Below are 57671 nucleotides of genomic sequence, written 5' to 3' on the forward strand. Positions count from 1 at the left end.
GGAGGAAAGCTCCCATAGCAAGAGCCTTTTGCTCAGTGAGGGTAAGATTCAAACGGGCGGCCATCAAGGTCGCGTAGAAACTGACTCGGCTCGAATGATTTAGTAAGTGACGGTCCGTGGCTTCTAAGATATCCGAGAGTAGCGGGATGAGAGACATTTCTTCCTCTTGAGAAACAGAATTCGGTCCCGCAGGTTGGTAGAGAGTAAGATATTCTGATGTGATGCCGTCCCATGCGCGGAGAGATTCTTCGCCTACTCCCCAGAGTTGCGGTGAAGATCGCAGATTCCGGCGAAGAAAGTCGAGCCGGCGTTTCTTGTCCATCGTCTGCTGTGTCAGGGTGATGAGCTCGGTCACGTTAAACGGTTTCAACAAATAACCAGCAGCCCCCTGTCGAATGCCTTCCATTGCAGATTTCAAGCTGCCGTATCCCGTGACAATGACGACCTCCACATCCGGATGGTCATGCTTGATATCGGTGAGAAGATCTAGCCCGTGGCGATCAGGAAGCCGCTGATCAAGTGTAATCAGGTCGATGGATTCGTTGCTGAGGACATCCAGTGCGGACTTGGCATTTTCTGCAGCACGAATGGCGAAAAATGGGTGGAGAATCATCTTCAGTGCATCGCGAGGACCAGCCTCGTCATCGATGATGAGTACTGTAGGTTGGGTGACTGTGGCCATCGTGGTCATATATAGGGCGATTTCGCTGTAAGCACAATTTGAATATGGAGCAATTCTCGTTCCTTTTCATTAACTTACGATGATTATCAATATATAGTATATTAAATATATAGTTGTACTACATATTGACGATCATCATGTTTGTGAATGTACGGTATCAACAACTGCATGAGGACAACATGTGCATAAATGTGACATACGTACATGAAAGTGTGTCATTCATGCATCGGTTGGCCATGCTCTGAAGGTGCGGAACTATCAGGCCGTCCGATACCGAGCGTATCCATTCGATATTTCAGCATTCTGCGGCTGATCCCAAGAAGGTTGGCCGCATGAGTTTGTACGTAGCTCGTTCGCTTCAGGGCATCGAGTATAATCTCACGTTCAAATTCCATCACGGCCTTCTCAAGAGACATGCGCCCTGCGAGGGTATCATCGCGGAGCGAGGTTGATCGGGAATCGCTTTTAATGGATGTCGGTAGGTGTTCCGGAGTGATTTCGGCCGCATGTTGAGACCAGATGAACGCTTGTTCGACGAAGTTTTCCAATTCTCGAACATTGCCTGGCCAGGAGTATCGACTCAAGAGTTCCATTGCCTCCTTACCAAACTCGATCCGAGAACGTTTCTCCTCTTCCACCCTCTTTTCCAAGAAGTGTTTGGCGAGGAGGGAAATGTCTTCGCTTCGCTCACGAAGGGGAGGAAGGTAGAGCGAGATGACATTAATGCGATAATAGAGATCCTCTCGGAACTGCCCTTTGCGAACCAATTCATCCAGATTCTTGTTGGTCGCCGCCACAATGCGCACGTCCACCTTGATCGGCTGAGTCCCACCGATTCTTGTGAATTCTCGCTCTTGAATGACACGGAGAAGTTTGGCCTGTGTGATGGCGCTCAAATCGCCGATCTCATCAAGGAACAATGTTCCGGTATGGGCCAACTCGAACTGGCCGGTGCGTCGAGCAGTCGCGTCCGTAAATGAGCCCTTTTCATGGCCGAACAATTCGCTTTCGATCAGAGTCTCCGGAAGCGCCGCACAGTTGAGTGCGACAAACGGACGATCACGCCGCGAACTGTTGTAGTGCAAGGCTTTGGCAACCAATTCTTTTCCGGTCCCGCTTTCTCCCGTAATAAGTACCGTCGTGCGGCTATCGGCGACCTGCTCAATTTTCGAGTAGATATCCTGCATGCCTTCACTTTTCCCAATCAGATTATGGAAGGCATATCGCTGGACGACCTGGGCCCGGAGCTGTTTGACTTCTTGCTCAAGGTCGGAGGAATTCAAGGTTCGATCGATGACGAGTCGAAGCTCGTCGACGTCAAAGGGTTTTGAAAGATAGTCGGCAGCTCCTAACTTCATGGCGTCGACGGCCGTCTTCACCGATTTGGTACCCGTCAGCATGATGACCGGGATCACTTTCCGTTCCATACGCAGCGTTTGAAGGACGGCGAGTCCGTCGGTCCCTGGAAGTACGACATCGAGCAGGACCAAATCCGGCTCTTCCTTCCGAAAGACCTCGAGGCCTTCGTGCCCATCCCCAGCTTGGAGGATCTCGTAGAGCGGGTCCAGCACCATTTTGAGTGAGGTTCGGACTCGGGCTTCATCGTCAATCAGCAAGACTCGTTTCTTCGCGATCGCGGTCTCCACCATGGACTCCTGATGTTCTATGAGCGATGACATGGAAGCTGGATATGGAACGTCGTGCCACACCCTTCCGTACTGTCGACCCGAATGTCTCCTCGATGTTCCTGAATGATCTGGTGTACGATCGTCAGGCCGAGACCAGTTCCCTCGTTGAAGGTGCTCGAGTGTTTGGTGGTAAAGAATGGGTCGAAGATGTGATCGAGGTGCTCCGCCGAAATTCCTTCCCCGGTATCTTCAATTTCGATATGTGCCCACTCTTGCCCGTTCGGTTTCTGGAGCCGATGGGTTCGTATATGGACCGTACCGGGATTCTCTCCGATGGCATCCATGGCGTTCAAAAGGAGGTTGAGCATGACCTGTTTAATCTGCTGCCGATCTACCATGCCACGAGGAAGCTCGGACGCCAACTCTTTTTCAATCTTGATCCTGCGCCGGTCTGCCTGTATTTGTATGAAGTAGATGCATGACGAGACGATCTCATTCAGGTCCTCATCGGTCAATTTCGGCTCCATATAGCGCGCATAGTCGAGAATCTCTTGAATCAACCGCTCGATTCGATTGACGTCATCGAGTACGATGTGACTGAATTCTCCGATAAACTGGCTATCATCTTTGCGTTCAGGAGCCAGTTGAATGAAGGTTTTGATCGATGTGAGCGGATTTCTGATCTCGTGTGCAAACCCGCCGGCGATAATTTCCAACGAGCGTAATCGATCGGTGCGACGCATGAGCGTCTGTGATTGTCGGAGATCCTCATAGAGGAGGAAAGAATCAAGTGCGTTGGCGGCACTCTGAGACATGGCCATTAAGAGTTCTGTTCTCAAGGGGGTGAGCGCGGAGGCTTCCGTTCTCGGGTGGAAGGCCGCAAAGGCGATCAGACGTCCTTGACTCAACAACGGAATGGCCTGCTTCAGAGGAACCGTGCCGAGCGGGTTATCCGTGGTCGCCTCGAGGGAGACAGTCGGGTGAATTACACCGGGATTGGAAGCATCTAGGCTCTGGTGACATCGTACGAGGTCCTGGACAAGTGGATGGGAGAGGGGAATGGGAGGAGGGGACGCAATCGAATCGAGCATTCCATAGGAACACACATGGCAATATCGTTCATGGTCGTGGTCAAGTACATACAGGGCTCCATGCGTGCTTTGGGAGACTTCCAAGAGACCCGTAAGGATACGTTTCGCGATCACGGGGAGCTCGGTAGGGTGCCCCATATCTTGTAGAAAGTGCGTCAGTTTTTGAAGTGACCACGGATCACATTGTGGCGTAGCTGAGTGAGGAGATTTAGCGATCGTCATAGGTGTAAGAGGCACGTTCTCCTGCGATCATCGGCTCGCAGGTTGAAAGGGTAACGCTACGTATGATCACCAGTGTGATGAGTATACATGCCAAACACCGTTTCACCCAACGGATTTAGGAATTCACACAGAGATGTGGCAGTGAGGGAGATTGCAGCCAGAAATGGCTGGTGCATCAGCCACGATAAGTTTCAGTGTCTCGGGAAAGTGCTTGACTGGACGATGGTACCGAGGAGGTGGAGCGCACCACCGGCTCAGTTCGAACCGGTGGGCGCGGGAAAACGATTTCTAATGGGAAGCCGATGCACTCTTTGAGGAACAAGTGTCCGGGGTCATATAGAGCAAGTAGTTGCCCATTCCGTGTTGGAATTCGGTTTTCTGCAGAGGATGGTGATGGACCATCACCATCTCGTAATCATCATCCTTGAAGATAGGAAACCCCTGGCCATCATTGTAGACCTGATGAGGGAGGAATTCGCGGAGGGTTCCGTCTCGTTCAACATCCGGGACCGTCCTGAGCAGCGTCTGCTTCTTGGTCTTATTCTCCAAGGCGATCATGAGTAATTCGTCGTGTCCATGCGGATAGGCGAACTTGACGCACCCGTCGATGGAAAACTTCAATGGCGCCGTGTGGACTTGAACGCCGTGTCTGATTTCAATGCCTTCGTCGGTCTGATCCGCAGGACGATCGCCGAACTTGGTGAAACAGACGATGTTGACGCCGACCTGATAGATGTTCATCGCATGGATTTGTTTCGACTTCGGTGCGAAATACATCGTAAAGGTGGCGATCACGTTCTTCGTGGGCGGAGCGCCATGATAGAAGGCGACGACGGTCATCAATTTGTCATCCTTGGCAAGCTTCACACCGTATCCGTCGGGGAAATGTGTTTCGGCCATCTCAAGTCCTGCGCCGCCATAGAACAGCGGTTCGCCGGGGCATGACACGCTGGGTTGGCTGTTGTTGATCATCAGAATGTGGTGCAGATAGTTTCGGGGCAATTCCTTGCCGTCGACCGTGGAAAGCGCCGACTTAAAGCCGATCAAATACTTATCCTCAGGCAGCTGAAAGTTGAATCGAGGCATGGAGTCGCCCATGTCCCCTTCGCTATGACCGGCTGGAAGATCGATCGGACCAAAAGTCAGCGTGGCAGAGTTCTCGCCGTACGTAATCTTCGAACCGACCTGCTTTTTCAACGTGGGAACAGCATGATGGTTGTGGCCTCCATCAGCATAGGCTGACGTAACCATGAACACGGTGGTGATTAGAGAAACAAGAAATCCGCGCATAAAACCTCCCACAGGAAGTGAAACGATGATTTGGGAACGGGCTTCGAATTGATCTGTCTGGTAGGGACGGGTTGGAATCGACTCATTGGCCATGCGCCGGCTTCGGCGTCAGTTTCTTCCATTGATAGGTGCCCCCATGTTCTCGAGGGGGAATGTTCTTATGATTACCGACACGCGTGTACCACCAGATGCCTTTCGCCTCAGTGCCATCCTCCGAAAGAAGGACTTCAAAGCCACCTTCGCGATCATTGCCTGGTTGCTGCCACGTCCCTTGCCAGAGCCGATCGGCGAAGGAGGTGGTCACGAACCGTCCATTGTGTTGCGTATAAGGACCGTTCCCGCTTTTGTCCAAGGTAGCTTTATATCGTTTTTCGTCTTCGACCTCGAGGATTTCCCATTCTCCACTCATGTCCGGCATCGCCGTCGAGGTGGAATCGCTGACGAGACGATGTGATCCTGCGCTTGCCGAAGGAGACGCAAGTGGACCGCCCAGCTGAGCCGATCGAAAGGATTCGTGCCAAGACAGCAACTGCCACCGGCCGGCACGGCGTTCGAGTACGCCGGTTTCCCTCAAAGGCAAGACCGTTCGTTTAACCTCTGATCCCTCGCCGACATAGCGGGTATAGTCGAGTTCCATCGTGAACCAGGCCATGTCCCCCTTGGTCCAGACCTTCAGTTCGGTGATCGGAATCTCGATTTTTTTGGTGTTGAGAAACTCTTCACGCATTTCACGCTCAAACTCCGGCCAGCCGACGTACTTTCGGCCGCCGACGGAATAACTCACGATATCGGCATCATGTGCCATGAGGAGAGACAGTGTCGGCAGATCTTTTTCCGCGTTCGCCCGTACCATCTGGCGAATGGCTGCTTCCGGGTCCGAAGGTTCTGATGCGATGGCTAGGGATGATGTTGTGGTATTCGAGAGCAAGAGTAAAGCTGCGCAGACAAACCATGCCCGAAGGCGCATACGGGACTCCATTTAGGTGTGACAAGGGGAAGACAGCGGGGCAACGTACACGGCCTGATGAAACATGTCAACTGCCATGTCGCTCTAGGACGGTCGATGAGCCACGACCACGACCGTGACATTATCCTCACCCCCGCGATCGAGTGCTTCGTTCACAAGACGATGACACAGGTCAGTAGGGTTGACAGCGGGGGCGGAAAGGATCCGTTGAATGTCGTCATCCTCCAACATCTTTGTCAGGCCATCGGAGCAGAGCAGCACCAGATCGTCTTCCTGTATCGGGAAGGCGGCAATGGTCGGTGTGGCCGAGGCGGGGATCCCCAGTGCACGAGTCAGGACGTGCCGGTCAGGATGAGTTTTGGCGCTGAGAGGGGTGAGGATCCCACGTTCCAGGTATTTTTCGATCAAACTATGATCTCGTGTGAGAGACGTCAGCGAGCCGGCTCGAAGCCGATAGGCGCGGCTGTCTCCGACATGGGCGAGATACGCCACGGGACTGGGACTGGAAACAATGGCGAGCAGTACGATCGTGGTTCCCATCCCTTTCAGTCGCGGTTCAGATCTGGTTCGATCAAGGATGCCTTCGTGAGCTCGTTCGATCAGTGTGGCTAACAGCTCGGTTGGCGGACTCTGACCACCACACAAGGATGTGCTCAATGATGCCGCTTGAGATTCAATGATTTGGATGGCTGTTTGAGCGGCGATGTCCCCTCCGATGTGGCCGCCCATTCCATCCGCGACGGCCCAGACTCCATACTGATCGACGACTGTGAACGCATCCTGATTCACCGTACGGACCAGGCCCACCTCACTGCGACCGATGCCGATCCAGCCGTTCATCGGGAGTAGGCCGGTTGAAGGGGAGACGAGAGGGATGACGGACCGAAGCGCGAGCTCATCTCTCCATATAACCGGTCGGCGAGCGCGACCAGGTTTTCAGTGTCCGCCCGGTTGTAGGTCAGGAGCGTTTCGCGCGCCCTGGCGTCACCCTGGCGCCAGGCAAGCCAGAGCTGGATGGCATCGAAGCCATTCAGACTGCTGATGCTCGCCTCTCGATCGATCCCCAGTTCCCGTTCGATGTGTTTCAGCCCTCCGCGCAGGGTAAGCCGTCTTGCGCAGAAGCAGAGATCAAAATGCAACGGAGGAAAGCGGAGCGTTGGGAATGTCGCCTGGAGATAGGGCACATCGAAGACCGACCCGAAAAAGGTCACGAGGAGATCGGCTTGATTGAGTTCCATTTGTATGCGTTCGGAGGTCAAGTGTTCGTCCTGCACGAGTGTGACGGTTGTTCCGTTCCGATGTAGTCCGACAACCGTGACATCGCCCGGTCCTGGTGTGGAGCCGGTCGTTTCGATGTCGAGATAGACCGTGCGGGAACGACATGTGTCATAGAGCCGCCACTGTTCACGCCGAGGGAGTTGCGTCGCCACCGAGTGAAACTGTCCGCTCTCGAGGAGATGTCGTGCTGCACGGAGTTGACTATCATACCAATGCTTGCGGCCGGTTGAGAGACCAGGGACCGATGGGTGGTTCAGGTACAGATCCCAGTCCAACAGGCCTTCCCCCCACCATCGCCGTTCGGTGGCAGGTCCCACCCCGGGAAGAAAGATAAAGCTCGATGTGAGCATGGTCGCGGATTGTAGCCTTGATTTCACATAGGAGACAAGCTAGAGTTTGCCGAGCCATCCCGAAGCTCTTGCAGCGTGTGTGGTCTGAGATCGATTCTGACATGACGGAACCAGGGAAGCGAATTCGTATTACCGTGGGAACAGTGCAGCTAGAGGCTGAACTCCGAACGACCAAAACGGCGGATCAAGTCTACGCAGCGCTTCCGGTGAAAGCAGCGCTCAACACGTGGGGCGAGGAATTCTATTTCCCGCTTCCCGGTATTCGCGATCATCGAGAAACGGCGACCACTCAGGTCAAGGTCGGCGATATCGCATTGTGGGGAGCGGGGCAGGTGGTGGCCATTTTTTTCGGCAGAACGCCGATGAGTGTTGGGGCGGATCCCGTTCCTGCAGATCGGGTGAATATCATCGGGAGGGTGGTCGGCGATGCGACCAGACTTCGTCAGGTGATGGAGACCTCGACGATCCTTCTTGAACCGGCATAGGGGGCGATGCGACTCTCAATAGAACGGGTACGGCACATGGCGGAGAGTCTGGCTGGGCATCTCCAGGCGGACGGGCACCTTACGCTGACGGGTGACCGGAAGACGTTCGTGGAAGCGCTCGATCAGGCGATCACGCATGAGCTATCGCTGGAGGATCGCGTCAATGCCGACGTGCGGCAACTGTTGAAGGCCTACGAACAACAAATTGAGCAGGGACAGGTCGATTATCAGAAGATGTTCCAGATGGTAAAGCAGAAGTTGGTCCGCGAGCGGGGAATTATTTTGTGAAGATCAATGGTCACCGGTCAGTAGACTCGCGACGAATTGGTTTCAGAGCATTTCTCCGGCTGTTGACCGGTGACGAGTAACGATTAAAGTGGACCGGCAATGCTGAGCGAAGATAAAGTCAGCCATCTCTCGCATGTGATTCTCGCGACTGTGAAGAAGCATGCCGGAACGAGGCTCAACAGCCCGGATGAACGCGTCTTGAAAGAAATCAAGCGAGTGCTCGGTGTCGAGTTGGCGCAGGAACAGGAGATTGACCGAACAGTCAGAGCCAAGTTGGCGTCGTATTCGCGAGGCATTGTCGAAGGAAGTGCTGAGTGGGACGTGCTCTATCGAAAAACCTTTGAGGAAGAAACGCGCAAGCAGGCGAAGTCTTAGGGACAGAGGTAACATAGCATGGAACAGGCAATTCGACGGTTCGTGATGCTGGGGGTTGTGCTGATGGTGGTCGCGACGACGGCCTGTTCGCACAAGCGCACACCTCTCGTTCCGCTGGTTCTGGAAGGCGAAGTGAAGCCTCAGGCGACAGTGTTGACGGAACAGGGGACTCAGGCCTATCAGACTCAACAATACGAAGATGCAACGCGCTATTTTGAGCAGGCCATAGCCGAGGCACCGGAGTCAGGTCAAGCTCATTACAACTATGCGCTCGCATTAAACGCCCTTGGGAATATGGAAGTCGCGCGCAGACATTTTTTGCAAGCGGCCGATTTGGCCCCCGGCGACAAGACTATTTGGGACTCACCGGCGTTGTCGCCGTACGGGAACCCTGAGAACAAGAACAAGGCCAAGCTTAAACCCTATTCGCCTAAGCGATCGTCGTTCGGGACCGGTACGCCCGGCGGTTATTAATCCCTCACCAAGGATGGACGTATGAATAAAGCACTCGCAGTCGGGGACCAGGCACCGGAACTCGCGATTCCAGACCAACAGGGAAAGCCCGTGACCTTGGAGCGCTTCAAGGGAAAGCAGGTCGTGTTGTACTTCTATCCCAAAGACGATACACCGGGATGCACGAGAGAGTCGTGTGATTTTCGTGATGTCGAGTCACAAATCGTACGGGCAGGGGGCACGATCGTCGGGGTGAGTTTGGACGGCAAAGAGTCTCACCAGAAGTTCATCAAGAAATTCGGATTGCCCTTTCCGTTGCTCAGCGATGAAGATGCCAAGATCTCCAAAGCCTACGGCGTCTATAAAGAAAAAATCAACTACGGCAAGAAGTATTGGGGCATCGAACGCAGCACCTTCGTCATCGATCCTGAGGGAAAGGTGAAGGCCATTTTCAGGAAGGTCAAGGTCGATGGGCATGCCGACGAAGTACTCACGGCGCTGAAGGCCTAACAAAGGGTCCGATTGGCTGTGTGGTCACCAGCCGGCATCCGCACCCTCAGAATTGTTCTCGCATTCGTTCTTCTGTTTGCGTGCGCTCCTGATCACACGCTGCTCGTTGCAGCCGACAAGACGGCTGCAACAGTCGTGGTGAAGGATGCGTTCACCTCACCGAATCAATCAATCACCATTGAAGCCAAGCTGACCGGGAAAGGGCTCGTCGCGAGCCGCGCGCTGGGCGGTGAACCACTCGATCTCCTGGTTGATGGGAAGGTCGTCGCATCCGCCATGACCGGCGGCGATGGACGTGCATTCTTGACCTATACGCCGACGTCGAAGGGGATCAAGCCGGTTCATGTGCGAGTCGGCCGGAGTCCACGGGTCGATCACGCCGAGGGACAGGCTCATCTGGTGGTCTGGGAGAAACGACAACCTATTCTTATGATCGAACTCTCCTCGCTCATGGAGATCTCGCCGCCCAGTCGAGTGCCCGCCATCGGCTTCGGATCGGAATCCGCACAAAAGCCGATGTCCGAGGCGGCCGATGAACTCGAGAAACTGACCAGGTTTTATTATGGAGTCATCTATGTCGCACCCGTGCCGTCAGGGGGAGATAGCTTTCGGGTGAGTATGGAGGTCGGGGAGTGGCTCAAGCTGCACAAGTTTCCACCAGGCTACGTGATACCCCTCTCCGCTGACATGAAAGGGTTAGGGGAGAAAATTGATGAGTTTCAGGAGGCCGGCTGGAAGACGGTGAAAATTGGAGTCGGTCGATCAAGAGCCTTCGCGGAGGCATTCCTTCAACGGCGTCTCGATGCGATCATGGTGCCGGAACCAACGAAGGGCGACGTGCCGAGGAAAGCCCAAGTCGCGAAGGATTGGAAGGAGGTGCGGAGGAAGTTGTAAGCCGAGCGAAGTCTCCAGCGATATCTCGTCAGTCCTCAGCGCTTCATCGTAACTCAGTCTCACCATTCGGAATCATTGCATTTCTTGCGAAAAGACGGTATGCCTCTCGGCTAATTCTTCCTTTCGTCCAAGAGAGGGAAGCAACCAGCCTGTGAATCTTTCGGAAGGAACACCATGATCACCGGTGACATCAAGAATCAGATCGATCGCATCTGGGACTCGTTTTGGTCCGGGGGAATTTCGAATCCGCTGGAGGTGATCGAGCAGATCACGTATCTGCTCTTTATCCGCCGTCTCGACGACTTGCATACACTCGAAGAGAACAAGGCCAACCGGCTCAAGCAGCCGATGGAGCGGCGGGTTTTCCCAGCAGGCAAGGACTCCAAGGGGCGGTCCTACGAGGACTATCGTTGGTCGCGGTTCAAGCACTTCGCGCCGGCCGAGATGTTCATTCTGGTCGGCGAGCACCTCTTTCCATTTCTGCGCGCTGATCTCGCGCGTCAGCTCGGCAACGGCGACTCCACCTACGCGCACCACATGAAGGATGCGCGGTTCACCATCCCGACGCCGGCGCTGTTGGCGAAGGTGGTGGACTTGCTCGACCATGTGCCGATGGAGGATCGGGACACGAAGGGCGACGTCTACGAATACATGCTCGCCAAGATCGCCACGGCCGGGCAGAACGGCCAGTTCCGCACGCCACGTCACATCATCCGCTTGATGGTCGAGCTGACTGCGCCCCAACCAACTGACGTGATCTGCGACCCTGCCTGCGGCACGGCGGGTTTTCTGGTGGCGGCGGGCGAATACCTGCGCGAGCGGAATTCAAATCTGTTGCACGATAAACAGTCCAACGAGCACTTCCACCATGGGATGTTCCACGGCTTCGACTTCGACAACATTATGCTGCGGATCGGCAGCATGAACATGCTGCTGCACGGGGTAGAGAGCCCGGATATCCGCTACCGCGACTCACTCGCGCAGGACCATGCGGGCGAGGAGGAGAAATACACGCTGGTGCTGGCCAATCCGCCGTTCGCCGGCAGCCTGGACTACGAGGGTACTGCTAAGGACCTGCTCCAGATCGTCAAGACGAAGAAGACTGAGCTGCTCTTCCTCGCGCTCTTCCTGAGGTTGCTGAAGCCAGGCGGACGCGCGGCGGTGATCGTACCAGACGGGGTGCTCTTCGGCTCCAGCAAGGCGCACAAGGAATTGCGGCGCATCCTGGTGGAAGACCAGAAGCTCGATGCGGTGATCAAATTACCGGGTGGGGTGTTCAAACCCTACGCCGGTGTCTCCACCGCGATCCTCGTCTTCACGAAGACGAACTCCGGCGGCACGGACTTCGTTTGGTTCTACGATGTCGAGGCCGACGGCTGGAGCCTCGACGATAAACGCACGCCGCTTCTATCCGAAGACAAACTTGGGCCCACGCCACGCTCGCCGCTTGCCGACGACGAACATCCGAAGAACAACCTGCCTGACGTGCTGACGCGATGGGTACAGCGCGACGGCAGCGAGCGCGAACGCCCGCGCACCGCGCAGAGCTTTTGTGTGCCGAAGGCCGACATCGCTGCACAGGGTTACGACCTCTCACTCAACCGCTACAAGGAAGTGGTGCACGAAGCAGTCGAGCACCGCCCGCCGAAAGAAATTCTCGCCGAGCTGGCGAAGCTGGAGGAGGAGATCCAGCGGGGGATGAAAGAGCTAGAGGGGATGCTGGGATGAAAGTCTCAGCCAGCAAGCTTGGAAGCTTAGCTCGCGTGCGAACTGGAAAATTAGATGCGAATGCGAGTTCGCCTAATGGCAGTTATCCATTCTTTACATGTGCAAGAGAACCACTGCGCATCAGCAATTTTACCTTCGATTGCGAATGTGTTCTTGTTGCAGGTAATGGAGATCTCTGACCTTACCCCGATTTCACAGACACCTGTATAAGGAGGAGTTTGATGAAATTGGAGGGCAGCATGAGCACCAAGACGAGACGGCAGTATACGGAAGAGTTTAAGACAGAAGCAGTGCGGTTGGTCCGAGACTCGGCACGACCGGTTGCGCAAGTAGCCAGAGACCTGGGCATTGCCGACCATCTGCTCTACCGCTGGCGGGTGGAGCAGCAGCAGGCGGAGGAGCGTGGAAAGACGCGGCAGGACCTCCGAGCTGAAGAGGCCGAACTGGTCCGACTGCGGCGCGAGAATGCTGTCCTAAAGCAGGAGCGAGATTTTTTAAAACGTGCGGCGGCGTTCTTCGCGAAGGAGTCCCGATGAGATATCGGGTGATCCAGGAACACGACCGTCGCTATCCCATCCGCCTCATGTGCCGAGCCCTAGCCGTATCTTCTGCAGGATATTATGCCTGGCGGGCACGTCGAGACCCGGGCAGTAGCCAATCGAGGCCTGTTGACTGCAATTCGGGCGCTTCACCACGACAGTCGCCAGACCTACGGGAGTCCACGAATCTGGCGAGCACTCCGTGCACAGGGCCACCGGGTTGGAGAGCATCGCATCGCTCGGCTGATGCCACGCTGGCATCCGAGCCAAGACGGTGACGAAGTGGCGTGCTACCACGCAGTCCCAGCATGCGTTCCCCGTGGCCGCGAACACCCTGGCTCAGGTCTTCACCGTTGAGGCGCCCAATCGAGTGTGGGCGGGAGATCTGACCTACATCTGGACGGGAGAAGGCTGGCTCTATCTGGCCGTCCTGCTCGATCTGTATTCACGTCGGGTCGTGGGCTGGGCCATGGGCCAGCGATTAACCGGTGAGCTGGCTGAGCAAGCCCTGACGATGGCCGTAATGAACCGCACTCCCAGGGCGGGGCTCGTGCACCATTCGGACCGCGGCAGTCAGTATGCCGCGACGAACTACCAGCGCCGACTGGCTGAGTACGGCCTCATTCCCAGTATGAGCCGCAAAGCGTAATTGTTGGGACAACGCGTGCGTCGAGAGTTTCTTCGGGACGCTCAAGCGTGAGCTGGTCTATCATCGGCACTATATAACCCGAGACGAAGCCATGCAGGAGATCTTTGAGTACATTGAGGTCTTCTATAATCGGCAACGACGGCACTCAACCCTCGGGTATAAGTCTCCAGCTGAGTATGAAGCGAGGGCCGCAGTCGCGTAACCACGTGTCCACGAAATCAGGGGAAGATCAACTCAACGTTAAGTACTACAATGGCAAGTTCGATGCCTATCAACGGACTTACGTAATTGAATCACTAGATAAGACAGCCTTAGATGTTCGATATCTTTACCGTTTTCTGGACTCGTACTTGGAGTACCTACGACGTCTGAGTATTGGCGGAGTAATCAAGTATATTAAGCTTGAAAATCTAACCGAGGCGCGCATCCCTCTTCCGCCTCTCCCTGAGCAACGGAAAGTAGTGGAGATTTTGGACAAGGCGGACGAGCTGCGGGCCAAGCGCCGCGCCGCCCTCGCCCAGCTCGACACCCTCACGCAATCCATCTTCCTCGACATGTTCGGCGATCCAACTACGAATCCGAAGGGATGGCCGCAAGAAGATTTGAAGACCTTTTTCTTCTTCCGTACAGGAAAGCTTGATTCCAATGCGGCGGAACCAGGCGGGAAGTATCCGTTTTTTACCTGCGCACAAGAGAATTTCCAAATTGACACTTTCGCATTCGACTGCGAGGCGCTGCTGCTTGCTGGTAACAATGCAAATGCCGACTACTCAGTGAAGTACTACAAAGGTAAGTTCAACGCATATCAACGGACCTATGTGATTACTCTGCAGGACGAACGCAACTCCTATGCGTACGCACGATTTGTTCTCGAACATAAGTTGGCAGAATTAAAACGCATATCAAAAGGTACAAATACAAAGTATATAACGTTGGAACTTCTCAACCGCATGCGGGTGCCAGTACCGCCTACAGAACTACAAGAGCGATGCGAGAAGGTGGTCACACAAGTGAATCAACATAAAACAGCTAATCTGACCACAGCGTCAAAATTCGACACTCTTTTTGCGTCTCTCCAACACCGCGCCTTCCAAGGAGATCTGTGGCTAGGTTCTGATGAGGCATCGGAGGTGGTCCATGAGTTCGGTCGGTGACCAGATTCAGAGCGCAGATGCGGCGATCTGCCAGAACATCGAATCGCTCGGTGACCAGCGTTCATTGCTCTCGCAGAATGTTCTTGCACAACTGCGGAATCTCGTTGAGGGCGTGGCGGTCCGTCTTCACACGGGCTCACCTGATGCTGAATTCAAGTACCCCGCGGTAAAACCTGCGCTCGACTTCGTTAAGAGCAAGGGGAAGTTCAACTTCCTCGGCAAGTTCCACAAGCTGATAGAAAAGAGCGCTTCTCACTACACTTTGGACGGTGATGCTTCCGAACGGTTGATGCTCAAGTACTATGAGTATCTCTACCGCATCCGCAGCTTGCTTCAAGATAACTGTGGGCTCGCATTGCTGGCAAACCTCGAAAAGTTCCCCGTAGACCTCGATCCGTCGCTGCAGGAGTACCACGAGAAGATCGCCGCAAGAATTGAGGCGAGCCGTGCATCACGGCCAGACAGTGGTGCGCGAGATAGGTACCACATCCATAAGACGCGCCCGTTCTTCGTCAGCGGGAAAATCTACTATGAGGTAACCTTCTACCGCGCCGTCAACAAGGTGAGCAAGTTCGATCGCATCATCGCCTTCACCAATATCGACATGGCTGATAAGTATGCGGCCATGTTGACGCTCTTGCAGGACTCGATTGAAGTGCTTCGCCAGACGATGCCGATTACGATCATTTGCGATTGGGAGGTTTCGATCCGCCCTTGCGAGTTCGACAACTTCGCACGCCTTCTGGGCATGACGACAGAAGTTCGGACCAATTCGGAGGAGTATCGCTATCTGATGCGGGGCCTGACCGTGCGCTCTGGCAGCCTGCTCGATTTGTGCGATATGCCAGACGCTCAATACTCGGCGCTGCGGGCGGCGGGGACGGCCAGTATGGACAAGCCGCAGATCTTCCCCGTGCTGGATGACGCGCGTCGCATCGTGAGATCAGCCGCTCCCGGTCACATCGTCCTCCGTTATCTCATGCTGCGAATGCACAATCAGATACTCAAAGCTCAGTATCACCCGGATGGCTGTGGTCCTCTCTCCAATCTCAAGCTCCCCTACGGCTGCATCCCGTTCGACAACATGCCGTTCTGCACCTCGTTGCCGGGGCACAACCCACGGTACTGGGACCTACTGGAGAGCCTTGATGTGACCGGGCGGAGCCACGAACTCCTCGCTCGATGCGTGAAAAACAACGTAGAGCGCAACGGAATTCTCTACACGGCCGCGGTTGATCTAAAAGAGTTCGGAGTGGTCAATGAGGTGATCTCTACCTACAACGATAAGCTGTACTTCAAGCATACGCATCGTCGACTCGTGCTCGACAAGGAACACGTCTTCATCAGTGGGTATGAAGAAGATACTGTCTCTATTCATAAACAAACTGAAAGAGAACGCTTCATCTGGGATTGCCGGCTACACCCAAGCCGTCGTGCGCTGGCTCAATGAAACATCTCGTGGCATCGATGACCCAATGAAAGAGGATGCGCTCAAGCAGCTATTCAGCCAGTCTCGCGTCGCCCTGATCTATGGGGCAGCCGGCACTGGGAAGTCAACGATGGTGGATCACATCGCGCACTACTTCAACGACAAGAAGAAGCTCTTTCTCGCGCACACCAACCCAGCGATCGACAATCTCAAGCGCAAGGTAACCGCGCAGAACTCGGATTTCCGGACGATCAGCAGCCAGATCTACAGGGGTGACGCCGATACGGTGTACGATGTCGTCATCATTGATGAGTGCAGCACCGTGAGCAATGCAGACCTGATCAAGGTGCTGGACAAGACCTTCTTTAAGTTGCTCGTCCTCGTTGGTGACGTCTATCAGATCGAGTCGATCCAGTTCGGCAACTGGTTTGGAATCATCCGTTCATTCATCCCGAGTACGTCTGTATTCGAGCTGACGACGCCTTTTAGAACCAAGAACAAGTCACTCTTGGGTTTCTGGAACAAGGTGCGAGCCATCGAAGATGACATCGCCGAGGTCATGGCTCGCAACGGGTACTCGACTGTACTAGACAAGACGCTGTTCGAGACCGGAGGGAAGGACGAGATCATCCTCTGCCTGAACTACGATGGCCTCTACGGCATCAACAACATCAACCGATTCCTCCAGAGCAGCAATCCCCAGGCAGCGACGACGCGGGCGCGTCTCGATGTACAAGGTCGGTGACCCTGTTCTCTTCTACGATACCGAGCGGTTCCGACCCCGTCATCTACAACAACCTCAAAGGCCGGATCAGGAGGCATCGAGCACGTCCCCGGTCGAATCCAGTTCGACGTCGAGTTGGATCGACCGCTCAGCCAATTCGACATTAATGGCACTGATCTCGAATGGATGGGTGACTCAACTGTGCGCTTCTCAGTCTACCAGTACGACACCAGTGATGAAGACGATGACTCATTGAACACGACCGTGCCATTCCAGGTGGCCTACGCAGTGTCGATCCACAAGGCGCAGGGCCTCGAGTACGACTCCGTCAAGATCGTAATTACCGATGCCAATGAAGACGACATTACACACAGTATCTTCTACACAGCCGTAACGCGGGCACGTAAGCACCTGCGCATTTTCTGGACCCCAGGGACGCAGCAGCGCGTTCTAGAGCGCCTCCGCCTCAAGGCCGACATGAAAGACGTCGCTCTTCTGGCTAGCCGTCGTGGACTTACACCGGTCAAAGGATGAGCTGAGCATGTCACTGAGACCGCGTTTCACGATCACAAATCCGATCACCGCCGCGCTCACGGCGATCGAACGGACAAGGGGATTTTTGGAGGCGGCCACGCTATCGGAAGATTGGATCGAGCGCATGAGCCAGCGTGCGCTGCTGCTGGAAGCGCACCACACCACGCACATCGAGGGTACCCATCTCACGCTCGATGAGGCCGCGCGTCTGTGGGCCGGTGGAAAGGTTGAAGGCGCCAGCCGTGATGATGTCCGTGAGCTGCTGAACTACCGCGAGGCATTCAATCTGGTCGCGGAGTATCTGGGCAGCGGCGAGCCGATCACCGAGGCGCTCATTCGTGAGATCCACCAGCGGCTGGTCGAAGGCGTGCGTGGCGGTGCTGCTCAGCCCGGACAATATCGCCTGATTCAAAATTACGTCGGCAACAGCCACACACGCGAAGTCATCTATACCCCGCCGCCACCTCAAGATGTCTTGCCGCTGATGCGCGAGTTGGTCGAGTGGCTACGCACCGACACAAGCATCCATCCGGTGCTGGTGGCCGGCATTGCGCAGTTTCAGCTTGTGCATATCCATCCCTTCGTCGACGGCAATGGTCGCACGTCGCGCCTGCTCTCTACATTCTGCCTGTATCGTTCGGGCTACGACTTCAAGCGGTTGTTTACGCTCAGCGAGTTCTATGATCGCGACCGTGCCGCCTTCTATCGCGCTATCCAGAGCGCGCGCGAGCAGGGGATGGACCTGACCGGCTGGCTTGAGTACTTCGTGGATGGGCTTGCGACCCAGATGAACGAGGTCCGACAGCGTGGGGAACGGGTGATTCGGCGCGACGTGCTCGTGCGCCAGCATGGGCTGAACGAACGGCAGGCAGTGATGGTCGAGGCACTTCTGGAGGGCGGCCCGCTCGGCATGGAGGAGGTCGAGGCCATTGTCCCTGGCGTCACTCGGCGCACTCTTCAGCGTGACCTCCACGGTCTCGTGGAAGCGGGGATTGCGGTCGCTGAAGGAGCCGCGCGGGCGACCCGTTATTCGTTGTCTGGCAAGGGGTTACGATGAATCGCGACAGAATCGCGACACATATTGCGACAGAATCGCGCCAACAATTGTGCCGTGAATCGCAAGTCCGAACGCTGTGACAAGCTATGACACCGGGCTGTGACATGAAGCAGTCAGAGCAGCACTTCTTGTTATGAGCCAATTCATCTTCCTTCAGCACGAATGGGCGACCGTCTTCGAGGCGGCGTCAAAAGCCGAAGCGGCAGTGCAGGCTGATCCTCGCACGGCCTGCTTCTATGCCCGCCGCACGCTGGAGCTGGCGGTGGGTTGGGCTTATAAGCATGACCGCCGCTGGGCTGCCCCACCAGGACAACCTCTCCGCGCTGATCCACGACCCCAGCTTCAAGCAGGCCGCCGGCGAGGCGGTCTTCAGCAAGGCGCGGGTGATCAACAAGCTCGGCAACCGCGCCGTGCACAGCCACCGGCCGATCCCGGACGAGGACGCCCTGGCCGCGGTGCGCGAGCTGTTCCACATCGCGTACTGGTTCGCCCGCACCTATGCACGGATGGGCCGACCAGCGCCGGGCCTCGTGTTCGACCCAGGGGCGCTGCCCGGCCGGCGCCAGCCCAAGGCAGACGCCCGAGCAGCTGCAGCCTCGAAACAGGACTGCGCGAGAAGGACGAGAACCTCGCGGCACTGCTCGCCGACAAGACCGCGCTCGACGAGGAGCTGAAGCGCCTTCGGGCCGAGGTCGCCGAAGGCAAAGAAGGCCGCAGCGGCGCAGCCGGACACGCACGACTACTCCGAGGCCGAGACCCGCGACTACTTCATCGACCTGCTGCTCAAGGAGGCCGGCTGGCCGCTCGACCAGCCGCGGGACCGGGAGTTCGAGGTCAGCGGCATGCCCAACAACCAGGGCAAGGGCTTCGTCGACTACGTCCTCTGGGGCGACGACGGCAAGCCACTGGGGCTCGTCGAAGCCAAGCGCACCCGGCGCGACGCGCGCGTCGGCCAGCAGCAGGCCAGGCTGTACGCGGACTGCCTGGAACGCCAGTTCGGCCAGCGCCCGCTGATCTTCTACTCCAACGGCTACGAGCACTGGATTTGGGACGACACCCGCTACCCGCCGCGGAAGATCCAGGGCTTCTACAAGAAGGCCGAGCTCGAGCGCCTGATCCAGCGGCGCGGCACCAGACGCCGGCTTGCCGAGGCGACCATCAATCCAGGCGATCGTCGAGCGCCACTACCAGGTGCGGGCGATCCGCCGCATCGGCGAGGCCTTCGAGCGCGACCACGACCGCAAGGCGCTGCTGGTGATGGCCACCGGCGCCGGCAAGACGCGCACGGTGATCGCGCTCGCCGACCTGCTGATGCGCTGCAACTGGGCGAAACGCGTTCTGTTCCTCGCGGATCGCGTGGCGCTCGTGAACCAGGCGGTGAACGCCTTCAAGAGGCACCTGCCCGACGCCTCGCCGGTGAACCTGGTCACCGAGAAGGACGCCGAGGGGCGGGTCTTCGTCTCCACCTATCCGACGATGATGGGGCTGATCGACGAGACGCGAGACGGGCAGCGCCGCTTCGGCGTCGGGCACTTCGACCTGGTGATCATCGACGAGGCGCACCGCTCGGTGTTCCAGAAGTACCGCGCCATCTTCGACTACTTCGACTCGCTGCTGGTCGGGCTCACGGCCACGCCCAAGGACGAGGTGGACCGCAACACCTACAGCCTGTTCGACCTGGAAAACGGCGTGCCGACCGACGCCTACGGTCTCGAGGAGGCGGTGCGCGACGGCTTCCTCGTGCCGCCCAGGGCCGTGTCGGTGCCGCTCAAGTTCCAGCGCGAGGGAATCAAGTACGACGAGCTGTCGGAAGACGACAAGGACCAGTGGGACGCGCTGGAGTGGGACGAGGATGGCACCGCCCCCAATCGCGTGGAGGCCGAGGCGGTCAACAAGTGGCTATTCAACAAGGACACGGTGGACAAGGTGCTGGCCCATGTCATGACGCGCGGCCTGACGGTGGCGGGTGGCGACCGGTTGGGCAAGACGATCATCTTCGCCAAGAACCAGCAGCACGCCGAGTTCATCGCGGAGCGCTTCAACGCCAACTACCCGCACTACAAGGGCGAGTTCGCGCGCGTGATCACGTTCAAGACCGAGTATGCGCAGAGCCTGATCGACGACTTCTCGAGCAAGGACAAGGCGCCGCACATCGCCATCTCGGTGGACATGCTCGACACCGGCATCGACATCCCCGAAGTGGTGAACCTCGTCTTCTTCAAGCTGGTGCGGTCGAAGACGAAGTTCTGGCAGATGGTCGGCCGTGGCACGCGGCTGTGCCCGGACCTGTTCGGGCCGGGTCAGCACAAGACGTTCTTCTATCTCTTCGACTACTGCCAGAACCTCGAGTACTTCAGCCAGGACATTCCTGCAACTGAAGGCAGGGTCGGTGCTTCCCTGGGAAAGCGGCTCTTCACCGCACGGTTGGAACTTTTGGCCACATTGGATACGACCTCACAGGACAAGCTCGTGACGGCGATGAAGGAAGCCTTGGCAACGTATGGTGGACCGTCGACGAAGGATGACCTGAGGCAGTCCATCGCGGAGCTGCTGCAACGGGAAGTGGCCGCCATGAATCTCGACAATTTTGTGGTGCGACCCCATCGGCGCCTGGTGGAAAAATACGCCAGGCCCGAGGCCTGGGTGGTGCTGGCAAACGAGGCGCTGGCCGAACTATCTCATGAGATCGCAGGGCTTCCCTCTGAGCTCGACCCCGAGAACGAAGAAGCGAAACGCTTCGATCTGCTTGCACTCAACCTCCAACTGTCCTTGCTTCGGCTCGAGCCAAGTTTTGCGCGACTGCGCGATCGCGTGAAGGAGATCGCTGGATTGCTGGAAGAGAAGAGCGCCATCCCGATGGTGCGTGAGCAAATGGCACTGATTCAGGATATTCAAAGCGATGAGTGGTGGCAGGATGTGACAGTTCCTATGCTGGAAGCGATGCGCCGTCGACTGCGCGGGTTGGTGCAGTTTATCGACAAGCGCCAACGCAAGCCCGTCTACACGGATTTCGAGGACCTGATAGGCGGCGAGACCAGTTTCACATTGCCTGGTTTATCAGTCGGGACTGATCACACGAAGTTTGTCGCGAAAGCGCGGGCGTTCCTGCGTCAGCATCTTGACCACGTCGCAGTCGCCAAGCTGCGCATGAATAAGCCGCTGACTGCCTCGGACCTCACGGAGCTGGAGCAGTTGCTGGACACGAGTGGGGTAGGTGGCCCGGATGAGATCCGCCGCTCAGCAGATGAAGCCAAAGGCTTGGGTCTCTTCGTCCGGTCTCTGGTCGGGATGGATCGGAGTGCTGCGAAAGATGCCCTGGCGCGGTTCATCAATGGAGAGACTTTCACTGCGAACCAACTGGAATTCGTGAGTTTGATCGTCGATCACCTTACTGAGCATGGTGTCATAGAGCCGGCTCGACTCTATGAATCGCCGTTCACGGATATCGCGCCGTATGGTCCTGATGAGTTGTTCCCGTCCGGGGATATCGACGCACTGCTTCGCGTCCTCGACGGCGTGCGAGTGAGCGCTTCGGAGGCGGCGTGAAACGACTCCCCTGAATGCCCCTAAGGTGGAGGGAGATCGCAGCAGATTACCGCAGTTCCACCAGGAACGGATTCCAAACACGAGATGACGACGATCATCTTACCGCGTGGCCACGATCTGGGCCTCACGGGCAGCCAAACTCTTTCGGCGATTATTAGAAATGGTGCGGTCGATAATGGCGCCGCAATTGAGGCATTTCCAGGCATAGAACACAAGAAAGAAATCCGAGAACCGCTCCAGCATCATCATGCCTTTACACTTCGGACAGTCCATTGCTCCCTCCCAGGGTGACTACGTACGGTGCTGATGAACAAGTCAAGCAAGAAGTGCGCCAAATTGGCATATGCGAATATTGCGATGATTTGATGGATACGTAGTTAAATGGAGACGCGATTGTTCAGGAAATTGACGCTCTCCACGAGATTGGCTCGTCAATGTCTTGTCAGCTTGAAAGAACGGGAAGGTAGGTCGGCAGTCACTTATCCGAGTAATGTTGTGAGCAGGCAATCGAGGATGGGCGTAGAGAGCTGCAAGGAAAGGTTGTGAACGTGCCTCGGTGATGAGGGTGTTTATGCAGCCTTCTTGTCGAGGTAGTCGGTCGGATCGATGCCGGTATGTGTGGGATCTAGAATGGCCGTGATCTTGCGATGGGGTGTCTCAAGCTGCGCGACGAGATCCATTTCGCGTGGATTGGAGAGGAGGCTATTCCCTGCGCTTTTGACGAGAAGCACCACCGGCGTGAGCGGCACATGATGGTGAATCTGTTTGACGATGGCGACTTCTCCCGTATTCAACTCCACGACCGAGCCGACCGGATAGACCCCCACCACGTGGATGAACCGCTGAACCAGCGTGGCGTCCAAATGTCCCTCCAGCGCCAAGCGATAGAGAAACTGTAGAGCTTCATGCGCGACACGTCCCTTGTGGTAGCAGCGGTCACTCGTGATCGCATCGTAGATGTCGACGACTGCGGCCATCAGGCCGAACTGGCTGAGTTCGCTTCTGACTCGTCTGTGCGGATAGCCGGTGCCATCGACTCGTTCGTGATGCTCAAGTGCAGGGCGCAGGTAGGAATCGCCCAGCCCTGTCGTCGTGGTGAGCACCTCCACTCCTCGCAGAACATGCTGCTTCATGATCTCCATCTCATGCGGTTCAAATCGGCCTGGCTTGTTCAGAATCTCAGAAGGGATTTTGGTCTTTCCAATATCATGCAGCAGCGTGCCGACTCCGATCTGATGCAGTGCGTTGCGCTCAAATCCAAGATCACGCCCTAGGGACAGGGCTAGGATCGATGTATTGACGGAGTGGTAGAACGTGTATTCATCGAACTTCTTCAGTCTCGATAAGCTGGTGAGGGCATCGGGATTTCTGAGCACGCTGCCGGTCATGTCGGAGACGACTCGATTGACTTCTTCCATATTGATCGCCCGCCCAAGCCGTGTGTCATGCATGGCGTTCTGTACAATCGTCTTGGCGGCTTGATACACGCGCCTGGCGTCTGGCAGTTCCTCCTCGAATGGGATTGTGGGTGGCACCGATGCTGGTTCTTCCGGTGCCGTGAGCACGGGATCCGTGGCAATGTCCGGTTCCGAGCCTGGGGTATCTGTCATTTCCGCTGTCTCGAGAGTTACCACCAGCGTTCGTACTCCGCTGGCCTTTAATTGTGCGATTTGCTCGAACGATGTGACGCTCATTCGGTGTCGAAAAAACGGCGTCTCCAGCCAGGACCGGTCCAATTTTTCGATCTGCATGCCCGGCCGTAATTCGTCGATGGTGATGTGTTTTTTCATGGCCAGAGGAGAGTGAACCAGATCCTCCAGTAAGCGATATCGGAGCGACTCTACAAAACCTTAAGACTCACGCTGCTGCAATTCGTGCGTGATGGTCGGGACGTGTGCGGGGATGCGCAGAGCCGATAGGCGTGTCTATGCGGCTTTCTTGTCCAGATAATTGGCGGGATCGAGACCTGTTTGATGGGGGGTCAGAATGGCTGTAACAGTCTGATGAGGGGTCTCTCCTTGGAGAGAGAGATCGTATTCCTGGGGACGCAGGAGCAAGGTATTCCCGACGCTTTTCACGATGAGCACGACCGGCAACAGGGGTGCGTGATGGTTGACCTGTTTGACGATGGCGACTTCTCCCGTATTCAACTCCACGACCGATCCCACGGGGTAGACTCCCACGACCTGGATAAACCGCTGGACAAGCGTCGCATCGAGATGACCTTCGAGCGAGAGACGATAGAGCAGTTGGAGGGCTTGATGAGCCGGTTGCCCCTTGTGGTAGCACCGATCGCTCGTCATTGCGTCATAGATATCGACGATAGCGGTGATCAAACCATACTGGCTGATGTCGTGCTTCGCGCGCTTGTGCGGATATCCGTCTCCGTTCACGCGTTCGTGGTGCTCGAGCGCGGGCTGCACGTAGGAAGCTCCTAAGCCGGTTGTACTGGCCAGGACCTCGACTCCTCGGAGGACATGCTGCTTCATGATCTCCATTTCATGGGCTTCGAAACGGCCAGGCTTATTTAGTACTTCCAGAGGGATCTTCATCTTGCCGATATCGTGCAGCAGCGTGCCGACACCAGCCAAATGCAACATCGACCGATCGAACCCAAGGCTGCGACCCAACGACATGGCCAAGAGTGACGTATTCACGGAGTGGTAAAAGGTGTATTCGTCGAACCGTTTGAGCCTTGACAGGCTGGACAAGGCGTCCGGATTTCGAAGGACACTGTCAGTCATCTCAGACACGACCGAATTAACCGCATCGACATTGATGGCTCGCCCAAGTCTCGTGTCCTGCAACGCGTTCTGCACGATCGTCTTGGCAGCTTGATAGATCCGCCTGGCTTCGGGGAGTTCCTCTTCAAACGTGATGAGCGGCGCTCCCAATTCCGTCTCTTCCGATGCCGAGCTTCCTGAATCATCAGTGCTCGGTTCTTCCAGCACGGATTCTTCTCCGACCTCCGCCGAATCGACACTCACCGTCAGTGTCTGCACGCCACTGGCTTTCAGCTGGGCAATTTGGTGAGGAGAGGTAATCGTCATCTTGTGACGAAAAAATGGTGTGCTCAGCCAGGAGCGATCGAGTTGTTCGACCAACATGCCCAGCTGCAATTCGTCGATTCGGATCTGTTTCTTCATCAGCACACCCGGCTCCGATGGATTCCCTCCAAGCCCTATCGGGTCACGCTGAAGAATTCTTAAGGCGGACATACCTGTCGTGCGATCGCCACCTGTACCAAGTCCTTTTCTTCCCGTGGGACATCCATTAAGATAGCGTGCAGGTTTTCCTTTCCCTGTGAGGCCAATTCGTTGAAAGCCAAGGTTGTCTTCTCCTGTCAGGCCTGTGGGCATCAATCTCCACGGTGGCTCGGTCGATGCCCCGACTGCACCGGCTGGAATACGATGAAGGAAGAACGCCAAGCTGCGAGCGGTAAGGGTCGCCCAGCTGCGATGAAAACGGTTCAAGCCAAGGCCACGCCGATTGCTGAGATTGAAGTGGTGGGTGAGGATCGTCGTTTGACCAACATCGGCGAGTTTGATCGAGTGTTAGGGGGCGGCGTCATTCCCGGGGCGGTGATCTTGATCGGCGGCGATCCTGGGATCGGCAAGACGACACTGCTCCTGCAAGCGTTACCGCGGTTGGCCGCAAAGGATGCGCCGGTCTTGTACGTGTCCGGAGAAGAATCACCGCGGCAGATCAAGATGCGCGGGCAGCGTCTGGGTATCGAACATCCACATTTGTTGATTCTGGCGGAAACGTCGCTGGAGCAGATTCTCAAAGCGGTCCAGGACATTCAGCCGGTGGCGGTGGTCGTCGATTCGATCCAAACCGTGTATACGGAACAGATCACGTCCGCTCCAGGCAGTATCAGTCAGGTGCAGGAGGTGGCCGGACAACTCATGTGGTTCGCCAAGCGGGCCGGAGTTCCGGTCTTTATCATCGGACACGTGACAAAAGAGGGGGCCATTGCCGGGCCACGGTTGCTGGAACATATCGTCGACACAGTGTTGTACTTCGAAGGCGACAAAGGACACAGCTATCGGATTCTTCGTGCCGTCAAAAATCGGTTTGGGTCGACGAATGAAATCGGGGTGTTTGAAATGAAAGATGGGGGGTTGGAAGAGGTGAGTAACCCCTCTGAGCTGTTCCTGGCTGAACGTCCGGAGCGAAGTACCGGTTCTGTCGTCGTCTCGAGCCTCGAGGGGACCAGGCCCATTCTCGTCGAACTCCAGGCGCTGGTTTCGTCGACCAGTTATGCCATGCCCAAACGGATGGCCAACGGTGTGGAACTCAATCGCGTCTCGCTGTTGCTGGCGGTCATGGAAAAGCGGTTGGGGTTTCATCTGTCCGGACAGGATGTCTATGTGAATATCGTCGGAGGCATGCACATCGAGGAACCGGCGATCGATCTTGGTCTTGTGGCGGCCGTCACCTCCAGCTTACGGGAGATGCCGGTTGAACCGGGGATGCTTGTTTTAGGTGAAGTTGGTTTGGGCGGCGAAGTTCGTGCTGTGAGCCAGGCAGAATTACGCATCCGCGAGGCAGCCAAGATGGGGTTTAAACGCTGTATTTTGCCGGAACGCAATCTGGCAAAGCTGGATCCCATCGATGGGATGGAATTGATCGGGATTCACGAAGTGAGAGAGGCGCTTGATGTTGTACTGGCCTAATCATCCAGGTGAGACGACTCATGAAACTTGCTCCATGATGAAACGCATTTTCTGCTCGGTGCTCATCGCGGTGTGTGCGGGGACCGTGCTTGCCGGCTGCACGCGTGTGATGACGAAAGAAGATCCACCGCTGAAGCGGGTGACGACTGAGGAGTTCACGACGCTGTTACGGCAGCGAGATGCGGCCATTCATTCCATGAAAGGATTGTTCACCGCCAAAGTGAGAGGCGGGTTTATGCCCATCGCCACACGGGTGGAGGGGACCGTTCATTACCGTCGACCCAACGCCTTGCGCCTACGAGGTTTTACCCCGATCGGAAATGAGCTGTTTGAATTTGTGCAGGCCGATGATTGGTACAGGCTCCGTTTGCCGCTGGAAGGGAAAGTGTATACCGGGCGTCAATCCGATATGAAAAACCTCGGGAAGCTTGCTCGGTTCTCGCAGCTGAGCGCATGGGCGGTCGGTGGTGTCCTTGGGACGAGTTCGATTAGGAACGACGAGACGGTCAAAGTCGTGGAAGAGCGAGATCGCTATCGCCTTGAGGTGTATACGGCCGTCAGCGGTGAGGTGGGTGCTGGGCGTCATGCTATCCGGCGTCTTTGGTTTGATCGTCGACTCTTGGTGGTTCAAGAAGATCGGTTGGGAACGGACGGCGACGTGGAAGCGACGATCCAATACGATGATTTTAGGAGGCTCGATGATTCGAAGACGGGGCCGGCGCGGATGGTGGTTGAGCAAGACGCTCCACTGTTACGCCCGTTCAAGGTTGCTCTTGTCGACGGGCATGGGTCGGGATCGATCCAGTTGACCTTCCACGAGTTGCAGCATAACCAAGCGATCAGCGCAAAGGACTTGGGGCAGGCGTCTTAATTTACGATGAAAATCCTGGCAATTGAAACGGCAACTGCCTGGCAGAGCGTGGCCCTCCTGGACGGTGATCGGGTGTTGGGTATGCATGAGCAGGAAGCGGGCGGCGCTCATGGGGCGCTCCTGCTGCCGGCCATCGATCAACTGCTCAGCAAGTCTCAGCTAGGACTCAGCGAGCTGGATGGCCTCTGCTGTTCAGCCGGGCCTGGGTCGTTTACGGGGATTCGTGTGGGGCTTGCGACCTGCCTGGGGCTGCGAGCAGCCGCCGGGATTCCGCTCGCGCTGGTTCCCACCTTGGACGCGATGGCGAGGACGGTTCAAGGGGAGTCTCGTCCCCTCTGTCCCGTATTGGTGAGTCGTCGCGATGAGGTCTATTGGGCCCTATTTCGTTGGATCGGTGAAGGGGAGTGGGAACGGCTTGTGAGTGAGCAGGTTGGCACCCCCAGAGCGCTTGCGCAAAGCCTGCCTGACCAGGCTGTCATGATCGGGCTTGGATGGTCAGCGATGGAGAATGAAATCCGATCTGCATTGCCGGAGTCGGTCACGGTCACGATCGGGCCGGATCATGCGTTCAGACCGTCGGCGATTCAGGTCGCGCGCATGGGAATGGAGCAGATCCAGCGCGGCGTGATCGCCGGAAGTGTGGTGGCTCCGTTGTACGTACAGCGTGCTGAGGCGGAAATCCAGTACGAACGTTCGGGAGGCCTCTCGCCGGTCGCGCGACGTCGGAACAGAGTCGACATGAAAGTTGCGGCACGACTGGCTCGTCGTCCACGATCGAACAACACACGAAACAGATGAACAACGACCGACCACGATCAGAATTTCACATTCGGCCCGCGACGCCGGAGATGCTACCCGACATCCTCTCCTTGGAAGAGGCTTGCTTCTCGTCCCCCTGGACGCGCAAAATGCTCGAGTCAGAGTTACAGGGTAATCAGTTTGCACACTTTCTCGTCGCAATGCAGCAGCAGGGACAGTCATCGGCAGGGAGCGCGTGCGCGATCGTGGGGTATCACTGTTTCTGGATCGTCTTTGAAGAGCTGCGCCTGATGAATCTGGCGGTGCGAGAGTCGGTGCGAAGGCAAGGGATTGGAACGGCCCTGGCGGCGGAAGCATTTCGTGTGGCACTCAATCACGCGGCGACTCGAGCAGTTCTTGAAGTCAGAGCGTCAAACAAGCCTGCGCGCGTACTCTACACCACGATGGGGTTTATTCAAGTCGGGACACGTCCTCAGTATTATTCCAATCCACTCGAAGATGCCGTGCTGATGGAAATGAATCCGCTTGTCAGGCCGAGCGGTCGACAGCATGTACCAACGTGTCGTGCAGGAGGTGAATCAACCTCGACAGACTCACTCTAACCGGGAGGTGTCGTATGGTGACGGAAGATGCGATTGTCGAACAGCTTCGCCGCAGCAACACCGAATTCCGCGAGCTGGAGGAATCTCACCATCGTCTGGACCGTGAGCTGAACGAGTTGCAGCGGCGCCATGTCCTGACGCCGAATGAAGAGATCGAGAAAAAGCGAATCCAAAAAGAAAAATTGGCCACGAAAGATAAGCTTGCGGAGTTTATTCGTCTCCACCGGGACCAACGACTGGAACCGGCACGGTAGCTTGCTGTGAGGCCGGCGCCGCGTCTACGACGAGAGAACCACCATGGCACAGATCGTCCATCCGCTTGCCGCGCACCTCCAAAATATCAAGCGCCGATTGCTGATCGTTGGCGCGACGATGTTAGGGTTGCTTGTGCTCACATTCTCGTTTTCCGCCGACATGGTCGCATGGCTCAATCGGCCGTTTGAGAACCAACTGGCCTTTTATGGGCCCACGGAAGCCTTGTTCGCTTCCATCAAGGTGTCGTTGTTGGCCGCCTTTATCCTCAGTCTGCCGGTCATTTTCTACCACTGTTGGAAGTTGATTGAGCCCGCGTTGCTCCCGAAGGAGCAGCGTTGGGCGATCCCGTTGTTCATGCTGGCTGGAGCGTTGTTTGGGTTGGGGATGGTGTTTTGTAACGCCGTCATTCTGCCCCTCGTGATCGACTGGTTTGTGAGTTTTGGGCTCGATCGTGATATCACCCCGCAGCTAGGCGTAGGAATCTATATTGATTTCAATGTAAAATTTCTGCTGATTTTTGGTTGCGCATTCGAACTCCCGTTGGCGATGACGCTGGCGGCCGTGATCGGTACGGCGTCGGCTCAGACATTCGCACGGTACCGGAAACACGCGATGTTACTGTGCCTCATCGTGTCTGCCGTAGTGACGCCCGATGCCACGCTCTTTACGATGTTACTGATGGCAGTTCCGTTGATGTTGTTGTATGAGGTTGGGATTATCGGGGCCCGCATGTTTGGGAGAAGTCAGGACCATGATGGGATGGATGTGCCGACTGACCCTGATGTACCGTTCAAAACGGCAGGAACGAGAATACGATGAAGCTCCTGGGTATTGTGAATAGACGAGGACCAGCTCTCTGGCTGGTCCTCGTATTATGGACCGGTGGGGTTCTTGGAATCGCGTATGGGGAAGAGCCTCGATCGAGAAACGCGATGGTGGCACCAACGGCACAAGTAATAGCCGATTCGTCAGTGGCCTCGGGACCTTCAGAAGAGTCTGCGACAAGCGTACAGGCGCTCGCGATCAGTGAAAACGGTGTGATTTATGCGGGGTCGTTTGGACATGGTGTGTTTCGGACCATGGATCGCGGCGCTACGTGGAACCCCGTGGGAGATGGAGTCACTGATCCCTTTATCTTGAGCGTGGCGGTCACAGGGAACGGGGTCGTGTACGCCGGAACGTTTCGCGGAGGAGTGTTCCGGTCCCGTGATGAAGGCACTACCTGGCAGCCGGTCAATGAGGGACTAAAACGGCTGGAAGTCAAATCGCTTCTGACGGTCCATCATGAGCTCTATGCCGGAACAGGCGACGGTGTGTATCGCCTTCGCAGTGCCGATGATCGCTGGGTGCCCGTCACAACTGGGCTCGCTGATACGTTGGTCCATTCTCTTGCACGGGCCGCAGACGGAACGTTGTTCGCAGGTACCTCAGGGAAAGGGATTTTTCGATTGATCCCTGGTTCTTCAGGGTGGGTTCGTGTCCGGCATGGTCTGAAAGATCATGAAGGCATGATCGAAAACTTCATCCGTGTGCTGGTGATCGATCAGGACCAGAGTATTTTGGCTGGGACGTTCGATGGGGGAGTCTTTCGCAGCACAGATGGCGGACTGACCTGGCGTCCGATCAGTAGGGCTCTTCCCAATGACTCCATCCGTGGCATCGTTCTGAGAGACCAAACCATGGTTGTTGCCACAGGGCACGGAATCTTTAAGACGGTGGATAACGGGAAACAGTGGATACCTTTGAATCGAGGTCTCACGACTCTGTCCATTCAGGTGTTACTGGGGGCAGGTGAGAGAGGGCTGTATGCGGGGACGAGTTCAGGAGTGTTCCGCAGTGACGATGGTCTTTCCTGGATAGCCGTGAATCAAGGACTGGAGGTCGGTATCGCTCCACCTCCGTTTCTCTTTCGATAAGAGATAGAAAGGATAAACCTCATGAGTGACGTTTCGAAGAACACCCGGGCCACCATCGCCGTGACGAGCAAGGGCCAGCCGATCGGGGAAATCGTGCTCAAATTCCATTCGGACGTGGCGCCGGGTCACGTGAACAACTTCATTAAGCTGTCCCAAGAGGGATTTTATAATGGTACGACGTTTCACCGTGTCATACCTGGTTTCATGATTCAGGGGGGAGACCCCAATAGTAGGACCGCGGACCGCTCTTCACATGGGATGGGTGGACCTGGTTATAAAGTGAAGGCCGAATTCAATAGTACGCCCCACAAGCGTGGCATCGTCTCGATGGCCAGAGCTAACGATCCCGATAGTGCCGGATCACAGTTCTTCATTTGTGTTTCGGATGCCAACTTCCTAGACTGGCAATACACGGTTTTTGGAGAGGTCGAGAGCGGGATGGATGTCGCCGATACGATCGTCAACATGAAACGGGATGGGCGGGATAATCCGTTAGAGCGTGCGGAGATGACCGTCACGATCAGTGAACGCTAGGTGTACGTGATCATGCCGGTCAAGTCTCTGTGCCTGATATCAGCCGGGGGACTGTTAGGTCTTGTCATGATGGCCGGGTGTGCCGTTCCGCATGTGCCATCGAGAATTATCTATGAGGACCCGGTGAATTTCGTCCGATTGGAAGAAGACTCGGAAGTCCTGGCCGAATGGCCCCCGACGCATCATACCCACCCCCTTATTATCGAACCTGAGCGACTACGGAGGATCTTGTCGGGACTGATGGTGCAGGAGCATTGGATTGCTCTGAAACGATGGCTGCGAGGCGAATCTCCGTTGGTTCCAGCTTTCACGGACGAAGAATTAACCTTGCTATCGGTGCGATTGGCGGAAGCGCTTGCAGAGGCGACCTACAACGAACGAGTCACGTTCTATCTGAGCGAGCCTCAAGCCTTCGCGAGACGCATTATCACGACGGGAGGCCTCTACATTCAGGGGACTGAACTGCATATGCTCCTGGGCAACTGGCGCATCATTTATGGCATTCCGGCCTACGGGATGATCTATGATCGACGATATCCCATGCGGCCGACTGCGGCGAAAGGCTTTGACTTACGGTTCCAATCCACAGAGGCTGTCGTTCCTATTAAAAATAGCCTGTTCGATATCATGATAGCGAACGCCAAAGACGAGCTGGTCATTGATCTTTCCAAGCTTGAATTGCAGGAGCCGTCGATTTCTTTGCGTGATGATTGTTTGAAACAGGAAACCGGATGTGAAGGGCCGTAGTGAGTCGTTATCTATGAAAGCCCATCTTGGGCACTTCCAGGAGTCCTTCGATGAGGGACGACCAGCCAAGCTTGCTCTGGCCTTCCACGCGGTCCGTGAAACGAATGGGTATTTCACGAATCTCCGCGCCGAGTTGAACGGCTCGCCAAGCCAGCTCTACCTGAAAGACGTATCCCTTCGCACCCACCGTTTCAAGGCGCATGCTCAGTAACAGGTCGCGATGGTAACATCGAAAGCCGCCCGTCCAGTCATGGATCATAGGACCTAAAAAGAGCCTGACATAGGTGTTGCCGCAGCGAGAGACCAGGCGTCGCCTGGCGTCCCAGTTGTCGGTGCCCCCACCAGGCACGTAGCGACTGCCGATTACCAGCTTGGCGGTTTTGCTACCGTGCACCAAGCGAGGTACGTCCCACGGGGCGTGGCTGAAATCACAATCCATTTCGATGATACGGTCATACTTTCGTTGGAGCGCCCAGTTAAATCCTGCCAAATAGGCTGGCCCGAGTCCTTGTTTCCGTGGCCGATGCAACACATGGACGTGCCCATATCTGCAACTCAGTTCATCGGCGAGTTGGCCGGTTCCATCCGGTGAATTATCATCGACGACTACAATATCAGTGACGAGATAGCGACTAATCGCATTGATGAGCGCTTCAAGGTTGGCTCGTTCGTTGTACGTTGGAAGCACAATGACGATCGATTGGTCAAAGGTGAATGGCGAGTTAGGGACAAGCGGGCTGCCGAGCGCAAGCTGGGAATATTCGGGAGATGGACCATCGGGAGGTATGTGCTCGCTGATGGCGATGCGTGCACTATCGGCTCCACGAGCGACGAGGTCTTCGACGTCCTCAAAGTTCTGGACGAGATAGGCTTCGTCGGCATGTAACTGTTTTAAGGAGAATGATCGATCAACGGTTGAGACTCGGCAATACCGCACTGGGGGAGTCTCGACCTCCTCAAACGATGCGGGGAGTGGTTGGCCAATCGGCATAATGAGTTAGGTGCATACCATCTGTTCGTCGCTCGACCAGGTTGCCTCAACCGAAGAAGTGGGCGGATTTTAGATGACTACACCGAGCCGTGCAAGTAGATGCGGGTGCGAGTCGTTCATTTTTGACAGTGCGCGAACGGCTATGGTACAGTCCGCGAATCGTTGATATTCCAGGTGTTTTTATCATCAGAAGTGAAGGGTACTTGTTATGAGTGGATCGCGGTCACATGTGATTATTGTTGCGGGAGCCGGGCCAGCTGGCATGGCCGTCGCCAGTTCGCTTTCGAAAGCCGGACATGACATTATCATTCTCAATCGAGACATCAGATTCGGAGGGTTGGCTGAGTATGGAATCTTCCCTTCTAAATTGAAACTTCGGGGTGGTCTTAAGAAACAATATTGGGAGTTGCTTCAGCAGAAAAATGTGCACTATTTCGGGAATATCTCGATCGGCAACGGGAAAGACTTGACGGTTGATGATGTGCGTGGACTTGGAGCAAGCGCAGTTGTGTTCACCATTGGGGCGCAAGGAACGAAAGCGATCGGAGTGGAGGGAGATTCAGCACAGGGTGTGTTCCACGCGAAAGATGTCGTGTATCACTACAATCGCCTTCCTGGTTTTGGAGACCGCCCCTTTGAAGTGGGAAAACATGTCTGTGTGATTGGTGCCGGGGACGTGATGGTGGACATTGCGCACTGGTTGGTTCGCTATAAGAAGGTCGAGCGGGTCACGGCCATTGTCCGACGAGGTCCGGTGGAACGAAAGTACAATCCGAAGGAGATCCGTAGTATCTGCGCCAATATGGATTTGGAAGGGATCCGTGGTGAGTTCGCACGGATCAAAGATCGTTTGGCTACGGTAGGGCAGAACCATGATGAGGTCTTCAAAGGGTTTACGGACGAATTCATGAAGTGCGAGCCTCCGGTGTCAGAAGCAAAAATGGGCTTCCGCTTCCTGGCTTCTCCAAAGCGTATTTTGGTAGATGAGCACAATTGTGTTCGTGCGCTTGAAATGGAGGATAATCGGTTGGATCCAAAGGGCGAGGATACCGTCGCGGTCGGGTTGAAGCAGTACTATGAATTTCCCTGTGACGCGGTCGTATTTGCCGTCGGCGACAAGGTTGATGAGACCGTCGGTCTCCCCTATAAGAACGGGACATTCATTACGAACCCAACCAAAACGGGTAACGATCCTGACGATGCGCTTTTTCAGGCTTACGACGAGACGAGCGGGAAAGTAATGGATGGCGTTTTCCTCGCTGGTTGGGCCAGAAAAGCGAGTGAAGGTCTTGTCGGTGTGGCGAAGCGCGACGGTGATTGGTGTGCAGAGGTTGTGGAGCGGTATCTGTCGACCAAAAACTCGGGTGGGGATGCAAAAACGGTGTTGAGCCAGTTACATTCACTGCTCAGAACGCGACAGAGTCGTCCGGTTGATGTGAACGGGCTGCGGGCGCTTGAAGCGGCGGAGCGCGCATTCGCTGGAGAAAACGATTGTATCGGGGAGTTCAAATTTACAGCGAATCAGGACATGCTGGCCTGTATCGAACAGGGAAAGTCGTCCTAGTCTGGGTTGAAGCCGTTATCCATGCCCCCATTTTAGCTTTCCCCGCAACACCTCATAGTAGTGACTCTCTGGAAAACGAATCAATCGGGTTCGGTGGTCTGACGTCTTGATGACCGCGTTATCCCCCTGAATAATGGCGACTCCGACTTGGCCGTCGAGCGTAACCATCGATCCTTCATCCTGACTCGTTAAGGTAACGTCAATCACCACAGTGCTTGGGACGATAAGCGGCCGATGGCTCAAGGTGTGTGGGCAAATCGGCGTCAAAATGAGGGCCTGCACGCCAGGATTGATGAGAGGGCCCCCTGCCGAGAGTGAGTAGGCCGTTGATCCCGTGGGTGTTCCGATGATGAGGCCGTCCCCTCTTAAGTTCGTGACGAATTGACCGTCGATCGAAATCTGTAAGTCGATCATGCGGGCGAGGGTGCCTTTGCTGATGACCACATCATTCAGAACTGTCCCTCGGGCGACGGTTTCCCCATGGCGATGAATATGGGTTGCCAGCATGAGTCGTTCATCAAGGACGCAATCGTTGGCAAATACGCGGTCCAGTGAGGGATACAGATTGTCTAGCCGCACTTCCGTCAAAAATCCAAGGCCGCCCATGTTGACGCCAAGAATGGGAATGCTACGCTCAGCTGCGAGGCGCGCAGCACTCAGGATGGTCCCGTCTCCACCTAACACCAAGAGGACGTCCGCCTTCTCAGCCAGCTGAGTTTTCGGCATGCCACCAGGCTCGTTCAGCAACGCTGCAGATGTTGCATCGAGCAGGACATCGATGCTGCGGGCACGGAGCCAGGCCACTACCCCTAATAACGTACTCTTGACCTCTAGGAACTTGGGCTTCGTTAAGATGCCGATGCTTTTGCTTCTCATTCGGTGTGCGTGATAGAGGAGAGAATGAGTGTAATTGTATAGAGATCTTTCTTTTAATGTCAATGAGAAGTCTCTTCTCATTGTGATGGATAGAGGTTTCAAGCAGAACTCAGAACCATGCAACGGATGTTGTTGTGTCACCAGTCTCGTTCTCCTCTGAACCTTGACTCTCAATCATACTGTGGTTAGAATTAGCTCAAGATTTTTCAAGGGTTTTGCTCCGGCGCGAACAAGGTGTGCACTCACTAAGAGGAGGCAGGATGTTCGAACGATTTACTGACAAAGGTCGAAAGATCATCATCCTTGCGCGGGAAGAAGCCGAACGTCATCAAAACGATTACCTCGGCACTGAACATCTGGTCTTAGCGATCCTCCGTGAGTCGGATGGGATTGCGCTGATGATCCTAAAAAAGATGGGACTCTCCACGGAGCAGATCCGGCTTGAGATCGAACGGAATCTGCCTGGTGGAGGGACTACGATGACATTCGGGGAAATCCCGTTTAGTCCTCGAGTGAAGAAAGTGATCGAGTACGGAGTCGAGGAAGCGAGGTTGCTGGGTCACAACCATATCGGTAGTGAACATCTTCTTCTTGGTCTCCTCCGTGAAGAGGAAGGAATCGGTGGGAAAATCCTTCGGAGCTTGGGAGCCAATCTTCTCACGGCGCGGCAATTGACCGTGACGTTCTTGCGGAAGTCAGCGCCACGGGAGAGGGATCGGAAGAGCAATACGCCGGCGCTTGACGAATTCGGTCGGGATCTGACCCAGTTGGCGCAAGAGGGTCAGTTGGATCCTGTGATCGGACGGGCCGATGAAATTGAACGCGTCCTCCAGATTCTGAGCCGAAGAAGTAAGAATAATCCGGTATTGATCGGTGAATCCGGTGTCGGAAAGACGGCGATTGTGGAAGGGCTTGCTCAACGGATCATTCAATCTGAAGTTCCCGATAACCTCCTCTCCCGCCGGGTCATTGCGTTGGATCTTGGTTCGCTCGTCGCGGGGACCAAGTATCGCGGGCAGTTCGAAGAACGCCTCAAGGTCGTCATGAAGGAGATCGTGCAAGCGGGGAATATCATCATTTTTATTGATGAGCTTCACACGCTGGTAGGGGCGGGAGCTGCGGAAGGGTCGATCGATGCTTCTAATATGCTGAAGCCCGCTCTCTCACGCGGTGAGATTCAATGTATTGGGGCCACAACCTTGGACGAATACCGTAAGCATATTGAAAAGGACGGAGCGTTGAAACGGCGGTTCCAACCGATCTACGTTCAACCACCCAATCTTGATGAAACGATACGCATTATCCAAGGGCTTCGGGACCGATATGAAGAACACCATGGTGTAGAAATTACGGAAGAAGCCATTGTTGAGGCCGTAAAGTTGTCGGATCGGTATATCACCGATCGATTCCTGCCGGACAAGGCCATTGATTTGATCGATGAAACCGGCTCTCGTGCCAAGCTCCAGACGTACGCCCTTCCGTCTGAACTGAAAGCGATGGAGCAGGAACTCAAGAAGGTTGCGCGCGAAAAGGAACTCTCGATCTCCATGCAGAACTTTGAGGAGGCTGTTCGACATCGTGAGGAAGAAGAACGGCTGCGTAAGTTGCTCGATGAATCCAAGCGAGAGTGGAAAAAGAATCAGGAAAAGAACAAGCCTGTGATCGGCAAGGAGGATGTTGCGTACGTCGTTTCTAAAATGACCGGGATCCCGCTCTTCAAATTGGAAGAGGAGGAATCGAACAAGCTTCTGCGGATGGAAGAGTTCTTGCATAAGCGCGTGGTCGGACAAAATGAAGCGATTTCTGCGGTGGCTCGTGCCATCCGTCGTTCCCGAGCCGGGCTGAAAGAGGTCAAAAAGCCGATTGGTTCGTTCATCTTCCTCGGGCCGACCGGTGTCGGGAAAACAGAATTGGCGAGAACGTTGGCGGAGTTTTTGTTCAACAGCGAAGACGCATTGATTCGCGTTGACATGTCCGAATACCAGGAGAAGTTTACGAGTTCCCGTTTATTCGGAGCGCCTCCTGGCTATGTTGGGTATGAAGAGGGAGGGCAGTTGACGGAGAAGGTCCGTCGCCGACCGTATTCAGTCGTACTATTCGATGAAATCGAAAAAGCACATCCCGACGTGTTTAACGTGTTACTGCAAGTGTTGGATGATGGGGTGTTGACCGATAGCCTTGGACGAAAGGTTGATTTTAAGAATACCGTCGTCATCATGACGTCCAATATTGGGACCAAGATGATTCAAAAGGGGGTATCTCTTGGGTTCCAGAGCACCGAAGGCGAAGCTGCACGGAAGAAAAAGGATGAGGTTCTCGGTGAGCTTCGGAAATCGTTCAGCCCGGAGTTCTTGAACCGTATCGATGAAATTGTGATTTTCCATCAGCTGGAGAAAGAGCAGCTCTACTGCATCTTGGACATTCTGCTTCGTGAATTGAATCTCAGGTTATTGGACAAGGGAATAGAGATTGAGGTCGATGACGAAGTCAAACAATGGTTGATTCAGGAAGGGTATGAACCGCTATATGGAGCCAGACCCATGCGGCGAGCCATCCAACGTGCTATTGGGGACCCGCTTTCGGATGAATTGATCAGAGGACGATTCAAGGAAAGTCGGAAGGTGAAAGTCGTGCTTCGAGACGGAGCACCAACCTTCATAGAGCAGGAGGCGATGGCCGGAGTCTAATGCCTTCGTGAGTACCAGAATTTCCCTCTAATGCGAAACGGCCTCTGCGGTCAATAGCCGCAGAGGCCGTTTCATTACTAGGCCTGTGTGTGGGATGTTTATGCAGATCGATCTTCCGTCCAATCAATTAGAAACTCCAGGCTGTGTGAGGTGGCGCCCCGGTCTGGTTCTTGGTATTGAGTCCTCATGCGATGATACGGCTGCTGCCATCATTGATAACAAGGGCACGGTGTTGTCGAATGTTGTGTCTTCTCAGATAGGCATCCATGAAAAATTCGGCGGCATCGTCCCCGAATTGGCGGCTCGAGCCCATCTCGGCCTGATCGATCAGGTTGTAGAACAGGCATTGTCGCAGGCTCACGTCTCTAAGTGCGACCTGAGCGCGATCGCTGTGACTCAAGGACCTGGTCTTGCTGGTGCGCTGTTGGTCGGTACGAGCTACGCCAAGGCCTTCAGCTATGGATTGAGAATTCCAATCGTTGGGGTGAATCATTTGCAGGGGCATATTGTCTCGGCGTGGCTTGCAGATCCGACGTTTCCGGTCTCGTGTATTGTTCTGGTTGTATCGGGAGGACATACGCACCTCTATCGTCATGAAGTGGACGGAGGCTGTGTTCTGCTCGGTCGCACTCGCGATGATGCTGCTGGTGAAGCCTTTGATAAAGGGGCCCAGATGCTCGGACTCGGCTATCCGGGGGGACCGGCTATTGATAGGGTTGCCCGTTCCGGGGACCCAGGTGCGATTGTCTTCCCTCGGTTCCGAGGTAGAAAATATAGCCTAGACTTCAGTTTCAGTGGCCTCAAGACTTCTTTGCTTTACAAGTTGCGTGACAGCGTGGGTGCTCCGTCTCCTGATGAGATCGCCGACTTGGCGGCTAGTTACCAGGAAGCGATTGTGGAAGTCTTGGTTGCCAAAGCGTTCGTCGCGCTCGAGCAGGGGAACTTGGATGCTCTTGCAGTCGTAGGCGGTGTCTCTGCGAACTCACGGCTGCGGATGCTTTTGACTGAGCGGGCAGCACGGTCTTGTGTTCGTCTAGCAATTCCACCGATCGAATATTGCACCGATAATGCTGCGATGATTGCATCAGCAGGACGTCAGCTGCTCATGAGCGGAGCACAACCATCGCTCGGCGTGGAGGTTGATCCGATGGGTGCCCCAAGATCGATTCCAATGGAACCTCGAGGACGTGAGCGTTCTGACCCCAAGAAGGAGACGATCCATTTCTAACATCCGTGGGCAGATCACTGGGCTTCGAGCAAGTCAGGTGGCAGCTGTTGAGCGGTTGTACCGGCGTCGAGTCCCAATCGACAAGATTGTTTCATCGGAGCTGGCGAAGGCCATGGCTCAGCTTACCCTTGACATTCGTCGTCCTCTTGGAGTGTTGCTGACCAGGCGGGGCCAGGTTCAAGAAGTGATCGTGGGAACCGAGTTGACGCTGTCTTCTACTACGATGATGCTGTTCCGAGCGAGCTCTCGGTCGCTTCGAGGATTACGCTTTGTTCGCACTCAACTGCATGACCAGCCCCTAAGCCAAGAAGTCCTGACGGACCTCGCGTTTTTGAGGCTGGATTTGGTCGGCATCCTATCCGTTAGAGAAGACGGGCATATTGGAAACCTCTACATGGCTCATCTTCTGCCTCCTGGTTCCCCCGGGCAATTGTTCAAGGTCCTCAATGCAATTCCCTTCCATAGCCTCACGATCTCATTCGATGTGTTCATCAAGGATCTCGAGTCTCAGTTGCAGGTTGCCCGTGCCCATCATGCGGTGGGCGACGGCAAGGAATCGGCCATCCTCGTAAGCGCTTCAGCGAAGAGCCGGGCCGAGCAAGAAGAATATTTGGTGGAATTAGCGGAGCTTGCGACCTCAGCCGATGTGACGGTGATCGATCGTATCGCGCAACGCACGCCGGATGGGCATCAACGGTATCTTCTGGGGCGTGGCAAGATGAAGGAGGTGTTGATCCAGACGTTGCATCGAGGTGCGGATATGGTGATCTTTGATCAAACCTTGTCGCCCGCTCAACTTCGAGCGATCTCGGAAATGACCGATATCAAGGTTATCGACCGCACACAACTGATTCTCGACATCTTTGCCCGACGAGCCCATAGTCGTGAGGGGAAGGTACAAGTAGAACTGGCCCAGTTACGCTATGTACTTCCGCGATTGTCGGGGAAAGGTACTCAATTGTCGCGGCTAGGAGGAGGGATTGGAACTCGAGGCCCCGGCGAGACAAAATTGGAAACCGATCGCCGGAGGGTACGGAATCGCATCACGCATTTGGAGCGAGATCTGGCTCAATTTGAGCGGCATCAAGACCAACGACGCGCTCGTCGAGACCGATACGGGCTTCCCGTCGTGTCCCTCGTGGGCTATACGAATGCCGGCAAGTCTACCCTCCTCAATGTGTTGACCAAAAGCCATGTCGCCGCACAAGACCGATTATTTGAGACGCTCGATACGACGAGCCGACGTCTGCGGTTTCCCGAAGATCGAGAGGTCATCATTACGGATACGGTCGGATTTATTCGAGATCTCCCGCAAGAGTTGGTCGGCGCCTTCCGGACCACACTCGATGAATTGCGAGAGGCGGATCTCCTCCTTCATGTCGTCGATATAAATGCGAGAGATATCGAGATTCAGCTTGCAGCGGTCGAGGCTATCCTCGATGAGTTGAGGCTTGGTTCTGTGTCGAGATGGCTTGTGTTTAATAAATGTGATCAGGCATCGGCACAGCAGGTCGACGTGCTGTGCCGGCGGTTTGGAGCCATCGGAATTTCAGCACTTCAGCCGACCACACTGCGTCCTCTTCTAGCTCGACTGGAAACATACGTGAGATCGCTGTCATCCTCGGCTGACGGGACGTGTCAAGTGAGTGAACAGGACCCTGCATTGCCGCTTGCGTCTCGTCGCTGACCACTGCAGAATCGGCCTGCTTTGAACGGAGTAAAGAACAAGAAGAAGCAGGTGGTGATGGATCGGGGTAGGCAGATCGCTGAGCGGCTGCTCCGTGCTATCTCTATCGCAAAAGTAGAACTTAACCATTGTTCCCCATGGGAGCTCCTGGTGGCAACCATACTGTCAGCTCAGTGCACCGATCAAAGGGTCAACCAAGTGACGCCTGCACTGTTCAAGCGGTACGCCACTCCGTGTGCTATGGCGAAAGCACCCGTGGGCGATCTGGAGGAGCTCATCAGATCCACGGGGTTTTACAAAAGCAAGGCGAAGAACGTGATCGGCTGTGCACATGCCGTTGTCACGCGATTCGGCGGCGAGGTGCCCGAGACAATGGAGGAGCTCACGTCGCTTCCTGGTGTCGGTCGTAAAACGGCCAACGTTCTGCTTGGAGCAGCGTTTGGAAAGCCTGGGATTGTTGTCGATACACATGTGAAGCGGGTGGCTAACCGGTTGTCGATGACTTGCTCAAGCAACCCCGAACAAATTGAGCGTGATCTTCAATCTGTATTCCCTGAAGTCCAGTGGACCGGTGTGTCCCAGCGGTTATTACTGCATGGCCGCTATGTTTGCCTTGCGCGAAAGCCACGCTGCCGTGTGTGTCCGGTTCATGACGTCTGCGGGTGGGAAGGAAAAGTATCGATATGATCACGAGTATGACGGGGTTCGGCCGACAACAGGCAGCATGGTCAGATGGAACCGTTTCAATTGAGGTGAGATCGGTCAATCATCGCTTCCTTGAAACGTCGATTCGACTGCCGAAAACCATGACGAGCTTAGAGGAAGGTTTTAAGAAGACCATTCAGCAACATTGTGCACGTGGGAGAGTCGATCTCACAGTCATCGTACAGGGAAGTCGAGGTCACGTTCGCTCGCTCCAGGTTGACGCTGGGCTCGCCAAACAGTACCATGAAGGGCTTCGTACCCTTCAGCGCACCCTCAAACTGAAAGGGGTCATTGATATCGGATTGATGGCGGGATTACGGGATGTGGTTGTGGTTTCTGAGCAGCCGACCGATGATCGAAAGCTAACCAGATTGGTCGAGAAACTTGGACGTCGGGCCGTTTTAGAGATGGCGAATATGCGAAAGAGGGAGGGAGCGCTTCTCGCTGAGGATATTCGTGATCGGCTGAAACGGTTGCGCGAAGCGACAACGACGGTGTCTGCTCGCGCGCCCCAGGTTGCTCAGGAAGCCTTCGAGCGTATGAAGGTCCGTGTTGAGAAAGTATTAGGCGACTCTATCCCAGACCTCCCTCGACTCAACCAGGAATTGGCTTTGTATGCAGATCGGTGTGACATTACGGAAGAATTGGTCAGATTAAATGCCCATATGATACAGTTTGACGGTACGATCCAACGTATGGAACCGGTCGGCAAGACATTGGATTTTCTTCTTCAAGAAATGGGCCGTGAGGTCAACACAATTGGATCCAAAGCGAATGACGTGACAATCACGGCGGAAGTTGTCCGAATGAAAACCGAGCTTGAACGTCTACGCGAACAGATGCAAAATGTCGAATGAGTCCCGTGATGTCCGCAGATAGCCCCTCGTCAATTCCAACGGTGAATTGCCAGGTTCCAGGCCGTCGAGGAATCCTGTACATCGTCTCGGCACCTTCTGGTGCGGGAAAGACGACGCTGTGCAAACAGATCCTCGCATCGGTGCCTGGGATTTGGCATTCGATATCGTTCACGACCAGGACGTCTCGTCCTAGAGAAGAACATGGACGTGACTACTTCTTCGTCGATGAGCACGTATTTCAGGGTATGGTTACCAGAAACGAGTTTTTAGAATATGCCCATGTGTACAGCCATTGGTATGGGACCCCACGGAAGCCTCTGATGGAGACGCTGGAAGCGGGGGTTGATGTCTTGCTCGAAATTGATGTGCAAGGTGCGCTCCAAATTAAGAAACAGTTTGACGATGCCGTCTCTATTTTCATTTTACCTCCCTCTTTGGACATCCTTCGAACTCGACTGCAGAATCGAAAGTCAGACTCTCACGAGGAAATTGTTCGCCGATTGAGGAAGGTGAAAGAAGAGATAGCGTGTTTCCGGGAGTACGACTATATTGTGCGGAACGATGATCTCACTCGGTCTTTTCCCGATCTTCAGAGTATTATTCTAACCGAACGTCTCAGGACCAAGCGGTTGGATATGCGTTGGTTCGAGCAGAGTTTTAACCGTGACACGAATGTCGAAGCAGCAGAACGGGAGCCATCAACCACTTCATAGCAGGGGGTAAGGTGAATTATGATCGATATGCTGAGCTTGTTGCCGCAGTACACGACCGATGAATTTGATTCTCGCCATCGCTTAGTAATTGTCGCGTCACAACGTGCAAAACATCTTACTCAAGGAGCCAAGCCAGCCGTGTCCTCTCGATTTACCAAAGAAACCACCATTGCTCTTGATGAGGTGTTGCGGGGGCATTCTCGATACCTCACCGGCAAGGAGGCGCGCGATGCAATGAAGGAAGCCAAGCGTGGAAAGGAAGGAGAAACCGAGCGCATAGCGATGATGACGGGAGAAGATGCACGCGAAATCAAGAAGGAGCTCAGCGTGTACGTCGATGACGCCGCCCAACCGGTCGTGACGCCGACCGAGGAGTAGAGATTTGGACGAGACACGATTCGCCACGCATCTATCGGGCAAGCGGATTGTTCTTGGAGTAACCGGGAGCATCGCTGCTTATAAAGCGGTCAGCGTGCTTCGAGCCTTGCGGTGTGCGGGGGCTATCGTGTCTGTGGTAATGACCAAGGCTGCGACGAAGTTCGTCACGCCTCGTACATTTGAGGTGCTGTCCGGGGAACGAGTGGTCACCGATCTTTTTGACGCTCATGAACCGATGGCGCACCTGAGGATTCCGGAGCGCGCCGATGTGGTGCTTGTGGCACCTGCAACTGCAAATTTTCTGGCAAAGGCCGCTCTTGGGCTTGCCGACGATGTGTTAACCACGATGCTGTTGAGCGCGCGCTGCCCAATCATTGTCGCTCCTGCAATGGATGGGGATATGTGGACACACCCTCCGGTCGTTCAGCACGTACAGACGCTTCGATCTCGTGGGGTCGTAGTGCTCGATCCTGAGGTTGGACCACTCGCCTCAGGGCAGATTGCGCAAGGGCGATTATCCGAAGAGCCGAAAATTGTGGCAGCAGTTGACAGTGCGCTGGCTTCACGATGCGATTGGCAAAATCAAATCGTCCTGGTCTCCGCGGGCCCGACACAGGAGTCCATCGATCCTGTTCGTTTTCTTTCCAATCGTTCGTCAGGAAAGATGGGATATGCGATTGCAGCCGCTGCCAAGGCCCGTGGCGCAGAGGTCATCTTAGTTTCGGGTCCCTCATCCTTGAGCTCCGATCCAGGAATTACCACGGTTCGCGTGAGCACTGCCGCAGAGATGGCGGACGCCTTATGCGGACATTTTCCTACCTGTACCGTTCTCATTATGGCCGCAGCGGTTGCAGATTTTCGTCCCAAAGAATCGTTCACGCAGAAGGTGAAGAAGCAGGGGAAACCCAACATGGTGCTCGAGCTTGAAGCAACGCCTGATATCCTCGCGATGCTCTCTGCACGTCGAACATCACAAATCATGGTGGGATTTGCTGCAGAAACGGACCACATGCTGTCTCATGCGATAGAAAAGCTGAACGCGAAGGGACTGGATCTGATTGTGGCCAATGATGTGACCCAAACGGGAGGGGGATTCGGCAGTGATGACAATGCTGCGATAGTTCTCTCGGCCAGAGGTGAACAGCGAGACTTGGGGTTGATGTCCAAGCGTCGGTTGGCCGATGAGATCTTAACCGCAGTGCACGACCTGTGTCTGGTCAGGCTTTGTCAAAAAGTTTTAGTGGAATGAGTAAGGAAATGGCTTCCGGATCCAAAAAGGTGAATAACGCTGCTGAGATTGACCGGTTGGCGCTGGCCTTTGCCAAGGAGCCGGGGTCCAAGGCGTTTATCCCTTTGGCGGAGGAATATGGAAAAGCCGCCATGTGGGAAGAGGCTGCGGCAGTTCTTGAAGATGGATTGAAGGTCTATCCGGGCTTTATCACCGCCATGGTGGCTCTCGGTCGTGCCTACGACCACATGAATCAGCCTGTGAAAGCCCAAGCGATTCTGGAAGAAGCCATAAAGCTGAGCCCTGAGAATCTACGGGCTCATCGGACCTTGGCCAAGCTGTATGCCGCCCAGGGAGCGGTTGATGCAGCGATCCAATCCTGCAATGTCATTCTGGCCTTGCATCCACAGGATCAAGAGGCGTTGGCTTTACGAGCTGGGCTCGAGATGCCGCTGCAATCAGGAGCTCCGAAGACGGAGGGACCGACTCCTGAGCAACGAACGAACACCGGTCCTTCGGATTCTGATAGCGGGGAGCCACGAGCTTTAGCCAGAGGTGGTACGCTATCGGTCACGGGCAACGAAGCAGATGGTCTGACTAACAACCTCATATCTCTTGGAGAAACTAGTACTCATTCCCGTTCTCGTAAGGCTTTCGGTCTGGAGAACTCCCAACGAGGGAGTAACGCAGTAGTTCTGAAATTAGAGCAGTGGCTCCGTTCAGTTCAGGCCCGTCGCCGTGACTCCCAACACGTTTCTTACCCACCCACAAAAGCCTCTGCGTGACTCGACGGTTTGACCCCTAGAATCGGGACTGCTAGAATGCCTCGTTCAACGTGGTGGTGTGTAGGTGAGGTTTCATACGAAACATGCTGCGGATTTTGGTGCTACATGGTCCCAACCTCAATCTACTAGGCAGTCGGGAAGAGTCGATCTACGGGACCGAGACGCTCGAGATGATCGACACCTCTCTTCACAAGCTTAGTGTTGAGCTCGGAGTCGAGCTTGTCATCCACCAATCGAATCTGGAAGGGGAATTGGTCAACTGGGTTCAGGAGGCGCGCCATGGGTATCATGGCATCATCATCAATCCGGCGGCCTATACCCATACGAGTGTCGCCATACGAGATGCTCTCGCGGCCGTGAATCTCCCAACCGTTGAGGTTCACCTATCAAATATTTATCGACGGGAGGAGTTTAGACAGCATTCATACGTGTCAGGAGTCGTGTTAGGACAGATCGCCGGTTTTGGCTCCAATGGATATCGGCTGGCGCTCAGGGGATTGTATGAACACATCGCTGATACTGGAGCGAAGGGGTTTCCAGGAAGCCATCGTGCGGCTCCTATATAGACCTCGTTTTCAGTCATGCAATCACTGAATGATGAGTGTGTAATCGAAGGGAGTGAAGAGTGATTTCCACGGTTGATTTTCGTAGCGGCGTCCGGTTGATGGTTGAAGGCGAACCTTTCCATATTGTTGATTTTCAACATGTCAAGCCTGGTAAGGGCGGGGCGTTTGTTCGTACCAAATTGAAGAGTTACCTGTCTGGGAACGTATTGGACCGAACGTTTCGATCGGGCGAACGATTTGAAGAACCTGACCTCGAAGAGCGGGACATGCAGTTTCTCTATGCATCCGGTGAGTCCTATACGCTGATGGATACAGAATCTTATGAGCAGCTTACCTTTGAAAAGAATCAGTTGGGGGAGAATGCGGATCTGCTCAAGGAAAATATGGTTGTGAAGATTCTTATCTATGAGCATCGTCCCATCGCTGTCGAGTTGCCAAATTTTATTGAGTTGAAGGTGGTTGATGCGGAACCAGGAGTGCGCGGAGATACGGCATCTGGTGGGACGAAGCCGGCAGTCGTTGAAACGGGAGCTACGATCAAAGTGCCCTTGTACCTGGAGGTTGGAACTACAATCCGGATTGACACGCGCACAAGGTCCTATGTGGAGCGAGTCCGGTGAAACGTCGTCGATCAAAAGTCAAGGCTCGCCGGATTGTGATGCCTGAGATCACGAGAGAGCCGATCCCTGAGGCCTCACTGACGGGAGGTTCCAGTAAGCAAATTCAAGAACTGATCGATCTGCTCCGCCGGAACAACCTGACCGAGCTTGAGTTTGAATGCCACGGGACCCGCATCCGTGTCCGTCACGAGGCTTCTGTTAAGGCCACCACAACCTTGCTCCACGAGTCGATTCCAGCCTCGCCACAACAAACAACGCATTCCGCTTCAAGTACGACTGCAGTCCCTGAAGCGGCTATTGGTTTCCTCACGGTCACCTCACCAATTGTCGGCACGTTCTATCGATCGCCTTCTCCTGACGCCGACGCGTATGTTGAAGAGGGGGATTCGGTCAAGAAGGGCCAAGTGCTGTGCATTGTTGAAGCCATGAAGCTGATGAATGAGATTGAGTCCGAAGTGGATGGCCGTATCGTGAAGGTCCTGGTTGAGAATACCAAACCCGTGGAATACGGTCAGGCGCTTTTTCTCATCGACCCCAAAGCTGTGTAAGTAGGTTGTTCTCACGTCAATCCTCACCCGTGTGTCGGAGCTAACTCGTGTTCAAGAGAGTATTAGTCGCTAATCGCGGGGAAATCGCACTGCGAGTCATCCGCGCGTGCAAAGAGCTTGGTATCGAGACGGTTGCCATTCACTCAGAAGCGGATGCATTGAGTTTGCACGTTCGAGCGGCTGACGCAAAGGTGTGTGTTGGGCCTGCCGATTCGTCCTTAAGCTACCGGAATATTCCCAACGTCCTTAGTGCTGCTGAGATCATGGGAGTCGATGCGATACATCCTGGATATGGATTCCTTTCTGAAAACGCTCATTTTGCAGAAGTTTGTGAGTCTATCGGCATTAAATTTATCGGTCCCAGTTCCGAGAATATCGCCCTGCTGGGGGATAAGGCGAAGGCACGGGAGATCGTGGCGAAACGAGGGCTTCCTGTCACACCAGGCAGCCAGGGGGAGTTGCGTAGTGAGGAAGAGGCATTGCAGGCTGCCAAGCAAATAGGCTTCCCCGTCATCATTAAGGCCTCCGCTGGAGGAGGCGGTCGGGGGATGCGTGTCGTCAGCCGAGTCGAGGACCTAGGTCGAGCGTTTCAGGCTGCTCAGGCTGAGGCGAAGTCGACGTTTGGCAATGATGGCGTCTACCTTGAGCGCTATTTTTTAGAACCGCGACATATTGAAGTGCAAATCATGGCCGACCAGCACGGCCGAGTGGTCCATTTAGGAGAACGGGACTGCTCGATTCAACGCCGACATCAGAAACTTGTCGAGGAAACCCCGTCACCTGTCGTCGATGATAAGCTTCGTCGAGAAATGGGACGGGTTGCGATTGAAGCCGTCAAGGCAGCCCAGTATCGAAATGTTGGAACGGTCGAATTTATGCTCGATAAGGACAAGAATTTCTACTTTATGGAAGTCAACACTCGGATTCAGGTTGAGCATCCGATCACAGAGATGGTGACGGGGATTGATCTCATCAAAGAACAGATCCGTCTTGCCGCAGGTCATCCACTGGCGATACGACAGCAAGATGTGGTGCTCACTGGCCATAGTCTCGAGTGTCGTATTAACGCCGAAGACCCTGAGAAATTCACACCGTCTCCCGGCACGATCACGAGGTATAGTCCACCTGGAGGGTTTGGCGTTCGTGTTGACTCTGCTATGGAATCAGGCTCGACGGTCGTGCCGTATTACGACTCGATGATCGCCAAGCTGATTACACACGGCCGTGATCGGCAGGAGTCCATGGCACGTATGAAACGTGCGCTGGGTGAATTCACCATCGAAGGCATCAAGACGACCATCCCATTGCATCGTCGGATTCTTGAGGATCCCGACTTTCAGAAGGGTCACGTGTCGACGACGTTTCTGGAACGATTTCTCGCCAGGTAGATCTACAAGCTCGCTTCAAACTGTCTGGCAACCCATTCTTTCCTTTGGGAAGGTTTCTCATTCCTTGGTCTCCCATTGAAGCCATGGTAGGCTAACCCAAGACAGAGACGACCAGGGGTGTCAGTTCCTGCCGATGCAGAGGTGATTCTCTCCCGTGTTCTTGATAGGATGGATGTATCGTTCAAGGGTGGTGTATCACGCATATGAGACGTATTGCATTAATTATCAGTATGTTAGCCATCGGGTTGGCCATCGGCGGGTATGTCTTTTTTAATGGGGAACGCAAGGTCCCGGTACACTACCGAACGGCAGCCGTTGAACGAGGTTCAGTAATTTCTACCGTCAGTGCGACCGGAACGATCAATCCTGTTGTGCTAGTAGAGGTGGGGACGCAAGTATCGGGAATGATTAAGGCGCTCCACGTTGATTTCAATTCACGAGTGAAGGCCGGGGAAACCGTTGCAGTCATCGATGCGGAACCGTTTAAAGCACGCCGCGAACAAGCCGCCAGCAATTTGGATGTGGCACGCTCCAACGTGGCACGATCTAAGGCTGATCTTGCTCAGCGAAAACGGGAACTCGAGCGAGTGCAGTCCCTCTTGCCACAGCAATTCGTGGCGCAAAACGACGTGGATGTTGCACTGACAAGTTATCAGAGTGCGGAAGCACAGTTGCGGGTTGCCGAGGCGCAGGTCAAGCAAGCCACGGCGGCGTTGAGCGCGGCTGAACAGGAATTAAAATATACCGTGATTCGATCACCCATCGATGGGATCGTTGTGGCGCGTAATGTCGAGGTAGGGCAAACGGTCGCGGCAAGTTTCGCCACGCCGAACCTTTTTCTGATCGCTCTTGATCTCACCAACATGCAGGTCAATACCAATGTGAGTGAGTCGGACATCGGCGGAATGACAGAGGGGCAAGAAGCCGTCTTTACGGTGGATGCCTACCCCGGTGAGTCTTTTACCGGCACTATTCGACAAGTTCGCCTTGCACCCATCAACGTACAGAATGTGGTGACCTATAATGTGGTGGTCGGTGTGGATAATACAGATCTCCGGCTTAAGCCCGGCATGACTGCCAATGTGTCGATCATCGTAGCCCAGAATGACAAAGCGCTGAAAGTCCCTAACGCGGCGCTTCGGTTCAGACCTCCACTGTTAGAGAGGGAGCATCCTGAGGTCAATGGAGCAACGGCGAGTGTTGTCGCAGGAGGTTCAATATTGAAGAGCGATGAAGGGCGGACACAGAAAGGCGTCTGGAAGTTAACAGAGAATGAAAACCTTGCGCAGATTCCGGTTCAAACGGGGATTTCGGATGGTGTGGCGACGGAAATTGTATCTGGAGGTCTGACGGAGGGCGATATGGTGGTTATTGGTCTTGAGCAGTCGTCAGGAGAGGAGAGGAGAAATGAGTTGCCGCCTGGTTTCGGAAGCAAGCGGCGTTCATATTCCCGATGAGGCATGCACACGATCGAGGAATCTGTGAGGAGATGTCAGTATGGGCTGCTTCGATGGGGGCATGGGCAACTCTCCAGAGTGGCTGAGTGTCTCTTCGACCATGGTCTCTTTTCGTGAATTCCTTGATTGTCTGCCAAGACATGTGGAAGGTCTATCGAGTCGGCGATGTTGAAGTACAAGCGCTGCGAGGGTTGAGTCTCTCAATCGACCAGGGTGAGTTTGTCGCGATTATGGGATCAAGCGGATCAGGCAAGTCGACGCTGATGAACATCCTCGGTTGCCTCGATAAGCCGAGTCAGGGGCATTACTGGCTCAACGGAATTGATACAGGAGGTCTTCGCTCAGACCAGTTGGCGGAGATTCGGAATCAGCAGATCGGGTTTGTCTTTCAGAGTTTTAATCTAATTCCTCGTACCAGCGCGTTGGAGAACACCCAATTGCCGTTGTTTTACCGAGGACTTTCCGTGCGAGAGCAGCGGGCACTCGCATCTGCGGCGTTGCAACGTGTCGGGTTGCGCGGTCGCGAAGGGCATTCCCCGACGCAACTTTCTGGCGGGCAGCAGCAGCGAGTGGCGATTGCCCGTGCATTGGTCGCAACCCCCTCCTTGCTCTTAGCGGATGAACCAACCGGGAATCTTGATACACAATCGAGTCGAGAAATCATGGACATTCTTAAGGAACTGAACCAGGAGGGTATGACGGTAATCTTGGTCACTCATGAGAGTGATGTTGCGGCATTCGCCTCCCGAGAAATTATGATCAAAGATGGTCGGATCCAGAGTGACCGGGTCACCAAGCATCCTGTTCAAGCCACGGAGGCGTAGGTGTTCATTTGGCTGACGATCGTGACGGCGCTGCGGATTCTTCGACGAAATCGGCTACGCGCAGGTCTGACGTTGCTCGGGATCGTGATTGGTGTGGCTGCAGTTATCGCGATGGTGAGTATCGGTGAGGGGGCGAAGCAGGCCGTGCAGAAGCAAATTGCCTCAATCGGTACGAATGTCATCATGATCTGGCCGAGCGCAACGAGAGTGGGTGGGGTACGAGGCGCACAGGGAAGTGCTGTGAGCTTGACAGTTGCGGATGCGATGGAGCTCAAGAAGAAAGTTCCTCTCTTGACCGAGACCGGGTGGTCGATGAGAAACATCACACAGATCGTACATGGGAATCGCAACTGTAACAGCCCGGTTTATGGAGTTTCGACGAATTATCTTCATATCCGAGACTGGCGGTTAAGCAGTGGAGGTCCATTTACGCAGACCGATATGGATAGTGCTGCCCTTGTAGCGATTCTCGGCCAGACCGTGGTGAATGAAATTTTTGAACCAGGAGAGGAGCCGCTAGGGGCACTGATCCGTATCAATAATGTCCCACTGCGGGTGATTGGAGTCTTATCGCCGAAGGGGCAGTCACTGTATGGATCAGATCAGGACGATGTCGTCGTTATTCCGTTTTCGACCGCCGAGCGAAAAGTCCTGGGAAGCATGTTTCTCGGATCGGTCGGGGGTATCTACGCGTCCACCGGACGCATGGAGGATCTCCAAGACGCGACGGAGGAAATCCGTCAAGTGATGAGATTGCGTCACCGCGTAAGAGGTGGGGACCCTGATGATTTCACGATTCGTACGCAAGTGGAGATGGGAATGGTCCAGGAGGAGACAAGTGAAACACTGACCATCATGTTGATGGTCATCGCATGTGTCTCGCTTCTAGTCGGTGGCATCGGAATCATGAATATTCTGCTGGTCTCTGTCACTGAACGGACCAGGGAAATCGGTATCCGGATGGCGGTTGGAGCGAAACGAGTACACATCATGATGCAATTCCTGATCGAAGCGATGACGCTTGGTGTGGTCGGAGGATTGATAGGCATCGCCTGTGGGATTCTCGCTGCTCGATTAACCACGATTATTGCCGGGTGGCCAACCATCATCTCGACCGATGCCGTGGTGGTTGCCTTTATCTTTTCCGTCGTCGTCGGCCTGTTTTTCGGTCTTTATCCAGCCAACAAAGCTGCTCGACTGAACCCTATCGAAGCATTGCGCTACGAGTAGGGAACTGCTCCCGGAGTGTTCATTACTTGTTCAGTTGGATGATGGTTTCGATCGACCTCGGTTCGTGTGCATCGACTTGTTCAGCGAGGTTAATGACAAAGGGGTTGGGATACTCGTTTCCGCCTGGTCGATGCGTGATGGTGATGATCGGTTGATGTACTTGTGTCTGATTGAGTTCTGTGACGACCGCCACCTCTTGTGTATTGAGTCGGACGTGGCTATGAATCGGATAGATTCCGATCAGGGTGATGAACGTCGACACGATGCGTTCGTCGAGTTTTCTTTTCTGCACTTCCTGATAAAGACGCTGAAAGGTCTGATGCGAGGTCAGTGGAGTGGACCCTCCAAATCCTGTGAGTAACTCATCGTATCGGTCGACGACCATAAGAATCCGAGTGCGATCGGAGGTAAACTCCCCACGGGCCTCTTGAGGGTACCCACTGTCGTCAAGGTACGCGTGATGATTGGCAATGAGATGGAGGATGGAAGCGTCAAACCCACCTTGTCCTTGTAGCGCACGCATCCCTCGATTTGGGTGACTCTCAAATTCAGACTTCTCGGCCTGAGAAAGGCCGGACAGTGAATGGATACGATGCCAGATAGTGGGTTTGATCTGCAAGAGCCCGACGTCGTGTAACAATGCGGCGGTGGCAAGTTCCTGCAGTTCCAGAGGATTGAATTGATATGCTTGGCCAAGGACGAGAGAAAGCGTGCACGTCGTCAGGGCATGTTGGTTGAGCATCGATTCCCCAGGTTGACTCTGACTCAGCGCCATAAAAAGAGCAGAGGGTGTGAGGGTTCGAGTGACGATGGTGATTTCTTGGACCGCTTCGGCGGCTTGCTGGGAATTGACTGTGCCGGTTTTGGATATGGTCGTGAACACGGACTGGACCGCCAGGGTCAGTTGCTGCTTGGCGAGTTTGGCCTTCCTCAATTCTTCGGTCAACTGCGCTAAAGGTTTGACCTGTTTCACAATCGGAGCGGGTGAAGACTGGGCTGTGGACGACGATAGTGCAGTGTCGTTCTCCCGTGAGTGTGGAGCAAGTCCACGGGTGAGATCGATCGTGACGGTTCGGACCCCTGCTTGAACCAATTTGTCGATTTGAGTGTCGCGTTCCACAAAAAAAGAATGACGAAGAAACGGACTGCGATACCAAGGAAGATCTAACGCGGAGACATACATGCCAATTTGCAGATCAGAGATTGAGATGCGCTGGGATGTCATCGTTAGAGCAGGATATGTGGGCTCCATGACATGAAAGTAAGGCTCTTATAGATCGGTCAGAAGGAACGAAAACTGTAGCTGGAGAGCGAGGATGCCCGTTGCTAAGGTAACGTGGGCGAGGGAGGAAGGGTGGAAAGCGAGAGCTCAATACGAGGGCTCACCTTATCCACGTGCTTGTATAGATGGGTTTCGACGATGCGATTATCGTTGATACCGAGCCCCTCGCAGACGGCATCTTGAGTGATTTTGAGACCTCCATCGAGATCACGGCGCAACGAGGAGGCAAAGAAAAATTTAATTGAGATGACCAATGGTTCAGAGAGGAGTCGATCTCGTAGCGTGATCTTGAACGGGGATCGTACTAAGACTAACCATACCTGGTGCCCTACCTGTGTTTTGTAGGCTCGCCCCGCAGAGGAAAGCACACGGCGTCCGTTCACGGTTGCGTACTGATGGTTGATGCTGGGCGGGATCGGTAGAGTGACAGTGAGTTCGTTTGAGGTGACACCCGACGGGTACCATGTTTTCCCCATGGCGGTGGTTGAGGGCAACCGGTCTGATTCGACCGCTACTCTCGGATGCCGTATGGACGGTCGAGTGATTGAAGGAGCGGAAAGCCTTTTCCCGCGTCGATGGGAGATGGTCCGAGATGGAAAAATTGTTGTGCGATCATGATGGGGGAGTTGGCTCGATGACATGTGCTCGGGCTATAGGAGGTTTTGGATCTTTGCCATGTTTTGCTCGTACCGATCTTCCGTACGGGCAATATACCGACGCCAGTCGCTTGGGTTCCAGATTTCCATTCTGTGATAGAGGCCGACGAGGATGATTTCCTGATCTTCATCAACCGGGACGAGCTTCCGCAAGCGGCTTGGGATCAAGATCCGCCCAGTCTTATCGATGTCGGATGGGCCGGCCTCTGAAACCACGCAATGCATGAAAAGGCGACTCTGGTCCTCATCTAACGAGGTCCGGGTTCGTTCGAGGACCTTCTCCCATTCCTTCGTTGAATAGATCAATAAGGATTGCTCCGGTCCCTTGAGAAACATCACCGTTTCGCCATCGGCCTCAATTTGTTCACGAATAGGTGAGGGAACGATGAAGCGTCCCTTGTCATCAAGCTTGCAGAGGTACTCACCAGCGAACATCTGGACAACCTAATTTAGGAGCCGGTGGAAGATCTGGTTCGGTCTCGTATCCATTGCTCTAAGTCTGAACGCACAAATCGCCACTCTTTTCCCAGTTTGAAGGCTGGAATCTGTCGGCTTCGGAGATACCGGTAGAGCGTGCGCTGCGTGATCTTGAGGTAACGGCATGTTTCTGTCGCCGTCATCAGTTCGCTTTTTGGGGAGCTCCGCATGATTCTGCATTACAACTGGACCGGTGAGAACCACGCTACCCTCCAGTACTTATGGACATTCTAGAGGTCATCGTACAAATGTCAAGCGAAAATATATGACAGTGTATGTCAAAGACTGTCGGTATGGTCGGTCGATTCCTCACCTCCGTGAGGCTTGGTCGTCATAGCTTCTTCTAGGTCACTCACATCTTCCCCCATTTCCTGTCCCATTTCCTTCATAAACCGAGCAACGCTCGTTGGGTCATTCTCATCGAGATGACCAAGCTCGCTTGGATCCATCAGTGATTCAAGCCTCGCGTCTTCCGACTTTGGAGAAGAAAATCTGGACAGGAGCCGGTCCATGTTTGGGCTGTCGCAGTGGCGACACCGAGCCGAACCGGGAGGCCCAACGGTTAGGGTTAGAATAGAACTTCGTCGATGGCATTGCTGGCAGCGGTATTCGTATATCGGCACGGATTTAGACTCCGAACGGTTCGAAAGGGTGTCGGTGTGGAACAGGAACACGATCTGGAATGAGATCATGATCCAGAGTTCGACCTAATGTGAGTACCAGGACATCGGATGAACCCGCCTTGCGCAATGACTTCGCACACTCGTTGACGGTCGTACCGGTTGTGAAGACATCGTCGATGAGAAGAACCCGTTTCTTCATGATCTCATCAGGAAAGCGCAACGCGAATGCTCCACGTAGGTTCTTGAAGCGATTCTGTTTGGTGAGGGAAGTTTGGGGAGGAGAGGGGGTTGTGCGTATGAGGTTGGTGTACGAGACAGAAATGCCCAGTGCGCGTCCGATCTGATCAGCGAGGAGCAACGATTGATTAAATTCTCGTTGACGAAGTCTTTCAGCGTGCAAGGGAACCGGTATGATCACATCCACACGATCGAGGAACGGGAGTTGCTGGGTCATCAGCGCCCCAAGAGCCGATGCCAATGACACCTTGCCTCGATACTTGAATAGACAGATGGCGTCACGGAGGGGTGAGGTGTAGGGGTAGAGAGTCCATGCTCTCGTGTACGAAGGTGGACGCATGAGGCATGATTGGCACATGTGGTAAGGACTGTAGGCAGTGGCGATGGCTGACGGAAATGGACGGTCGCACCGTGAGCATCGGACGGGAGGCATCAGTACGATCGTGCGCCAGCAATCGGTACAAAAATGAGGAGTCGGATCATCGGTCAGGGAGGAACCGCAGATCGAACAATGAACCGGCAGCACAAATCGAATCGTACGGCGTACGAGTCCTGGCATCCAGTCTGCGATACAGCGGCCCATCACCCGACCTCATCTCTTCCGTCCGGACCATCTCTTTATGGCGAAGTCCTATCGGCTGTCAAGGTTGTCGCTTTTTGATTCGTTGTGCTATAGGAATGCGAACATGTAGATTGATCAGGGGTCGTCGGTCCGGAGTGAGCAACCGAATGGTCAGGCTGAGACATTTATATAAAACCCATGCACGCGGTCAAGCCATGGTTTCGGCATTGCAGGACGTGAATTTGGAAATTCAATACGGAGAGTTTTGTACATTTGTCGGGCCGAGTGGATGTGGAAAAAGTACGCTGCTTAACCTCGTGGCTGGTTTGGATAACCCCACCTCAGGAGAAATCGTACTCGATGGACGGTCAACGACACAGCTGACCAGTTATGAATGGACCAGGATCCGACGTGAAACAATCGGTATTGTCTTTCAAGCCTTTCACCTTGTTCATGGATTAACGGCGGAAGAAAACATCGCATTGCCCCTGATGTTACGGGGAGATGAAGGACGGGAGGTTAGGAAGCGAGTCGACGAACTATTGGAACGAGTGGGGATGGCCCATAGGCGGCTCCATAGGCCTGCGGAACTCTCCGGCGGGGAACAACAACGTGTTGCGATTGCGAGAGCGTTGGTCCATCGGCCTCGTCTCCTCCTGGCCGATGAACCCACGGGCAATCTCGATTCCCATCATGGAGCAGAGATCATGGCACTCATTCGGGATCTGGCGACCTCAGGAGGACACACGGTTCTCTTGGTGACTCACAGCACACAGGCAGCGCAAGCTGGGGACTATACGTGGGCTATGCGGGATGGACAATTGATCTCCCGCACGCCCCGACAAGCCGGCGTGGTCGTTTTATGATGAACCTATCGACGACGATCGCCGGTGTTACATTTCCGAGCTGCTTCATGAACGCAGCTGGGGCACTGTGCGTGACGCAGGATGAACTTGAAGCACTGGGCCGGTCCGGTGCCGGGGCGATCGTCACCAAGTCGATGACGATCGAAGCACGCCAAGGCAATCCTGAGCCACGGTATTACGGGTTTCTTGGTGGATCCATTAATTCGATGGGGTTGCCGAACCTTGGATATAAAGCCTATGCGGAATTAATTCCTCACCTCAAACGCTTCGGGAAGCCCATCATCGCGAGTGTGGCTGGACTTGGGGAGGACGATTTCCCCACGATTGCTGAATACATCAATGCAGTCGGTCCGGACCTCATTGAGGTGAATCTTTCTTGCCCGAATATTCCCGGCAAGCC

The 57671-nt window shown here is 54.8% G+C and carries 55 protein-coding genes and 3 pseudogenes (2 of these 58 only partly in view); 40 read left to right on the plus strand and 18 right to left on the minus strand.

Annotation, left to right across the window (positions count from 1 at the left end; translation table 11 throughout):
• From IPM58_03205 to IPM58_03235, 7 genes are all read right to left on the minus strand, one after another.
• Nucleotides 1-682, minus strand: partial view of a response regulator gene (locus IPM58_03205; protein ID MBK9306099.1) — the 5' portion only. The gene continues 431 nt to the left of window position 1, outside the view; only the first 682 of its 1113 coding nucleotides appear in the window; it begins with the start codon at nt 680-682; its stop codon lies beyond the left edge, outside the window.
• 215 nt (nt 683-897) lie between these two features.
• Nucleotides 898-2331, minus strand: a complete 1434-nt coding sequence (locus IPM58_03210) for a sigma-54-dependent Fis family transcriptional regulator (protein MBK9306100.1) — start codon at nt 2329-2331, stop codon at nt 898-900.
• 14 nt (nt 2332-2345) lie between these two features.
• Nucleotides 2346-3515, minus strand: a complete 1170-nt coding sequence (locus tag IPM58_03215; protein MBK9306101.1) for a hypothetical protein — start codon at nt 3513-3515, stop codon at nt 2346-2348.
• A 396-nt stretch (nt 3516-3911) separates the two neighbouring features.
• Nucleotides 3912-4913: a hypothetical protein gene (locus IPM58_03220; protein MBK9306102.1), complete on the minus strand. Its 1002-nt coding sequence runs from the start codon at nt 4911-4913 to the stop codon at nt 3912-3914.
• A gap of 82 nt (nt 4914-4995) precedes the next feature.
• Nucleotides 4996-5880 carry a nuclear transport factor 2 family protein gene (locus IPM58_03225; GenBank protein ID MBK9306103.1) on the minus strand — a complete coding sequence of 295 codons (885 nt, stop codon included), beginning with the start codon at nt 5878-5880 and terminating at the stop codon, nt 4996-4998.
• Nucleotides 5881-5964: 84 nt separating this feature from the next.
• Nucleotides 5965-6720, minus strand: coding sequence for a serine/threonine-protein phosphatase (locus tag IPM58_03230; protein ID MBK9306104.1), 756 nt, complete (start codon nt 6718-6720; stop codon nt 5965-5967).
• Entirely contained in the window at nt 6717-7508 is a 792-nt protein-coding gene (locus IPM58_03235) for a ribonuclease H-like domain-containing protein (GenBank protein MBK9306105.1), read from the minus strand. Before IPM58_03235 ends, IPM58_03230 begins: the two co-directional genes overlap by 4 nt.
• Nucleotides 7509-7609: 101 nt before the next feature.
• On the opposite strand from IPM58_03235, the gene IPM58_03240 reads away from it, so the two are divergent.
• From IPM58_03240 to IPM58_03295, 12 genes and pseudogenes are all read left to right on the plus strand, one after another.
• Nucleotides 7610-7993: a hypothetical protein gene (locus IPM58_03240; GenBank protein ID MBK9306106.1), complete on the plus strand. Its 384-nt coding sequence runs from the start codon at nt 7610-7612 to the stop codon at nt 7991-7993.
• Nucleotides 7994-7999: 6 nt separating this feature from the next.
• Complete coding sequence (locus IPM58_03245) at nt 8000-8281, plus strand: DUF507 family protein (protein ID MBK9306107.1); 282 nt, start codon at nt 8000-8002, stop codon at nt 8279-8281.
• A 99-nt stretch (nt 8282-8380) separates the two neighbouring features.
• Complete coding sequence (locus IPM58_03250) at nt 8381-8656, plus strand: DUF507 family protein (GenBank protein ID MBK9306108.1); 276 nt, start codon at nt 8381-8383, stop codon at nt 8654-8656.
• Nucleotides 8657-8674: 18 nt separating this feature from the next.
• The gene (locus IPM58_03255; GenBank protein ID MBK9306109.1) at nt 8675-9130 is read left to right on the plus strand and encodes a tetratricopeptide repeat protein; all 456 of its coding nucleotides are present in this window, start codon (nt 8675-8677) and stop codon (nt 9128-9130) included.
• Between the two features lie 21 nt (nt 9131-9151).
• Complete coding sequence (gene bcp / locus IPM58_03260; GenBank protein MBK9306110.1) at nt 9152-9619, plus strand: thioredoxin-dependent thiol peroxidase; 468 nt, start codon at nt 9152-9154, stop codon at nt 9617-9619.
• An 18-nt stretch (nt 9620-9637) separates the two neighbouring features.
• Nucleotides 9638-10513: a hypothetical protein gene (locus tag IPM58_03265; protein MBK9306111.1), complete on the plus strand. Its 876-nt coding sequence runs from the start codon at nt 9638-9640 to the stop codon at nt 10511-10513.
• 174 nt (nt 10514-10687) lie between these two features.
• Nucleotides 10688-12241 carry an SAM-dependent DNA methyltransferase gene (locus IPM58_03270; GenBank protein ID MBK9306112.1) on the plus strand — a complete coding sequence of 518 codons (1554 nt, stop codon included), beginning with the start codon at nt 10688-10690 and terminating at the stop codon, nt 12239-12241.
• Between the two features lie 239 nt (nt 12242-12480).
• Nucleotides 12481-13631 (plus strand): annotated as a pseudogene (locus tag IPM58_03275) (IS3 family transposase).
• 4 nt (nt 13632-13635) lie between these two features.
• Nucleotides 13636-14583 (plus strand): restriction endonuclease subunit S, encoded by a 948-nt coding sequence (locus IPM58_03280; GenBank protein ID MBK9306113.1) that lies wholly within the window; start codon nt 13636-13638, stop codon nt 14581-14583.
• A pseudogene (locus IPM58_03285) lies at nt 14567-17270 on the plus strand (AAA family ATPase). The gene IPM58_03280 and the pseudogene IPM58_03285 overlap by 17 nt, the downstream one beginning before the upstream one ends.
• A 7-nt stretch (nt 17271-17277) precedes the next feature.
• Entirely contained in the window at nt 17278-18327 is a 1050-nt protein-coding gene (locus IPM58_03290; GenBank protein MBK9306114.1) for a Fic family protein, read from the plus strand.
• A gap of 133 nt (nt 18328-18460) precedes the next feature.
• A pseudogene (locus IPM58_03295) lies at nt 18461-21873 on the plus strand (DEAD/DEAH box helicase family protein).
• Between the two features lie 99 nt (nt 21874-21972).
• Here IPM58_03295 and IPM58_03300 read toward each other — a convergent pair.
• The 3 genes from IPM58_03300 to IPM58_03310 all read right to left on the minus strand — a co-directional run bounded on the left by IPM58_03300 (nt 21973) and on the right by IPM58_03310 (nt 25019).
• Nucleotides 21973-22146 (minus strand): hypothetical protein, encoded by a 174-nt coding sequence (locus tag IPM58_03300; protein ID MBK9306115.1) that lies wholly within the window; start codon nt 22144-22146, stop codon nt 21973-21975.
• A gap of 296 nt (nt 22147-22442) precedes the next feature.
• Nucleotides 22443-23663, minus strand: coding sequence for an HD-GYP domain-containing protein (locus tag IPM58_03305; GenBank protein MBK9306116.1), 1221 nt, complete (start codon nt 23661-23663; stop codon nt 22443-22445).
• 135 nt (nt 23664-23798) lie between these two features.
• Entirely contained in the window at nt 23799-25019 is a 1221-nt protein-coding gene (locus IPM58_03310; GenBank protein MBK9306117.1) for an HD-GYP domain-containing protein, read from the minus strand.
• A 171-nt stretch (nt 25020-25190) separates the two neighbouring features.
• On the opposite strand from IPM58_03310, the gene radA reads away from it, so the two are divergent.
• From radA to IPM58_03355, 9 genes are read left to right on the plus strand one after another with little or no spacing between them, the layout of a single operon-like run.
• Nucleotides 25191-26552, plus strand: a complete 1362-nt coding sequence (gene radA, locus IPM58_03315; protein MBK9306118.1) for a DNA repair protein RadA — start codon at nt 25191-25193, stop codon at nt 26550-26552.
• Nucleotides 26553-26586: 34 nt separating this feature from the next.
• Nucleotides 26587-27423: a hypothetical protein gene (locus IPM58_03320; protein MBK9306119.1), complete on the plus strand. Its 837-nt coding sequence runs from the start codon at nt 26587-26589 to the stop codon at nt 27421-27423.
• A gap of 6 nt (nt 27424-27429) precedes the next feature.
• Nucleotides 27430-28221 (plus strand): tRNA (adenosine(37)-N6)-threonylcarbamoyltransferase complex dimerization subunit type 1 TsaB, encoded by a 792-nt coding sequence (tsaB, locus tag IPM58_03325; GenBank protein MBK9306120.1) that lies wholly within the window; start codon nt 27430-27432, stop codon nt 28219-28221.
• 50 nt (nt 28222-28271) lie between these two features.
• Nucleotides 28272-28784, plus strand: a complete 513-nt coding sequence (gene rimI, locus IPM58_03330; GenBank protein MBK9306121.1) for a ribosomal protein S18-alanine N-acetyltransferase — start codon at nt 28272-28274, stop codon at nt 28782-28784.
• 14 nt (nt 28785-28798) lie between these two features.
• The gene (locus IPM58_03335) at nt 28799-29038 is read left to right on the plus strand and encodes a DUF465 domain-containing protein (GenBank protein ID MBK9306122.1); all 240 of its coding nucleotides are present in this window, start codon (nt 28799-28801) and stop codon (nt 29036-29038) included.
• Between the two features lie 43 nt (nt 29039-29081).
• The gene (gene tatC, locus IPM58_03340; protein MBK9306123.1) at nt 29082-29858 is read left to right on the plus strand and encodes a twin-arginine translocase subunit TatC; all 777 of its coding nucleotides are present in this window, start codon (nt 29082-29084) and stop codon (nt 29856-29858) included.
• Nucleotides 29855-30955, plus strand: a complete 1101-nt coding sequence (locus IPM58_03345) for a hypothetical protein (protein ID MBK9306124.1) — start codon at nt 29855-29857, stop codon at nt 30953-30955. Before tatC ends, IPM58_03345 begins: the two co-directional genes overlap by 4 nt.
• A 21-nt stretch (nt 30956-30976) precedes the next feature.
• Nucleotides 30977-31489: a peptidylprolyl isomerase gene (locus IPM58_03350; protein ID MBK9306125.1), complete on the plus strand. Its 513-nt coding sequence runs from the start codon at nt 30977-30979 to the stop codon at nt 31487-31489.
• A 12-nt stretch (nt 31490-31501) separates the two neighbouring features.
• On the plus strand, nt 31502-32236 hold the full coding sequence (locus IPM58_03355) for a hypothetical protein (protein MBK9306126.1): 735 nt from the start codon (nt 31502-31504) through the stop codon (nt 32234-32236).
• A 7-nt stretch (nt 32237-32243) separates the two neighbouring features.
• Here IPM58_03355 and IPM58_03360 read toward each other — a convergent pair whose 3' ends face one another.
• The gene (locus IPM58_03360) at nt 32244-33227 is read right to left on the minus strand and encodes a polyprenol monophosphomannose synthase (protein ID MBK9306127.1); all 984 of its coding nucleotides are present in this window, start codon (nt 33225-33227) and stop codon (nt 32244-32246) included.
• Nucleotides 33228-33435: 208 nt separating this feature from the next.
• Between IPM58_03360 and IPM58_03365 the strand changes: the two genes are divergently transcribed.
• Entirely contained in the window at nt 33436-34791 is a 1356-nt protein-coding gene (locus IPM58_03365; protein ID MBK9306128.1) for an FAD-dependent oxidoreductase, read from the plus strand.
• 15 nt (nt 34792-34806) lie between these two features.
• Here the strand turns inward: IPM58_03365 and IPM58_03370 are convergent, their stop codons facing one another.
• The gene (locus tag IPM58_03370) at nt 34807-35667 is read right to left on the minus strand and encodes an NAD(+)/NADH kinase (GenBank protein MBK9306129.1); all 861 of its coding nucleotides are present in this window, start codon (nt 35665-35667) and stop codon (nt 34807-34809) included.
• Nucleotides 35668-35927: 260 nt separating this feature from the next.
• Between IPM58_03370 and IPM58_03375 the strand changes: the two genes are divergently transcribed.
• The 16 genes from IPM58_03375 to IPM58_03450 all read left to right on the plus strand — a co-directional run bounded on the left by IPM58_03375 (nt 35928) and on the right by IPM58_03450 (nt 52568).
• Nucleotides 35928-38354: an ATP-dependent Clp protease ATP-binding subunit gene (locus IPM58_03375; GenBank protein MBK9306130.1), complete on the plus strand. Its 2427-nt coding sequence runs from the start codon at nt 35928-35930 to the stop codon at nt 38352-38354.
• Between the two features lie 100 nt (nt 38355-38454).
• A complete protein-coding gene (tsaD, locus tag IPM58_03380; GenBank protein ID MBK9306131.1) occupies nt 38455-39582 on the plus strand; it encodes a tRNA (adenosine(37)-N6)-threonylcarbamoyltransferase complex transferase subunit TsaD in 1128 nt (375 codons plus the stop codon).
• A complete protein-coding gene (gene hflX, locus IPM58_03385) occupies nt 39575-41269 on the plus strand; it encodes a GTPase HflX (protein MBK9306132.1) in 1695 nt (564 codons plus the stop codon). The genes tsaD and hflX overlap by 8 nt, the downstream gene beginning before the upstream one ends.
• A 57-nt stretch (nt 41270-41326) precedes the next feature.
• Entirely contained in the window at nt 41327-41956 is a 630-nt protein-coding gene (gene nth, locus IPM58_03390; GenBank protein MBK9306133.1) for an endonuclease III, read from the plus strand.
• The gene (locus IPM58_03395) at nt 41953-42831 is read left to right on the plus strand and encodes a YicC family protein (protein ID MBK9306134.1); all 879 of its coding nucleotides are present in this window, start codon (nt 41953-41955) and stop codon (nt 42829-42831) included. The genes nth and IPM58_03395 overlap by 4 nt, the downstream gene beginning before the upstream one ends.
• 8 nt (nt 42832-42839) lie before the next feature.
• Nucleotides 42840-43544 carry a guanylate kinase gene (gmk, locus tag IPM58_03400; GenBank protein MBK9306135.1) on the plus strand — a complete coding sequence of 235 codons (705 nt, stop codon included), beginning with the start codon at nt 42840-42842 and terminating at the stop codon, nt 43542-43544.
• 18 nt (nt 43545-43562) lie between these two features.
• Nucleotides 43563-43922 carry a DNA-directed RNA polymerase subunit omega gene (locus IPM58_03405; protein ID MBK9306136.1) on the plus strand — a complete coding sequence of 120 codons (360 nt, stop codon included), beginning with the start codon at nt 43563-43565 and terminating at the stop codon, nt 43920-43922.
• A 4-nt stretch (nt 43923-43926) separates the two neighbouring features.
• Complete coding sequence (coaBC, locus tag IPM58_03410) at nt 43927-45171, plus strand: bifunctional phosphopantothenoylcysteine decarboxylase/phosphopantothenate--cysteine ligase CoaBC (protein ID MBK9306137.1); 1245 nt, start codon at nt 43927-43929, stop codon at nt 45169-45171.
• Nucleotides 45172-45179: 8 nt separating this feature from the next.
• On the plus strand, nt 45180-45935 hold the full coding sequence (locus IPM58_03415; GenBank protein MBK9306138.1) for a tetratricopeptide repeat protein: 756 nt from the start codon (nt 45180-45182) through the stop codon (nt 45933-45935).
• 86 nt (nt 45936-46021) lie between these two features.
• Nucleotides 46022-46501, plus strand: coding sequence for a type II 3-dehydroquinate dehydratase (gene aroQ / locus IPM58_03420; GenBank protein ID MBK9306139.1), 480 nt, complete (start codon nt 46022-46024; stop codon nt 46499-46501).
• A 59-nt stretch (nt 46502-46560) separates the two neighbouring features.
• Nucleotides 46561-47121 carry an elongation factor P gene (gene efp / locus IPM58_03425; GenBank protein ID MBK9306140.1) on the plus strand — a complete coding sequence of 187 codons (561 nt, stop codon included), beginning with the start codon at nt 46561-46563 and terminating at the stop codon, nt 47119-47121.
• 38 nt (nt 47122-47159) lie between these two features.
• Nucleotides 47160-47669, plus strand: a complete 510-nt coding sequence (gene accB / locus IPM58_03430) for an acetyl-CoA carboxylase biotin carboxyl carrier protein (GenBank protein ID MBK9306141.1) — start codon at nt 47160-47162, stop codon at nt 47667-47669.
• Nucleotides 47670-47716: 47 nt separating this feature from the next.
• Complete coding sequence (gene accC, locus IPM58_03435; GenBank protein ID MBK9306142.1) at nt 47717-49057, plus strand: acetyl-CoA carboxylase biotin carboxylase subunit; 1341 nt, start codon at nt 47717-47719, stop codon at nt 49055-49057.
• Nucleotides 49058-49260: 203 nt separating this feature from the next.
• Nucleotides 49261-50514 (plus strand): efflux RND transporter periplasmic adaptor subunit, encoded by a 1254-nt coding sequence (locus IPM58_03440; GenBank protein MBK9306143.1) that lies wholly within the window; start codon nt 49261-49263, stop codon nt 50512-50514.
• A gap of 140 nt (nt 50515-50654) precedes the next feature.
• Nucleotides 50655-51338, plus strand: coding sequence for an ABC transporter ATP-binding protein (locus IPM58_03445; GenBank protein ID MBK9306144.1), 684 nt, complete (start codon nt 50655-50657; stop codon nt 51336-51338).
• The gene (locus IPM58_03450) at nt 51339-52568 is read left to right on the plus strand and encodes an ABC transporter permease (GenBank protein MBK9306145.1); all 1230 of its coding nucleotides are present in this window, start codon (nt 51339-51341) and stop codon (nt 52566-52568) included.
• A gap of 22 nt (nt 52569-52590) precedes the next feature.
• On the opposite strand, the gene IPM58_03455 is transcribed toward IPM58_03450, so the two are convergent.
• The 6 genes from IPM58_03455 to IPM58_03480 all read right to left on the minus strand — a co-directional run bounded on the left by IPM58_03455 (nt 52591) and on the right by IPM58_03480 (nt 56426).
• A complete protein-coding gene (locus IPM58_03455; protein ID MBK9306146.1) occupies nt 52591-53751 on the minus strand; it encodes a DUF3391 domain-containing protein in 1161 nt (386 codons plus the stop codon).
• A gap of 143 nt (nt 53752-53894) precedes the next feature.
• Nucleotides 53895-54326, minus strand: coding sequence for a RusA family crossover junction endodeoxyribonuclease (locus IPM58_03460; GenBank protein ID MBK9306147.1), 432 nt, complete (start codon nt 54324-54326; stop codon nt 53895-53897).
• Between the two features lie 174 nt (nt 54327-54500).
• Entirely contained in the window at nt 54501-54941 is a 441-nt protein-coding gene (locus IPM58_03465; GenBank protein MBK9306148.1) for a hypothetical protein, read from the minus strand.
• A gap of 14 nt (nt 54942-54955) precedes the next feature.
• Complete coding sequence (locus IPM58_03470) at nt 54956-55126, minus strand: helix-turn-helix domain-containing protein (protein ID MBK9306149.1); 171 nt, start codon at nt 55124-55126, stop codon at nt 54956-54958.
• A gap of 135 nt (nt 55127-55261) precedes the next feature.
• Nucleotides 55262-55606 (minus strand): zinc ribbon domain-containing protein, encoded by a 345-nt coding sequence (locus IPM58_03475; GenBank protein ID MBK9306150.1) that lies wholly within the window; start codon nt 55604-55606, stop codon nt 55262-55264.
• Nucleotides 55607-55610: 4 nt separating this feature from the next.
• The gene (locus IPM58_03480) at nt 55611-56426 is read right to left on the minus strand and encodes a ComF family protein (protein MBK9306151.1); all 816 of its coding nucleotides are present in this window, start codon (nt 56424-56426) and stop codon (nt 55611-55613) included.
• 146 nt (nt 56427-56572) lie between these two features.
• On the opposite strand from IPM58_03480, the gene IPM58_03485 reads away from it, so the two are divergent.
• Both IPM58_03485 and IPM58_03490 read left to right on the plus strand, forming a co-directional pair.
• Nucleotides 56573-57271 (plus strand): ABC transporter ATP-binding protein, encoded by a 699-nt coding sequence (locus IPM58_03485; protein MBK9306152.1) that lies wholly within the window; start codon nt 56573-56575, stop codon nt 57269-57271.
• Nucleotides 57271-57671 carry the 5' portion of a dihydroorotate oxidase gene (locus IPM58_03490; GenBank protein MBK9306153.1) on the plus strand. The gene runs 526 nt beyond the window's last position, so only the first 401 of its 927 coding nucleotides appear in the window; it begins with the start codon at nt 57271-57273; its stop codon lies beyond the right edge, outside the window. The genes IPM58_03485 and IPM58_03490 overlap by 1 nt, the downstream gene beginning before the upstream one ends.

It is taken from the genome of Nitrospira sp., assembly GCA_016715825.1.
GTDB lineage: Bacteria > Nitrospirota > Nitrospiria > Nitrospirales > Nitrospiraceae > Nitrospira_D.

Excerpts from the sequence above, each read along its gene's own strand:
- IPM58_03350 (MBK9306125.1), top strand. The coding sequence starts at position 30,977 with ATGAGTGACGTTTCGAAGAACACCCGGGCCACCATCGCCGTGACGAGC.
- rimI (MBK9306121.1), top strand. The coding sequence starts at position 28,272 with ATGCTACCCGACATCCTCTCCTTGGAAGAGGCTTGCTTCTCGTCCCCC.
- IPM58_03255 (MBK9306109.1), top strand. The coding sequence starts at position 8,675 with ATGGAACAGGCAATTCGACGGTTCGTGATGCTGGGGGTTGTGCTGATG.
- IPM58_03360 (MBK9306127.1), bottom strand. The coding sequence starts at position 33,227 with ATGCCGATTGGCCAACCACTCCCCGCATCGTTTGAGGAGGTCGAGACT.
- tsaB (MBK9306120.1), top strand. The coding sequence starts at position 27,430 with ATGAAAATCCTGGCAATTGAAACGGCAACTGCCTGGCAGAGCGTGGCC.
- tatC (MBK9306123.1), top strand. The coding sequence starts at position 29,082 with ATGGCACAGATCGTCCATCCGCTTGCCGCGCACCTCCAAAATATCAAG.
- IPM58_03345 (MBK9306124.1), top strand. The coding sequence starts at position 29,855 with ATGAAGCTCCTGGGTATTGTGAATAGACGAGGACCAGCTCTCTGGCTG.
- IPM58_03210 (MBK9306100.1), bottom strand. The coding sequence starts at position 2,331 with ATGGTGGAGACCGCGATCGCGAAGAAACGAGTCTTGCTGATTGACGAT.
- IPM58_03365 (MBK9306128.1), top strand. The coding sequence starts at position 33,436 with ATGAGTGGATCGCGGTCACATGTGATTATTGTTGCGGGAGCCGGGCCA.
- IPM58_03245 (MBK9306107.1), top strand. The coding sequence starts at position 8,000 with ATGCGACTCTCAATAGAACGGGTACGGCACATGGCGGAGAGTCTGGCT.
- IPM58_03310 (MBK9306117.1), bottom strand. The coding sequence starts at position 25,019 with ATGAAGAAACAGATCCGAATCGACGAATTGCAGCTGGGCATGTTGGTC.
- IPM58_03455 (MBK9306146.1), bottom strand. The coding sequence starts at position 53,751 with ATGTATGTCTCCGCGTTAGATCTTCCTTGGTATCGCAGTCCGTTTCTT.
- IPM58_03225 (MBK9306103.1), bottom strand. The coding sequence starts at position 5,880 with ATGCGCCTTCGGGCATGGTTTGTCTGCGCAGCTTTACTCTTGCTCTCG.
- IPM58_03220 (MBK9306102.1), bottom strand. The coding sequence starts at position 4,913 with ATGCGCGGATTTCTTGTTTCTCTAATCACCACCGTGTTCATGGTTACG.
- IPM58_03300 (MBK9306115.1), bottom strand. The coding sequence starts at position 22,146 with ATGGACTGTCCGAAGTGTAAAGGCATGATGATGCTGGAGCGGTTCTCG.
- IPM58_03250 (MBK9306108.1), top strand. The coding sequence starts at position 8,381 with ATGCTGAGCGAAGATAAAGTCAGCCATCTCTCGCATGTGATTCTCGCG.
- IPM58_03480 (MBK9306151.1), bottom strand. The coding sequence starts at position 56,426 with ATGGGCCGCTGTATCGCAGACTGGATGCCAGGACTCGTACGCCGTACG.
- tsaD (MBK9306131.1), top strand. The coding sequence starts at position 38,455 with ATGCAGATCGATCTTCCGTCCAATCAATTAGAAACTCCAGGCTGTGTG.
- IPM58_03335 (MBK9306122.1), top strand. The coding sequence starts at position 28,799 with ATGGTGACGGAAGATGCGATTGTCGAACAGCTTCGCCGCAGCAACACC.
- IPM58_03375 (MBK9306130.1), top strand. The coding sequence starts at position 35,928 with ATGTTCGAACGATTTACTGACAAAGGTCGAAAGATCATCATCCTTGCG.
- IPM58_03470 (MBK9306149.1), bottom strand. The coding sequence starts at position 55,126 with ATGACGGCGACAGAAACATGCCGTTACCTCAAGATCACGCAGCGCACG.
- IPM58_03370 (MBK9306129.1), bottom strand. The coding sequence starts at position 35,667 with ATGAGAAGCAAAAGCATCGGCATCTTAACGAAGCCCAAGTTCCTAGAG.
- nth (MBK9306133.1), top strand. The coding sequence starts at position 41,327 with ATGGATCGGGGTAGGCAGATCGCTGAGCGGCTGCTCCGTGCTATCTCT.
- IPM58_03270 (MBK9306112.1), top strand. The coding sequence starts at position 10,688 with ATGATCACCGGTGACATCAAGAATCAGATCGATCGCATCTGGGACTCG.
- IPM58_03230 (MBK9306104.1), bottom strand. The coding sequence starts at position 6,720 with ATGAACGGCTGGATCGGCATCGGTCGCAGTGAGGTGGGCCTGGTCCGT.
- IPM58_03235 (MBK9306105.1), bottom strand. The coding sequence starts at position 7,508 with ATGCTCACATCGAGCTTTATCTTTCTTCCCGGGGTGGGACCTGCCACC.
- IPM58_03320 (MBK9306119.1), top strand. The coding sequence starts at position 26,587 with ATGATGAAACGCATTTTCTGCTCGGTGCTCATCGCGGTGTGTGCGGGG.
- IPM58_03290 (MBK9306114.1), top strand. The coding sequence starts at position 17,278 with ATGTCACTGAGACCGCGTTTCACGATCACAAATCCGATCACCGCCGCG.
- gmk (MBK9306135.1), top strand. The coding sequence starts at position 42,840 with ATGTCCGCAGATAGCCCCTCGTCAATTCCAACGGTGAATTGCCAGGTT.
- accB (MBK9306141.1), top strand. The coding sequence starts at position 47,160 with ATGCCTGAGATCACGAGAGAGCCGATCCCTGAGGCCTCACTGACGGGA.
- IPM58_03240 (MBK9306106.1), top strand. The coding sequence starts at position 7,610 with ATGACGGAACCAGGGAAGCGAATTCGTATTACCGTGGGAACAGTGCAG.
- IPM58_03445 (MBK9306144.1), top strand. The coding sequence starts at position 50,655 with ATGTGGAAGGTCTATCGAGTCGGCGATGTTGAAGTACAAGCGCTGCGA.
- IPM58_03415 (MBK9306138.1), top strand. The coding sequence starts at position 45,180 with ATGGCTTCCGGATCCAAAAAGGTGAATAACGCTGCTGAGATTGACCGG.
- IPM58_03305 (MBK9306116.1), bottom strand. The coding sequence starts at position 23,663 with ATGAAAAAACACATCACCATCGACGAATTACGGCCGGGCATGCAGATC.
- IPM58_03465 (MBK9306148.1), bottom strand. The coding sequence starts at position 54,941 with ATGTTCGCTGGTGAGTACCTCTGCAAGCTTGATGACAAGGGACGCTTC.
- bcp (MBK9306110.1), top strand. The coding sequence starts at position 9,152 with ATGAATAAAGCACTCGCAGTCGGGGACCAGGCACCGGAACTCGCGATT.
- IPM58_03405 (MBK9306136.1), top strand. The coding sequence starts at position 43,563 with ATGATCGATATGCTGAGCTTGTTGCCGCAGTACACGACCGATGAATTT.
- IPM58_03460 (MBK9306147.1), bottom strand. The coding sequence starts at position 54,326 with ATGGGGAAAACATGGTACCCGTCGGGTGTCACCTCAAACGAACTCACT.
- IPM58_03355 (MBK9306126.1), top strand. The coding sequence starts at position 31,502 with ATGCCGGTCAAGTCTCTGTGCCTGATATCAGCCGGGGGACTGTTAGGT.
- IPM58_03440 (MBK9306143.1), top strand. The coding sequence starts at position 49,261 with ATGAGACGTATTGCATTAATTATCAGTATGTTAGCCATCGGGTTGGCC.
- IPM58_03485 (MBK9306152.1), top strand. The coding sequence starts at position 56,573 with ATGGTCAGGCTGAGACATTTATATAAAACCCATGCACGCGGTCAAGCC.
- IPM58_03395 (MBK9306134.1), top strand. The coding sequence starts at position 41,953 with ATGATCACGAGTATGACGGGGTTCGGCCGACAACAGGCAGCATGGTCA.